Raw genomic sequence first — 57,671 nt, 5'->3', positions numbered from 1 at the left:
ATTAATGATCTTCCATCATCAAAACTTTCACTATTTAATTTACATATATTATTACTGTTTAAAAATGGCATTAATTTGGGTCGACTCCTGCGAGAAAATCACTAGCCGAAGACTTCATGCTGAGGCTATTCCGCGGAATTTATGCACAAAAAAGTGCCAACAAAATCTTAGACTTTGTCGACACTCTAAAGTGACAGAATATATATTCTGTCACTTTTTTGCTATTTAAAATTTATTCATTAGTCCGTTAAACTATCTACAATAATCATTTCATCATAATTTATTGCTTCACGTATTTTCAAAGCAGTAACTTCACTTACCTCTTCGTCTTCGACAAGTTGATTTAACACACGGCGTTGCTCTTTAAGTGCCGTTAATTTAATTTTTGTTATTGAATTCTCGTTTTTTGCATTAAAGAAATTAGATGGTGTTAAGTTATCTATACGTATAAGATAACTATCACAAATCATTCCTACTTCTAACTTATTATCTTCAGTTGTTTCTTTACCTAAACGACTTACAACACGGTAATGTACTGTACGCACAACATTAGAGATTTCTCGCAAGTTGTCGATGATTGACAATGAAGTAGCTGCATTGGTTTTAACTTTACGTTTAATTCTTCGTTTTAAAATCAAAGCTCTAAATTCAACCTTTATACGTTGAAGTAAAGAAGCTTGCTTATAGACTTGCGTACGTTCAGAATAACGCATATAGTTTTCTAGAACGTTTGAAGTTATATCCCCATTTTCTACTAAACTATTTAACGTACTATTTTCAACAGCAAATGCAATATTTTGTAGTCTTTGAAGTTCTTTCGTATTTTCATCTTCATTTTCCACAGTTTTTAAAAATGCTAATTTCTCATGATAATCCTTGATTACATTACCATATTGAAAACTAGATTCTACAGATGACATTTGATTTAAACTATCAATGACTTTTTCTAATATTAAAACACGTGCCTGCTTGAAACTCATTCCTTTTTGTTTCGGCTTTTCAGCATTTGGTGTAACTAATGGTAAGATAAATTGCGCAACAATCAAACTAATAATTACCATTCCAGATGCTATAAAAAGTAAATCATCCCTAAAAACAAAAGAATGATGATCCGCTAACACATACGGTAAAGTTAAGGCGATTGCTAACGAAATTGTGCCATGAACGCCGCACACCGTCATAATAAACGCATACATGCCACGTTTTGGAGGTGCTTCTGTCGGTTTCTTATTATCTTCATTATAAGAAATCATCTTTTGGAATGGACTGACTGGTAAGTAAAAGTAAGGATATAGTATGAACACCCACAAAAATCTAAATAAATATATCGCAAGTGCAATTAAACAAGTAACGACAATTAAGAAGATTAAATTATGTGGTTCATTTTCTATAATTCTTCCTACTACTTCAGGTATTAAATATCCCAAAATAGAAAATACAAAACCATTTAATGCATAGCCTAATATATTCCAAGTATGGTTATAACTCATTTGCAATCTCGTACGTGCTTGTGCAATACGGTCACGTTCAAAACCATGTACTAAACCTGCAACTACAGCAGCGATGATTCCTGATGAATGAAACATTTCTGCCACTATATATGTCACAAACGGCGTAACAAGCTGTATAAATGTGAACATATTAATATTTTCAATACCACGTCTAGATAACGCCACTCTAAATCTTACTAAAGCTACCCCAATAAGAAGTCCAACAATAAAACCACCTATTGAAGAAATAAGAAATTGTTCAACAGCATGCGTCACTGAAAACGCACCTGTCACAAGTGCTGCTACAGCAATTTTAAAAGATATGATACCCGCAGCATCATTTAAAAGTGATTCACCCTCTAAAATTGTCATAGATCCTTTCGGTAGCACTTTTCCATTTGTAATAGCTTGAACTGCAACGGCATCTGTAGGACATAATATAGCAGCAAGCGCAAAAGCTGCAGCCATTGGTAATTCAGGCCAAATCCAATGAACAAAAAGCCCTACTACAATCACAGTAGTAATAACTAAACCTAATGCCATCATTAGCACCGGTTTAATATAGCGCCTTAAGTGGACACGCGAAACCTTAACCCCTTCTACAAAAAGTAATGGTGCAATTAATGCAACCATAAACAATTCTGAATCGAAATGAAGTTCAACGGGCACAGGTATCACATAAACCAACATACCGAGTATAATTTGAATGAAGGCTAAAGGCACTTTCGGTATAAAAATGTGCACAAGTGAGCTAACGATAACCAGTGCTAAAAAAATGAGTATCGTCTCAAATATTTGCAAGGTTTCACCTCTTTTCAACTTAATTATTTTCATAATTGTTGAGGTTGAAACAATAAATAATATCGTTTTTTAAATGAACATACTGTGTCTCAAACTCTTACACACTAATAACAAATAGTATAATCCCTATCACCTATTTGATTAATATTTTTTAAATTAACACAATTACAAATATATATTATTTTATCATTTTTTTACCCTTTGCTTAAACGTATTACACTTGAAAAGTTAAATTTTCTTTTTTATCTTCTAATATACAGTCTAATAAGCGATTAAATAGTGTTACATAATTTAATATTAAAATGACACTAAAATGCATATACAAAATGAGTATGATACATACGTACTCTAGATAATTAAAAAAATGATGAAAGCAGCTTATACCGATTATAAAAACAAAACACCAATCCATTAGAAAATAATAGATTGGTGTTTCAAAGTTGAGAATGAGCTATTTATGTCTCACCCTTATCATTTTAAGCATTTATATATTTTAGTAATCCTGGTCTTTTTCATACGCATTACGTCTACGTTCTTCACGATTTTCTGCACGTTTTTTCAACATATCAAATGTATTATTTTCTTTAGAACTCAACAATATATTTGTTTGTCTTGGCGCATCACTTTTACGATACATGTAAGCCCCTGTGCGATAGGCGGCACGTGATATTAAGTGACCTCCGACTGGTGACGTTAAATTAATAAACACCAATGCCAAAATAAGTCGCACGCTTAAATAACCTTGTGAAGAAATAAAATAAATAATAACGCCTACAAGCGTCAGTAATACTGAAAGTGTAGAACTTTTAGTCGATGCATGACTTCGTAAAAATACATCTTGAAATTTAATTAAACCTATTGCACTTATTAATGCGATAATACTTCCTAAAAACATCATAAATGCTGCTATTAAATTAACGATTTCGCTTGTTATTTGCATTGAAGACGTGCCCCCCTTCTATAAATCTAGAAATGGAAACGGTACTTACAAATGAAATGATAGCGATCAGTAGAATTGAATCAAGGAATGAGAATGTACCAAAGACGATGCTGAGCATACCTACCATAGACATAAGTATCGCACTTGCGGTATCAAAAGCAACTACCCTATCAGCAGTCGTTGGTCCTTTAATCAATCTAAATAAAGTTAATAATAATGCAATTCCAAACAAAATCAGTGCACTTGTAATGAAAAAATCAATAAGGGATTCTATCATTCTGCCACCTCCAATATGAGTCCTTCATATTGTCTAATACTTTTCAGCAATTTTTGCTTTTCTTTATCTGAGACATCAATTGCATGTATAAAGAACTTTTGTTTTTCTTTTGAAATTCTTATTACTGTTGAACCAGGCGTTATAATAATTAAAATTGTTAAAAAGCTAACTTCCCAATCACTACTTAATGTTGTTTCATAAGTTACTAAACCGGGGTTTAAATCCTTAGTTTTGAATAAAATGTAATTAATTGTAGTCATGCTAGATGTGACTAACTGGTATAAATAAACAGCTAAAAATTTAATTGTTACCCAAACTTTTTTCAGATAAAATTGCTGTCCGAAAAAGCGATGTAAAATATAGATAACTAATAAGCCTATAAGATAACCTGCGGAGAATGTTGATGCTTTAAAAGATTCTTCATCTTGAAAAAGCACCCATAAAAAAGCAATGACAATGTTAAGCAAGACTTGTTGCATTATTTATCCTCCTTCACTAAATGAGGGTTAACCATTTCTTCATATAGTCCATCATCCATATTTAAATGTGTCGCATTATCTGTCACTTTGAAAATCAATGGCGCCGCAAGTCCCATAGCTAGTATCACTGCTGTTAATATGCCAATGAGACCTTTACGATACGTAGGTATTTTTTTTAATGCTGTTTCTTCAGCTTTCTTCTCATTACCCAAATACATCGTGAAGAAGATTCTGAACAAGCTAAACATTGCAATTAAACTGGTAATTATCATTAAAGCTAAGCCAATATAATTACCGTTTTCTATAGCACCTTTAAAAATGAATACTTTACCAGGGAAACCACTAAATGGCGGCACGCCTCCGATTGCTAAGATCATAACTACAAAAGCTACGCCAAAGAATGGTTCTTGTTTGGCTAGACCATTTAGATTTCGATATTGTCTATATCCAGTAATATAGACTAAGCTACCAATAATAAAGAATAGCAATGTCTTAACGACAATGTCATTAGCTAAATAGAAAATAGCGCCATTAACACCAGCGTAGGTATTTGATCCTAATCCTAATATGATAAATCCAATTGAAAGTATAACTTGATATGCTGCAATCTTTTTAATATCACGATAAGCGAGTACGCCAAATGCTCCAATCAGCATTGTAATACAAGCTAAAAATACCAGTAATGGATGCGTGATGCCTTCATGACCATCAAAAATCAATGTAAAGAAGCGGATTAATGCATAAGCCCCTACTTTAGTCATTAATGCTGCAAACAGTGCTGCAAGTTCTGTATTTAAAACTGCATAGGCTTTAGGTAGCCACATAAAGAGCACTAATGCAGCTTTAGCACCAAACGCAATTAAAAAGACCATAGACACAATTGTTATAGCACTTTTGTCATTCATCTCATTCAATCGCTGTGCTACAAGGGCAAAGTTTAACGTACCTGTCAGTTTATAAAGCAAACCAATACCTAGAAGTAACAACCATGAACCAAGTATATTAAGTACCACATAAATAATTGCTGCACGTAATTGCTCGATGGACTGTCCTAATGTGATAAGTACGAAAGATGCCAATAACATAACTTCAAACATGACATATATATTGAATAAGTCAGCTGTTAAGAATGAACCTATAACACCTACAGTTAAGAATAAGATGAAACTTGGTAGATAATAGCGTATTGCTCTTTTCTCTGTTCTACCAAAACCATAAGCCATAATTAACGTAACAACAAAACTGGATGTAGTAACCATCAATAAACTTAATGAATCACCAACAAATTGAATACCAAAAGGTGCTTCCCATCCTCCAAAATCTAAGGCAATAGGTTTGTTATACATTACATGAATTAATAAGAACAATGAAATAACTGTTGTAACAGCCATCGTTCCAATTGAAAACATTCGAGACAATCTACTGTTTGTACGGATGAAGACAAGGACTAATGCACAAACTGCTGGAAGAAGTAACGGTAGGATTAATAAATTACTCATTAGCATCGTCGTCATCACCTCTCAATACATCGATTTCATCTTCTTTTGTTACACGATACGTTCTATATACAAGTACTAATAGAAAAGCTGTCATTGCAAAGCCAATTACAATCGCCGTTAAAACAATTGCCTGTAATAAAGGATCAACAAAGTTTTTACTACCTTCTCCAATCAAGGGTTCAACCATATTCTTGCCATATTGACCCATACTCATAATAATTAAATTGCCTGCATGCGTGTATATAGAAATACCTATAACGATTCTTATTAAATTAACTGATAATATCATATACGTTCCGATAAATATTAAGAAGCCAATAACCATTAATAATATAAGATTCATGAACGACCACCACTTATAGATAACATAACCGTTACGACGACACCTACAACAGATAATACAATACCTGCTTCAAATAACGTTACGGTCGTTAAATGTACTTCACCTAATAAAGGTAATTGTACATATGCATCAGTTTGGTAAAGGAACGGTTTACCAAAAAACATAGGTACAACTGCAGTAGCAAATGAAACTAATGAACCTATAATCATTAATATTCTAAAATCTAAAGGCAAAGCGACTAACACTTGTTTAACATCGAAGGCCAAGAACATTAAAATAAATGCTGAGCTAAATACAAGACCACCAATAAAGCCGCCACCTGGATTATTATGACCTGCCAAAAACAGATAAAATCCAAAAGTTAACAATATAAAAACGACAATCTTGGTTACCGTTCGTAATACAACATCATTCTCTTTCATCTTGACCCCTCCGTTCTTTAAAGTTAAGTAATGTATAAATTCCTAAACCAGCAATGATGAGCACCATACCTTCAAATAAAGTATCTAGTGCACGGAAGTCACCAAGAATGGAATTTACAATATTCTTTCCGCCTGCTAATTCGTATGCATCATGGTAAAACGTCGAAATTGTAGGCATCGAGTCACTTTGCTGTGCAATAAACACGAGCATGACTACAATCACTGCCATCAAGAGCGATACAATAATTTTGACCGCTTCACGTTTTTTGTGAACTTTTGTACGCGGTACGTTAGGTAGTCTTGAAAAACTAACAATAAATAATATTGTTGTAATTGTTTCTACAACTAATTGAGTTAATGCTAAATCTGGCGCTTTCATTAATATAAAGAATATCGTTACACAATAACCGATAATTCCGTTTAAAATAACCATTGTTAAACGTTGACGTATAAATGTTAACGCAATACCTAGTACAAATACGACAATTAATGTAATTACTTCTAACGGGCCAAATTCACTCACATGAATTTGTTGCACTTTTGGAAATCCTGCTTGAATAACTCCATATACCACAACCATTATAAAAATAAGTAAAGTTAATGTGATGTAATGATTTAAACGGTTATTCATTAAGCTACGAATTCCATATCCTGAATAGTGTTCAAATTGTTTATATGATCCTAAGTATAAATCTGTAATTGATTTCACTTTTATCTTATCAGCATATTTTTTCCAATCAATTTTAAATGCTGCTGTGAAACCTACAATCATTACAATAAAACTTAAAATCAACGGTAAATTAAATCCGTGCCACTGCGATACATGTGGCACTATTTTATCTACATTTTCTCCAATTGTGATACTTCGTAACGCTGGTAAAATTATATAATGTCCAAATATATTTGGAACAAAGAATATGACCGGTAACAAAATCATCATAATTGCAGAAGGTAGTGTGAACATAAATGGTTCGTGTGGATTTTTTATTGGTAAATCTGCTTTCTGATAATCTCCCCAGAAAACTTCCTTAATCATGTAAACTGCATAAATCAAAGTGAATATACTAGCTACAACACCTATCACTGCAATAATTATCGTAAGGAATATATTGAATTGGGGTAATTGGTGCGCGCTCACAAGTCCGTCAAAGAACATTTCCTTACTCAAGAAGCCATTTAAAAATGGAATACCTGCCATCGATAAGGCAGAAAGTAACATTATGATATGTGTAATAGGAAACACTTTTCTTAAACCTGATAAACGACGAATATCTCTTGTACCTGTTTCATGATCAATAATACCTACACCCATAAACAGTGCACCTTTAAATAAAGCATGATTCATTAAATGGAATAAAGCTGCGAACAGTATTAAACCATAAATTTTAGAAAGTTCACCTGTCGGATGTTGCGCAAATCCTCCACCAAGTCCTACCATTGATACAATCATACCTAGTTGACTAATAGTAGAATAAGCTAATATTGCTTTCATATCGACTTGGCGTGTCGCATTGACTGCACCAAAAATCATTGTGATTAGACCAACGAACGTAACACAATAAATATAGAAATCACTTAAACCTAATACAGGTGTGAATCTAAAGAGCAAGAATATACCTGCCTTAACCATTGTTGCCGAATGTAGATAGGCACTTACCGGTGTTGGCGCAGCCATCGCTTTCGGTAACCAGATGTGAAATGGAAATTGAGCTGACTTTGTAAATGCCCCTATTAAGATGAGAATAATAATAGGTATAAACAAGTCACTTTGGGCAATTTTATCACTCTGTGCAATAATTGAAGTTATTGAATTTGTGCCAGTTACAGTATAAATCATAATGAAGCCTGCTAGTAATGCCAAACCACCAAAAACTGTAATCATAAATGATTGTATGGCCCCAAATTGACTATCACCTTTATTGTACCAATAGGCGATAAGCAAGAACGAGGATACACTTGTTAACTCCCAAAACACATACATCAGAATCGTATTGTTAGCAGTAACGATACCTAGCATACTGAGCATAAATAGTAATAAATATACATAAAAACGTGGTAAATTATCATGTTCTTTAGATAGATATTGAGTTGCATAGTAAAATACGGCTAATCCAATGAGTGAAATTAATAAACTGAAGAATAAACTCAATCCATCTAATCTAAAATCAATATTGATATCTAAGAGTGTCAGCCATGGAATCTTAACCGTTACAAAATGTCCCGCCATCACTCGAGGTAATTGCCATAAAAAGTAAATCGAAGAAATAATCGGTGCAATTAAAGCAATTTGACCTGCAAATCGCTGCAATTTAGGACTGGTTAGCGTGAACAATACCGCTACCATGATTATAATCAACGCACCCAGTAAATATATTAAACTCATCATATCCCTCCCTTAATTATATTTTATAAGTTTAAAGCTATTGTTGTTTTAGTTGTCTTCGCAGAAATACCTATGAATTTCATCGTTTCAAAAGTTGTTTGATGACCTAAATATTTTTGAATAATAGAAATAGAAATACCAGATTGATAAGCATGATAAGCAAATGTCTTTCTCAACGTCGTCAAACCAATATGTAACATGCCTAACTCTTCAGCAGCAGCATGGATAATACGATATGCTTGTTGTCTTGACAAACCTTTTAAAGTTCTATTTGAGCGAAACAATAGCTCATCATTTTTAAGATCTTCTTCTGTAATAAAGATCATTAACTCATTCCTCAATGTGTCGGGTAATCTAATATGAATATTGGGAGCATGACCCTCTAGCCAATATTGTTTAATATCATCGTGTTCGTCTTTTACATCTACCACACTAAGATTTAGTAATTCAGAAAGTTTAACACCAGTATGTATTGCAAATTTGAATAATAAATAGTCTCGTTTCGACTTATTACTTAAGACTTCATACATAGACTTTATCTCTTTTATATCCCTTATAGGGTCCACTTGATTCATATATTCACCTCTTAACAAATTGAATGTTTCTTATTTAATGATATATGATATTTATGTCACATGGAAGTATTTAAACCGAATTTCTCAAAAAATTTTTGACCATTTTAACATGTTTATTCGATATATAGAGTGAAAGGAGGTTAAGCAAATGAATCAAATTAAACAGCTTGCAGTCACATTATCCCGTGTTTTGTACGATCAAGATGGAAAAGCTTTAAAGTTCAAGCGTCATTTCGCAAATTTAAATACAGAATCAACACCCGAACAAATAAAAAGCTTCAAATCTATTATTGAACAAATTACTGGAGAGCACTTTGACACTATAGAAGTTATTAAAACTGAAATAATTAATTAAGGAGGAGAATGACATGATGTCCCAAACATTAGAACTTATTTTCAATGATGCTGTGAATAAAACTATCAAATTGCAACTACCTAAGATTGAACATCCAGTAAATGAAAGTACAGTTAAAGATGGCATGAATAAATTAATCACGCTTGATATTTTGAGACCCAAAACAGGCATCCCCACAAAAGTATTTGGTGCCCAATTAATAGATAAGACAACCAACGTTCTATTTGAAAATTAGTTAATTCTCAATATAAAGCTATTGAGTTAAATGATTAACTAAAAAAGGCTTGAAACAATTGTTTCAGGCCTTCCTTTTATGCAGAAAATTGACTGTTTATACAGCACATTAGTTAACCACAATATTATTCAATTATACCATTAATTTCTAAAGGGTCTCAATCTAACCTTATCACCAAAAAATATCTTTTTCTTACCTAACTTCTTGCATATTGCATATTTATCATACACTTCAACAATTTGAGCTAAATTTTTATAAGATCTTCTTGGATTCAACACTTCTATAAATTGATTTTTCTTAATGCCATCATTACTTCCTGCTCCAACAAAAAAAGTTTCCTCATCTGTTAGTCGAATTATGGAAAGCTGTTTCAATATAATTAGTCACTCACTTCTTCAAAAGCTTTTATTATTATAAAGTTATTATTACTTCATAGTTGTTAATCTTATTTCCCAAAAACCATTAACATACGTATTCTATTATATTTTCTGTGTTGTGTACATCATAATAAACTAAAAAGCTAATATTCTTTTAAATAATTTAAACATAGGAAAAACATAACCTTTCCTATATAATGTAATTATCCTAATAGAAAGCGTGATTTAATGTTCCTTTTATATATTATTGGGATTATCGCAGGTATGGTTGTACCATTCCAAACTTCAATCAACTCTAGACTAAGTCTTTATACAAAGTCTTCATTCTATGCGTCAACAATCTCATTTGCTACAGGTACAATCTTTTTAATTTTAATCAATCTTATAACGAATCCTCATGTCTTTACTGCACAATTTTACAGTAACCAATCTTTTAGTTACATATGGTTTGTCGGTGGTATGCTTGGTGTCATTTTCCTAACTGGAAACTTACTCCTTTTACCTCGTTTAGGTGCATCCCTTACTGTAGTGCTTACTGTAGCTGGTCAAATCATTATGGGTGTAACAATCGACACATTTGGCTGGTTTGGAGCTGATAAAGAAGCCTTTACAGTATTTAAAGTACTGGGTATTATCTTTTTAATTTTCGGTATCATTCTAATGAATTATGTTCGTAGAAACCCAAAAGATAAAAATCAAAATAATTCAATTTATATTTGGTTAATCATTGGATTTATATTTGGTTTCTGTCCACCTATTCAAACTGCTATTAATAGCGCATTGGGTCAACAAATAAATTCCTCTGTAATGGCTTCACTGATTTCATTCACAGTAGGTACAATCGTATTATTTATTTTGACTTTAATTTTCAATAGAAGTCTTAAACTTACTACTTTCACACCTAAAGAAGGACGTCTTAAGCCTATTTACTTTATCGGTGGTATCTTAGGTGTGATATTTGTGACCACGAATATTATTTTAATGCCTCACCTTGGCGCTGCATTGACTACAATTATTGTTATGCTAGGTCAAATGTTAATGGGTATTATCATAGATCATTTCGGTTTGCTGGGTACATATAAAAATAAAATCACTAAGAGAAAAGTTTTCGGTATTATTGCCATAATGATTGGTATCATTTTATTGAGATTATTTTAAAAAATTGTTCTCTCGAGTCATTTACTTTTAACATTTAGTAAATGACTTCTTTTTTTATAACAAAACCCCTGCTTTTCGCTGTATAATCAAATCATCAATACATCAAGAGGTGACATCATTGAAGAAAATCCTTGTTTTATTTACTCTGTTGATAATACTTTGTAGTATCGGCGCCCTAAGTTTTTACTATTTCAAAATTAAAATAGCCACAAGTAAACCAGAACATCCTATTGATACTTTGAAAATAACCTATAATAAACCCTATACCTTTATAGGAAAGCAAGAACCTGCGCAACGATTTCCAGTTCATTATGAACCCCATAAAGGTTATATTAACGATTGGTTCGTTAAGTCACATGACAAAATAGAAAAAAACCAACCTCTATTTGAATATTACAATCCACGTATTGAGCAACAAATTAATAGTAAGCAAAAACACCTTGCACAGTTAAAGCAAAACAATAAATCTTCCACTCCCCTGATACAATCAGAAGTATTACGCCTACAAAATCAAATCTCACAACTCCAAGAACGACTTCGTATCAAAGTTTATGCTCCAGCGACTGGCATCGTCCATATTAATAAATCATGGCCTAATCAAACTAAATCTCCTGTAATGCAAATTTATGATCCTACTACAATAATCAAAGCTGAAATTGATGAATTCCTTATTGATAAGCTTCATTTAAAAGACAAAGTTTCTATTAAAGACAATAATCAACAAACATTTGACGGTGAAGTGAATTATATTTCTAATTTCCCAATAGATATAGACCCATCAACTAAAAATTCTAAATATTTAATTGAGATAAATTCAAATTCTACCGCTGTTTTAGGTAAGCACTTCAAAGTAGAAATACCTAATCACATCATTGAAATTCCCAAAACAGCAATACATGATAAGCAATTTGTTTTCATACAAAGAAATAAAAAATTTATAAAACGGGTTATTAAAACACAAAATTCGGGTAATAACAAAGATGTACTAATTCTTGAAGGTTTAAATCAAGGTGATGTCATAGCTAGAAATGCTGATACAGTGCTGTCCAAAAATTAGACGTACACGTTATAAAAAGTTATCATTTTAAAATCCATTGAGTTTATTTAGCCTTTTTATCATATGAAGGTAAATTGAAAAATAGAAAAATAAATTTTGATTAGCGTATTGGTATTTAAAGAATTGAATTAATAATAGAAATCATTAACGTAACGCTTAAACATGTTTTTGTTTACTTTCTATTTTTATTTAGTTATAATAAACTAAATAATAGTGGTTTTAATATATTTCACTTAAATATAATCGAGCCACAAATTATGACAAACACTTTGTATTTAACTTTGAATTAAGACAAATAATCATACAAAAAAATTATTAATATGTATATTTGATTGGGCATTTAGAATAGGGAGGAATTAGGATGGCTATCACCAAAATCAATGATTGCTTTGAATTATTAGCTATGGTCACATACGCTGACAAACTAAAAGGTATTATCAAAAAAGAATTTTCAGTAAGTTTCGAGGAGTTCGCTGTATTAACATACATTAGCGAGCATGAAAGTGAAGAATATTATTTAAAAGATATCATTAATCACTTGAATTACAAACAACCACAAGTTGTTAAAGCCGTTAAAAACTTATCTCAAGAAGACTATTTTGATAAGAAACGTAACGAACAAGATGAAAGAACTGTATTAATCTTAGTTAACACTAAGCAACGTAAAAAAATTAATGAATTATTAACTCGCGTTAATAATCGTATTAAAGAAGCTAACGACGAAAAAGAAGTTTAAGTTACTTTAAACTTCTACAATCAAGCAAGTTTCTATAGTATATTCAACTTATTTTTTAAAGGGATTTTCCAATATATTGGAAAATCCCTTTTTATATGTACTTGCCTTTTGCATGTTACCGACACATCTTCAAAATCTTCATTCCTTACAAATAATAAAAATACCGTTGATAAAGTCCTGAGACATATATCAACAGTATTTCATAAAGAAATAAAAGCATTGCAGTATCTATGCTATATAAAATAACAACGCGTATTTTAAAAAGACTTTGCAAGAAGCATTTATACTAAATCATTCTTTTGATATTTCAAAGTGCTAATAAAATCTAAATACACTTCCACAAAATGCTCGGGTTCTTCAATATGCGGCGCATGACCGGATTGGTTAAATTCTAAAATAGTTAAAGTTTGAAACGCATGATCGTATCTATTCGTTGATTCCCCCATAAATAAAGGATCATATTTCCCATTAACTAGCAAAGTTGGTACATTAACATGTTTAATCTCAATATCTTTATTAAAAACTGGAAATCCCATTAAAGCTCTTGTCGCAACAGCACTATCTTCGGCTGATTGTCTACTATAAATGAGCTGGTTTTGAAACCATTTTTTCGCTTTTTCCTGGTCTTTATACATATACGGTAATAGTAGAATAAGTGCTTCAGATTTATCAAAGCCTTCTATTTCGTCTTGATGTTCTATCATTAGTTTATTTAACCCGTGTACACTATCTATCAGATTAGATGCAATTAAAGTTAATGATGCCACCATTGATTCATATTTATTAGTAAAATTTTTAGCTATTAAGCCACCCATATCATGTCCAATTAAATGTGCTACTTCAACATCTAATTTTTTCATTAATATTTTTAAATCTTCAACATGATCTTCTAAATTAAAGGAGTTCGGCTTGGAAGATTTACCATGCCCTCTCACATCATAAACAATAACATCAAATTTATTTTTCAATGCATCTTTCAAGTTATATAAAGAAGCCATATTGCTATCTAGTCCATGTACTAATATAACAGGAAAACCTTGACCCTCACGGATATATGCTATCTCGTTATTACAACTTGTTTCGATTTTTATCATTATGGGCCACCTCCCTTTACAGAAGTAATATACCCTTATTTCATGTTTATTACGCTATTATTTTTGTTTTTGTCAGAATATATCGTTTATTAATTTATTATTTTTTTCTGTGCCAACTAATAAAAAACTCCCTTCAAGTTAACGAAGGATTTCAGTTAACGTCTTGAAGAGAGCTCTAAAAATATATTCATATATACTATTTTCACTTTAATTTCTAGATGAAATACGAATTGTGTAATAAATAATAACAATTAATAGCAAGAACCAAATAACGATGGATCCAATTTGAGCAATTTCAGGACTGCTAATCATAGCGTCTATTGTTTTTTGACAAAGCAGTAAACCAATACCAGTAAATTCTAATCTTCTAAAATAAAGACCTGCAATACTAAATATAATACCTACAAAAAAGACGGCTTGATGCCCATATACTGTCACTGCTACGATGCCTAAATTCATATTAAATGCGTGTGCAATAATGAGAATAAAGGACACCCCTGCCACTACTAATCCTATTATTCTTTCGACTTTATTACTATAAAGATAATTTTTCCAATCAATACGCAAATATATAAAAATCGAAATTGGTAAGATAATTAAACAATAAAAGATAGACAATCCTGTTGCTGCTTGGAATGGCACAAATTGTTTATCATATAAATACGATAATAATATAAAATTAAGTATAAAAAACACAATAGGATTTAATTGTAATGTAAATAAATTACGTTGTATCGTCAAAATCACTTCAGCAGGTGATTTTTTTCTATATTCAATATAATCTTCATCTTTTTCTTCAGATTTCTGAAAATCTTTTTTCAATTTCACTTTAATATCATCTATTAAATTTGGAGAAAGACCTTTATGAGTGAAGTAATCATTAATGTTTTCCACTAGTACTTTGTCGTTAACTCTCATGACAAGCTCCTTTAATAATATTTGAACTATAACTATTATAATTTAATTTATAATCTCATACTTACACTTATTTTAACAATAAAATAACCGACAAGTATATAGCTTTACACTTGCCGGTCAAATTATTCTTTTTAAATGCTACAAGTAATACTTATTCACCAATATCTATACGATAAAGTTTAATATTTTTATCACTTGGAGATGACGAGCTGAATTGATATGAAGCTTCATCATCTTGCACATAACCAAAATTACCAGTTACGTTATTATAATGCTCACGTGCGACCGCATCTTTGCTGACTTCATTTTTAACTTCATCATAAGCTGGGCCATCAGTATCATTATAACTCATAGAAACACGAGTAATTTCGCCTTCATTTTTCTTACCATCAGTAGTTACAATAAGTACACCATTCTCTTTTTTAAATTCATAATAATGTTCATTGTCATCAGGTCGATGAGAATAGACTGGCGTATTGTTATTTTTCAATACACTTTGAATAGACTCGCCTAGTGTTGCGCCTTCTAATGTTGTATCTCCTTCTTGCAATGCCTTAACATTTTGGATAGAGTTACCTGAAGCCGCATCCACACTACCTGCACCAATTCCAGAAAACGCTAACCCTGAAACTAAAACTGCCGCAAATATTTTTTTCATAAGCACTCTCTCCTTCTATTTATAAGTTATTTTGTGCTCATCAACAGTGTACTATAAATATTACGTAATTAACAGGGATGTTACAAAAAGATTACATATTCATATCATTTCGTAATATAAATACAAGCTATACTCTATTTTTGTTTTTTTCATTTGTTTTAATAAAATCCCTTACAACGTCGAGGAATTTTTCTTTTTGTTCTATAAACGGATATAAACCTGATTTTTCGAACACTTCAAACGAAACATCTCCAATATAGTCGCCCACTTCTTTAGCTTCTACAACGGTTGTTCTTTCGCCATGCTGACCAGCGATAATTAAAGTTGGTAAATGAATTTTCCCTAAATAATGCATAATATGATTATTGTTAAATGATTCCTTCACTGCCTGTAATTCAGCTTTCGTAGCAATTGCATTGGTATCGTCTACTTGTTTTAAAACCTTTTTAGCTGCGCGTTTTGAATAATATAAATGCTTGTCAAAAAACTTTTGTTGCGCTTCTTGTTCCCAATTACGTACTGTATCCGAATATTTGCGATACAAACGTTCTTCAGGTGTTATTTCGTTAAGTAGCGTTGGATTCACTAATGTCAGTGTCGTTGCCATCTCTGGATATTGAGCAACAAATGAGGCTGCAACTGAGCCGCCTAACTCATGACCAATTATTGCACATTCTGGAATATATAAATAATCTAATAACGCTTTAATATCTTCTGCATATGTTTTAAATTCAATAGCATTTGGTTTATCTGAATAACCATGACCTCTTAAATCAATAACCACAACTTGATGCGTTTTATTTAAGGCATTTTCAATCTCGTTGTATATAGATAAATTATCTAAGGCAGTGTGTATCATAACAATAGCATTGCCCTCACCACTTGTTCTGTAATTCAAAGCGACGCCATCTTTTGTTGTAAATAAATTCATTGATTATCTTCCTTTCTTCGCTATAGATAATATTGTTAATAATTCTTCAGTGCTCCTAATTGTAAAATCTATTTCTTCTGGTAATGGTTCTACTTCAACCTCATCATCTTCCTTAAACCAAACGCTGATCATTCCCATCGCTCTCGCAGGTGCAACATCATTCAATGGATCATCACCCACATAAATCGTTTCTTCTGGTTTTGTCCCTAGTTGGGATAACATATCTTCAAATATCTTAGGATGTGGTTTACGGTAGCCTACTGTTTCAGATGTAGACAAATAATTAATCGCATCTTCTACACCTAAAGTATGCATTCGGAATTGTTTGATTTTCGACTTTCCATTTGCGATTACACCCGTGAGATAGCCATTACTTGTTAGCTTTTCAAGTGTATAAAGTGTGTCGTAATAAGGAAATACATAACGATAAAAGTGCATTTCAAAATCATTAAATAGGTCTTTCCACGTTAAGCGATCAACATGAAAATCTTTAATAATTGCTTTGTATAATTCTGGTTTATCATGATCTTCATCATCATCTAATTCTATAAATTTTTTCTTGAAATCTGCAAGTTGTATACGTACTAAATAGTCATGAAATCTTTCATACTGTTCTTCAATAAATTTTTCGCGAGATTTTTTTCGATCTAACAGTGTACCTTCTAAATCAAAGACAACCGCTTTTACTTGTGTTAAGTCCATCATCATTACCTCTTTAATTCAAACTTTTACTTTAATTTATGCTTATCAGCATATATTCATCTATTTATACTTCACTATTCATACATACGTGGTTGTGTAATCATGATATAGAATAATACTGGAATACCCAGTAAAGCCAGTATGATACTTGCAGGTACTTGGAATGGTTCTAAAACAACACTGCCCAACCAATCTGAAAGCACCATAATTGTACCACCAATAATCATATTAAGTATCATTTGTTGTCCTAAATCATAATGTCCACTGTGTCGCCGTACAAGTTGTGGTATAACCATACCAATAAAGCCAATAACACCAACATAAGCAACGATTACTGCAGTTAAAATTGAAGCAATCAACAGCACGCTATATGTCATACTTTGAACATTTAAACCTAATGATTTGGCCCGTAAATCGCCAAGTTGTAATATTTTAATTTTAGAAATCATACTTAATAAAATAATAACACCAATGAGTAACACTGTGCCAATGTATACCACTTCGTTATATTCAGCTGAAGAGAATCCACCAAACATATAATTGACAATATTATTCATTTTATTTTGATTAAATATAATGAGTATATATAGAAAGGCGTTAAATAAAGCACCTATCATAATACCTGATAATATCAATGTTCTAATCGGATAACCTCTCGACATCGCCATCGTTAGAACAAGGACTAAAACCAATGTAATAATACTGAATGCAACTGAAAAGATCGGTAACCATATAAATGACATGCCTAAGACGACAGCCAAGCCTGACCCAAATGTTGCGCCACTCGCTAATCCTAATGTAAAACTATCCGCTAATGGATTATTCAATAATGTTTGAAACATATGGCCAGCAAGTGTCAAGCCAATACCTGCAAGCAAAGCTTGTAGTGTTCTTGGTATTCTAACTTGAAAGAGAATCGTTTGAGTCAATGCGTCACTGATGTCCCCAATACTCCATAATAAACTTAGCAATATGCTAGCAATGAGTACTGTTAGCCATATTATGATTGATTTATAGTACTTCATTTTTTTGCCACGCTTTCAATGAAATCTTTCAATTATTACAATACCATCTGTTTAGGCTTAACACTATACCTCTCCAAATAAATAGCTTGAATTTCATAAGCATCAGATTGTACGATTATATGGATAATGGGCGAATACCTATTATTTGTAAATGGCCTCTTTCAAAGCTTTTAGTCCATCATCAATACGTGGCCCAGGACGTGAAATTTGATCGCCATTCACAGCTTCAACTTGATTGTGTTGCACTGCTTTTATGTCACTGAATCCGCCACGATGGTTCAACGCTTTTTGGTATTCGGCTTTAGAGATACCCATTGTCGAAATCATAACATCTGGATTCTTCTTAATAATTGCTTCTTTACTTACTTTTTGCCAACCCTCTAAATTCGAAAAACTATTCGTTGCGTTTAATTGGTTCAACATATCATCAAAAAATGTGTGTTTACCTGCTGTATATATTTCTGGTTCGGAAGAGACTTCCATAAACACCTCTTGTGGTTTAGCATCTTCCGGTACCGATGCTTTCACTTCTTTAATATTTTGTTTCGTCTCTTTAATGAGTGCATTTGCCTCATCCTCTTTACCAGTCACCTTACCAATTTGATTAAAGGTGTTATACATTTCGGTAAGTGATTGTGCATCTTTCACATAGACTACTTTAACGCCACTCTCTTTAAGCATATTTAATATGTCACCACTTGTTGATTTCTGTGATTCATGCGCTAAAATTAAATCTGGTTTTGCTTTTAATAAGGATTCTTTATTTAATTTCATTGCATCAAACTGCTGCTTATCTTTAACTTCTTTCGGATAGTCATCCACAGTCGAGACACCCACGATATTATTTCCTAATCCTAATTCATACAATATCTCAGTATTACTAGGCATCAATGATATAATTCTGTCGTAAGAACGTTTGTCCGAATTTTGTGCTTTCTCTTTAGATTGCTCTTCGTTTGTCCCACAAGCTGCTAATAAAAATACTAAAACAATAAAAAGATAAAAAATTTTATGAAGTCTTTTCACGTCGTAATCTCCTAGATCATATTTTTCTTAATCATATCAAAATTTTGCTCAATTTTAATTATCAATGCTAATTTTTTTCTATAAATTCACATTTGAGTGTAAAACCAATAAAATGGTTGAGGCTGAGACATGTATTTATGTCCCAGCCTCGTCTAGTTAAGCGTTTGTGTCATATGTTATAAACAAATTCAATGGCATACAAATTTAATTTGAATTATCTTCTTTATTAACAAATATACGCATCGTTTGAATCAAATAGTGTTGGAAATCATCGTTACTATTTTTGTTAATATTTTTTATAAATCGTTCATCTTGCTCATACGTAAGTGCCATATATTCAATAAATTGAGTATTTTATTCTTTTCATTGATAGTGCCTTCAAAATATTGTTTTATTTCTTCTAATGTTAATTCTAACGCTCTTAAAAATAAAATATACTGCAGTTTCGTTATATTTTCCATGTTATATGACCTATAGCCTTGCTCATAAACTTGATTGGGTATTAACAGACCTATTTCATGGTAGTAATGCAATGTGCGCGTACTTACACCAGTAATATTTGCGATGTCTTTTGGACTAAATTGTTGTTTCAATTATCTCGCCTCCTATAACGCAGTATGTAGTATTACGTTACGTGAAGGTCAACCACTTGTTTCATTTTCAAAATAAGCATCTAAAAATGTATATTTTGAGTTTATTTTACCGTTAAAATAATTTTTGCCAAAATTATCGAGCAATGCGTGGAATTCGTTAGCATCTTGATTTGAAAAGTCATCTGGTAATTTAATATGTCGCTTTAATTGTTCATAGCTGTCAGTTTGCGTATATCCTAATTTTCGATATAGTCTTCTAGAATAACTGTCTGCTATAAACTCAACACCTCCAAAGATATATACGATGAGTACATCAGCTGTCTCACTACCAATGCCTTTAATTTCTAACAACGTCTTTCTCAAGTCTTGTTTATAACGATGATTAATCTCCTGATAATCAAAATCGTAGCGATCCAACCAAGTTAATAAAGAGAGAATGGTTTGTGCCTTATTTTTATAAAATCCACTCGATTTAATTAATACTTGTAACGTTTCTAACTTTAAATTCAAGATGTGATGTGGTTTTAGATGTGTTGCTTGCTTTAAAGATTCAATTGCATATGCTGCATTTCGCCAATTCGTATTCTGAACGAGAATCGCGCCCAACATAACTTCTATTTTTGATTCTGCCGGCCACCAGCCCTGAGGACCCATATGCTCATATAGTAGTTGATATAACGTTTTTGTATCCAACATCATATATCCACCTCTCTTCAATTTTAAGTTTTGTAATTGCTCGTAGTTCATTTATAAAAAAAGAGCGAGCAACGATTTGTTATTGGATAAGTTGTTACACTATCTGATCCATACAAATCGATTACTCACTCTCGTTAATCAAATCTTATCACTTTAGACTTTTACTTACATAGATTCTGGTGCATTAACACCGACTAAATCTAATGCATTATGCATTGTGATTTTGACTGCATTAATAAGCGCGATTAACGCTGTTGTCTTTTCAACATCATCTGTTAATACTTTTTCCGCATTATAGAATTTATGGAAGTGAGAAGCTAACTCTTGAATATAATTCGTAATTCTATGAGGTGCTCTTTGAACTGCTGAGCTTTCAATCATTGTTTCGAATTCGGCTACTTTTTTCAATAAATCGATTGCTTTTGCATTTGTGATATATGAATAATCCGCTTCTTTTGAAGGTTTAATGCCTCTTTCTTCAGCTTGTTTCAAAATCGAACAAATACGTGCATGTGCATACTGTGCATAATACACTGGATTATCTTGAGATTCTTGTTTCGCAAGTTCCATATCAAAGTCAAAATGTGTATCCGGACTACGCATTGTTAAGAAATAACGCGCAGCATCTACGCCAACTTCATCCATAATTTCACGTAACGTAATTGCATTACCTGTACGTTTACTCATTTTCACTTCTTGTCCATCTTGCATTAATCGAACCATTTGCATAATTTGGATTTCAAGGCGGTCATTTTCTACACCGAATGTTTCTAACGATGCTTTCAAACGATTGATATAACCGTGATGATCAGCGCCAAATAAGTTGATTAATACATCGTTGCCACGTTCGATTTTATCAAAATGATAAGCGATATCTGGCAAGAAGTACGTGTAGTTGCCGTCTTTCTTGATTAATACTCTATCTTTATCATCTTTGAAATCAGTCGTACGTAACCACGTTGCACCATCTTGTTCATACGTATAGCCAAGTTCTGTCATTTTATCTAACACTTTTTTAATTTCGCCTTTTTCGTATAAAGATGTTTCACTAAACCAACTGTCAAAGTGCGTATTGAAATCAGACAGGTCTGTTCTTAATTTTTCCATTTCATAATCGACACCGAGTTGTCTGAATGTTTTTATACGTTCGTCCTCTGAAAGGTCTTTTAACTCAGGTTGTTTATCAGCTAAATCTTTACCGATATTAATGATATCCTTACCGTGGTATCCACCCTCTGGCATTTCAAAAGAATCATCACCAAGCGCTTCAAAATAACGTGCTTCAATGGAGCGCGCCAAATTCGTAATCTGATTACCAGCATCGTTGATATAGTATTCTCTTGTTACTTGATAGCCTGCTGCTTCTAAGATATTTGACAATGTATCTCCAACTGCTGCATTACGCGCATGTCCAATATGTAGGTCACCTGTTGGATTTGCAGAAACATACTCTACTAAGATACTTTTACCATTAGCTTCTTCAGTATGGCCAAATTTGTCACCTTTATCCATTGCTTCAGAAATGATTGCAGTTAAGTACGAATTGTCTAAATAAAAATTAATAAATCCAGGTCCTGCGATAGCTACTTTTTCTACTTTAGCTTTTGTTGTATCTAAATTATCTACAATAGCTTGTGCGATTTCACGTGGATTACGTTTTGCTATTTTTGTTAAGACCATTGCAATATTTGTTGAATAGTCACCGTTACTTTTATCTTTAGGAATTTCTATTTTGATTTCTGGAATTTCAGTTGTATCAGCAAGTTGTGCTTGTTGAATACTGTTTTTAATTTCTTCAACCAACGTTTGTTTGACTTGATCAATTATGTTCATTATGGTGTCTCCTTATAAGTAATTTCATATTGATAAGATCCCATTTTCTCTTCATCTTGAATTAAATCATAATGTACTTTCAATTTGCCACCATCAGGCGTAACAAAATGTAAAATGGAATGTGTGCGTACTGTTAGTGGGATGCGTCCGCCACTAATTTCATATAAAGTAATCGTATCTTCACCTTCAACGAAATGAAGAATCATTTTAATTTCACCGTTGCGAATGATTTTGACACCTGATTCCTCAATTTTCACCGTCACATTTACAATAACATCATTAATTTCTTCTTGATATCGGATAAATTCAGCATTGCGTTTTTGCCAAGATCCTTGTGTCTTTTGCGAAAATTTCTCTTTATTATCAAATTGTTTAACAATTTGTTTCGTCTGGATATTAACATTGTTTTCCAATGTGCGTTTCACCCTAATCTTTAAAATAATACAAACAATTATAGCATACTTGAAATAGCAATACAGTTGCGAAAACAATTTTCAAAACGTTAATTTCATACTAATTGAAAATATGAAATTTCTTTTCACATGCCGAAGTCAGCAGTAATATAAAAACAACTGATTAGATTTTACATGCAACACTTACAATTCAGTTGCTTTTACATAATAAAAACAGCCAGAATTCAAACAATTCGGCTGTCTACTTTATCTAAAACCAAAATGTCTTAGATGTTACTTACATTAAATTTACTTAGTGTCTAATGCGTCATGCAAAGCTTGTTCAGAATTATTCCACATCTCAATGTCATGTGCTTTCAAAAAATCTTTTAAAACTTGTTTGTTTTCTTCACCGATGTGTTCAATTTCTATTTGACGTTTCATAGATTTATCCATCATGTTGACATGTTCAGGCATGCTTTTATATCCTCTACGAATACTTTTGTTCACCATTAAATAACAGCCTGTAACACCTGCATAGTAGGGGCCGTTTTCGCCTCGTTCAGTCGTAACCCAGCACAGCCAATACTCTTTAGCATCTTCACCTTCAACGACTTCTTTTTCTTTTATCCACTTAACACCTTTTTCGACACTTGCGCGCGCATGCATACCACCAATATCAATAAAGGCTTCCTTATTTTGAACATCGATAAAGACAGGCGCTACGTTATCTAAACTGATTGAACCGATATTCGTACCTTTATGTCCATCTAGTGGGTCATTCTTAATGATGTTAAATTTAAAACCTTTGCTTTCAGCCACTAGCAAACACCTCCCATAAAATAAGTTTCATAATTACTTGTAATATCTAAGCTCTATTTTAAAACCACAATACGCCTCATGTATACTTAAATGTTTTTTAAAAATTGTATTCAAAACGATCATTCAATTGCCAACACTTTACTAGTATTGGTTAATCGCTAATTTAATTCATTCAAAATACTGATAATCGCATTGCTTATATTTTCATCTTCAATTTCAGTAATAAACTCTTTAGGATAATATAATTTATAATCCTCTCTGTTTATACCAGTAATACTATGAATGATTAATGACTGACTACTAATTTCACGTATTTTACCATTACGGCGCAATAAATGAATAGGTTGTCTATCTGATCCTGGTCTATCATAATCGTATGGTAAATCCGAGAACGATTCGCTTACAAAATAATAATTTGGATCTATACCTGCTTGTATAAACAAATCGGTTAATTCTGTAATTGTAATAATCGAACCGTCAAACGGCATGTATTTAAATAAGTCGCGATTAATAAAACGACGAGATAAATCACTTAGAATCTCATCATCTTCTTTCACCCATGCTTTCAAATAATACAATACCACCGCTTCATCTAAATCTACGTATTGTTCAATTGTCATGGATTCTTCAAAGAACGGTATGAAATCTGTAGGATGCATCTTAAATGTATAGCCTTCCTCATATAACTGCTTCGCACGTTTCAAACAATTATTTAATAATACTTCCCCACCTCGACTTACTGGGTGGAAATAAATTTGCCAATACATTTGGTAACGGCTCATAATAAAGTTTTCTACTGCGTGCATACCACTTTCTTTAATAAGCACTTCATCTTTAGACGGGCGCATTAATCTTAAAATACGTTCCATATCAAACTGACCGTATGATACACCTGTAAAATAAGCATCACGTTGTAAATAATCCATTCTATCTGCATCAATTTGTGACGAGATCATAGAAATTACTAATTTATTCTCATGCGTTTTATTAATTACATCTGCAACCTGTTGTGGAAAATCATTTGAGACACGTTTCAATACTTCATTTACTTCAGTTGGTCCTGTAATAATCGCTTGTGTAAATGCTTCATGATCCGTGTTAAATATTTTTTCAAAACTATGTGAAAATGGCCCATGCCCTAAATCATGTAACAATGCAGCACATAATGCTAACGGTCTGTCATCATTATTCCACGCTTCTCGGCCATCAAATGAATCATCAATCAATCTCCGTACAATTTCATAAACACCGAGCGAATGCCCAAATCTACTATGTTCTGCCGTATGGAATGATAAATATAAAGTGCCTAATTGTTTAATACGACGTAAGCGTTGAAATTCTTTCGTCTTGATTAAATCCCAAACCACTTGATCTCTGACATGAATGTACCTATGAATCGGGTCTTTAAAAACTTTTTCTTCAGGTAACTTTTGTGTAGCATAAGTTGTAAATGTCAATGTAGTCCTCCTGTTCATACCCTATACTTTGCAGATTATTTTAATGGCTTACGTAACAACGCTAAGTCCATTGCTTCACCGTACATTACATGTGTGTATGAGCGTACTTTTTCAAAACCTTTTTGTTGATAGAATGTCATAGCCTCATCATTTTTATTATCTACTTCTAAATAAACTTCATTATAATCATCTTTAAAATAGCGAATGCCTTCAGACAATAGATTAGAACCATAACCATGATGTTGCCATGATGGACTCACATAATGTGCAGACAAGAATAATTCAGTGCCATAAATAAATATAGCGAAACCAATAATATTTTCGTCTTCTTCAACTACTAAAAACAATTGATCTTCTAAACGTTTAAGTAAATGTTGTTCATTATATGAAGCAGCCAATAATTCATTTACTGTCTTAGCTGCGTAAATATTTAAATACGTATTATACCACGCTTTTGTTGCTACATCTCTGATGCTGACAACATCTTCTGCAGTTGCTTTTCTTACTTTATGCATGTTGCTCTCCCCCTATTTAGATAGGTAATAATAGCTACATTATAACATAATTTTAGTATTCAAAATACTTTATCTATCTAGATTAAAAATAGTTTGAACAACATAAATCATTTGCTCAAACTATCTTTTATATATTTACTTTTCGCCTAATGTTTGTTGCCATTCTTGTGCACGTTTTAATGCATAAACGTCCTTTTCAATATCACCTGGCTTTTCAGCAGTACCAATAATATAACCTGATAACGTTGCACCAATAAATTCCAAGCTATACTTCACTTGAGTGATACATGGTTTTCCTTTAACTTTCGGGAAATCGCCACCAACGATGATTAATCTAAAATCTTTTTTTGCCATTTCTTCTTTAAAATTTTTATAATTGGGATCCATTAATGTTTCAGACCAATGATCGAAAAATGCTTTTACTGATGCCGATAAACTATACCAATATACCGGTGAAGCAATAATAATCGTTTCACTCGCTAATACTTTATCAATAATCTCTTTATAATCATCATTATATGATTCTATTACCTTATTATCATGTCTTACATCTCTAACTGGATTTAATTGATATTGTGTTAAATCTATCCATTCGTAGTCGTATCCTGCTATGGCCGCCTTAGTTAAATGAGCAGTATTCCCCTCTGGTCGACTGCCCCCGAATAAAACTGTGATCATAATAATCTCCTTCTACTACTAAATTAATAATATATCTGTTGAGCTTTATAATTATACATTTCATTATTTAGGTAAACTTAATTAATAATCCTACACTAAATAATGTCATTATTAAACAGATAAATGAAAATACATTAATAAATTAAAATATTTGCTCAAAAATAGTACTTTTCCAACATACTATTTATGTATATTTTTAGGTTTAAAGTTTATAAATATAAAAAGTAGATAAACGCTTCATGGTCCATCTACTGTAATATTATTATGCTATTGGAAATAATTGTTCTATTTTTTCGATTTCCTCGTTTGTTAATTTAAAATCAAGAGTTATTAAATTATCCACGACTTGGTTTGGTCGTTTGGCTCCTGGAATGATTACATCTAATGATGGTTTAGTAAGATAATACGCTAATACAACATGTACTACATCTACTCTATGATTATCAGCAATCACTCTGAGTTGATCTACTTTTTCTAAATTTTCTTGATATCTTTCACCTTGAAACTCTGGATTTTCAGCACGAAGATCATCAAACTTCGTGTTCTCTGTATATTTACCAGCTAAAAGACCTGATACTAATGGAAAATATGGAATAAATGTAATATCATTTTCTGAAGTATATTCTAAAATCGCTTCATTTTTACGATTCAATAAATTATATTCCATTTGAACGACATCCACGTAGCCATCTTTATTCGCTTCTTTCAATTGTTCTAAACTAAAGTTCGAAACACCAATGGCTTTGATTTTGCCTTCGTCTTTCAATTCTTTTAAAGCTGCAACGGCTTCATTTTTAGGTGTTGATTCATCTGGAAAATGAATATAATACAAATCAATATAGTCTAATTGTAGACGTTTTAAACTTTGTGCCACTTGTTCTTTTAAGAATTCTGGATCATTAGAGATTTGTACATTTCCGTCTTCATCAAAATAATGTGCACCTTTCGTAGCTATCGCAAATTCTTCTCTAGTAAATTCTTTCACTGTCTCGCCAACAAGTTCTTCTGAACGTTCAGGTCCATAGATAAACGCCGTATCTAATAAATTAATATCATTTCTAATCGCTGTACGTACAGTTTCTTTCCCTTGTTCTTCATCTAAATTATTATAAAAGTTATGACCCCCTACTGCGTTCGTTCCTAAAGCAATGGGTGATACTTTAACATCTGATTTACCTAATTGTACTTTTTCCACCAAACTTCTTCAGCTCCTTATATTAAATATGAATCACGTATTTTAAAATACGATTTCTATATTTATGCTCGTTAGCCTCGCAATGTTATTGAACAATCTTATGCACGTCTTAATAAATAGTTGTCTAAACATCGATGTGCAAATAACCATTAAAATTTAATTGTTTCACTAACTTCATAATTTGTATTTACCCTTTTTAGCTCATTTTATGAGTGGTTTCATAAAGAAATTGTATTTTTAAATCATTTCATTACTTTTATCAACAAATGAACTAAATATAATACTATCTTTATAAAATTTATCATGATAATTCTAATATATTAAATAAATTGCTCGGACCAAAACAACACGCATTTCCATAAAAAATTAAAAAAACAGCAGTGCAACTTAAATTCCTAAGTCTCACCACTGCCGATTCATTTTCAAATATTGTCACTATGAACACTACATCTATATGTTATTTCGCACTTTTTCGCTGTGCGAGTTTCTCTTTCAGTTTTCTATCTTGCTCTTCTTTACGGCGTTTACGCAGTTCATTACGCTGTCTCAAACGCTCTTCTTCTTCTGGATCTCTCGGTTTTTGTAACTGTTTCATTACTTTCTCCATGAGTTCTTCTTCTGTTAGTGCAGCGAGCGGACGGTTATTAACAAATGCAAATGTTTTTCGTCTACCTGGCCCACAATAGGACTGACAGCCAATCTCTATTTCAGCTTCAGGGTCTAATTTCGTCAGCTTTTTTTCTAATGATTTACAATCCACACCCTGACAATCATCACAAATCAGAAACTTGTTTTGCAACTACACCCTCACCTTTCTAGTAATATACAGACTCAAAAATTCAATACTGATTTAATATGTATATGTGCACGCATTCGCGATTTTTTTGTATTTACAACTCTAATTATTTTACTCTTTTTAGTGAAAATTTCAAGTTTTTAATTACACTGTTTTCCTATCATGACTTGATTCAAGTTGTCTTATAAATAAAAAGTGAACTTAGTATATGCTTTTATATTCGCATACTAAGCTCACTTCATAGACTTTTAAGTCCACCATAAATCTGGTGCAGGATTTTCTATATTGACTGATTTCAAATTATTTACTGCTTTAGTAAAGCCTTCTTCAATCGACATAATCGGATCTTCATGTTCGATACTTACGACATAATCATAGCCATTGATTCTCAATGCGCTAATGATTTCTCCCCATACTTGTGGGTTATGACCATAGCCTACAGTTCTAAACGTCCAAGCACGCGTTTGTACATTGCCATAAGGTTGCATATCCGTTAAACCATACATATTTACATTTTCTTGATCAATGTATGTGTCTTTAGCATGAAAATGATGAATGGCATTTTCACGACCTAAAATTTTAATTGCTGCAACTGGATCGATACCTTGCCACCACAAATGACTAGGATCTAAGTTAGCACCAATCGCATCATTTGTTGCTGCTCTTAATTTCAACAACGTATAAGGTGTATGTACTAAAAAGCCTGCATGTAGTTCAATCGCAATTTTGACACCTTGTTCTTTTGCGTATTGTGCTGCTTTTTTCCAATAAGGAATTAATTTTTCTTCCCATTGCCACTCTAATATTTCAGAATAGGCTGTCGGCCATGGCGTTACTGGCCAATTGGGATACTTTGCTGTTTCATCCGAGCCAGCTACGCCTGAAAAAGTATTAACCACTGGCACATTTAGTAATGCCGCTAATTTTATTGTTTTAAACAAAGTATCATGTGCATCTTGTGCATGATCTTGATTTGGTGAAATTGGATTATTGTGACAGCTAAAAGCACTAATACCTAAACCGCGTTGATGTATTTGCTCTAAATATTCAGCTCTTTTACTTTCATCTTCTAATAATTCATCTAAAGGGCAAAATTGATTACCTGGATTACCTCCAGTACCTAATTCAATCATGTCAACACCCGCATCGGCTACATAGTCCAACATTTCTTCAAAATTTTTATCTTGAAATAATACTGAGAACACACCAATTTTCATAAATTAAACCCTCCTCAAAATTTTAAAACATTACAATCGAATACTATGTCCTTCTGTGCTGCTTTGATATATTGCATCTATTAATATATTAATTTTTTGCGCTTGTTCAGGTTGCACGACTAACGCTTCATGGCCTAGACAACTGTTCACAAAATTAAGCGCTTGTCTCTGAGCTGCAATTTCTTCATCATGTGCCGCATCAGCTTGTTCTGTAAAAAATGTGCCAAACCTTGGTTGGTAAATTTCAAAAGGATATAAACTTAAGCCGCCGTCTACCCCTGAAATGCTTATATGCTTTGTATCTTCTTTAATATTTGCTGACCAAGAACATTCAAATTGCATCGTTGAATGGTCTTCAAAAGTAATAAAGCTCGTGACATGATCATCTACATCAAACGTTTCATGATCAAATTCTCCCCAATCATTGATTTGATTCGGCGTTTTACTTAGTCTGTTATATGTTTTGCCAATCACTTCAACGGGTTCGACATCTTTTAATAACCACAATGACAAATCTAACAAGTGGCATCCATAATCAATTAGGCTGCCGCCACCTTGCAATGTTTTATTCGTAAACACACCCCAACCTGGTACTTTTCGCCTACGTAAAGCTTGTACACGTGTGACGAGTGCATCTCCAACTACACCTTCATCCACCGCATTTTTTGCGGTAATTGCAGCATCCGTAAATCGATAGTGATAGCCTATTGCCAATAATTTGCCAGCACGCTTAGCAGCTTTAACCATCTGTTCGCTCTCTATTTGATTCATCGCCATTGGTTTCTCACAAAATACATGAACCCCTGCTTCTAAAGCAGCAATACTGATTTCTGCATGGAATTTATTCGGCGTACAAATAGCTACAGCATCAACCTTTTCAAACATAGCTTCATAACTTTCAAACACTTTACCAATTGTGAATCTATCCGCTACTGTTTCTGCTAGTGTTTGATTGACGTCTTGCACTGCCACAATTTCAGCAAGATGACTTAAATTTTGAAATGCTGGAATATGTCTACCTTGCGCAATACCGCCACAACCAATAATGCCGATTTTTAATTTTTCTACATTCTCCATAGTAACCAAACTCCCAACCCTATTTTTCTTTTATTTCCTCTAACGGTTGAGCATTGCCATACTGATGTTTCGGTGTATTGGTATTGCATGCCCATTTCACGCCATTTTTGATGACTTGTTGGATATTGGCATTATAATATGTCGGATAACTTTCATGGCCTGGTCTAAAATAGAATATTTTGCCATTACCTCTTTTAAAAGTCGCTCCGCTTCTAAAGACCTCTCCGCCTTCAAACCAGCTAATAAATACTGTTTCATCTGGTGCTGGGATATCAAAATGCTCTCCGTACATTTCTTCTTTCTCTAATTCAAAATATGAATCTAAGCCTTCAGTAATCGGATGTGTCGGATCAACTACCCATAATCGTTCTTTTTCATCTGCTTCTCTCCACTTAAGGTCACACGTAGTGCCCATTAAGTTTTTGAAAATTTTCGAGAAATGGCCAGAATGTAACACAACAAGACCCATGCCATCCAACACACGTTGTTTCACTTTTTCTACAATGATATCCTCGACTTCATCATGTGCTTTATGCCCCCACCAAACTAACACGTCTGTATTCGCTAATACATCGTCTGTCAGACCATGTTCGGGTTCGTCTAGTGTTGCCGTCTTAACTTGGTGTTCATGCTCTAGAAAAGACGCTAATGCTTTATGAATACCTTCAGGATAAACTTTTTTTACTTCAGCACTTTCTTGTTCATGACGAAATTCATTCCAAATTGTTATATTCAATAGTAAGCTCCCCTTTGATTAATGATTATTGAGATATACCGCTTTTCCTGTTTTTGCAGATTCATATATCGCTTCTAATATTTGAGTTACTACAAACGCTTCTTTAGGTTTTACGACTGGTTCAGTATCATGAATAATATTATCTATCCAAGCACGTGCTTCTTCTTCAGCTTCATCGATTTTTTCACTTTCATAAAAATCAACACCTGCATTATCTACTTCAATTTGAGACGTATATAAAGTGCCAAATGCTTCACCATGGAGGCGTAAACCATCCTTCATATCCGCACCACCATGCGTACCTGACAATGCACATTTTGCTTCGTCTACGTCTAAAGAATTGAGCGCCCAACTAGATTCTAAGATGATTGTTGCGCCATTACGCATCTTAATAAAACCAAACGCTGAGTCTTCAACAGTGAACTTATCTGGATCCCATGATCCCCATGCATTTGCTGCATTTTCTTGTTTCCCCAATTTATGAAAAGTAGATCCCATAACAGACTCTGGTTCGTAATTATCCATCATCCATAATGTTAAATCCAAAGCATGTGTACCAATATCAATTAATGGTCCGCCGCCTTGTTTCTCTTCATCTAGGAACACACCCCACGTAGGAACTGCACGACGTCGAATTGCTTGCGCTTTACTATAATAAATATCTCCTAAGTCTCCACGTTGCGTCACTTTTCGTAAATGTTGACTGTCAGCTCTAAATCTATTTTGGTAACCAATTGTTAATTTTTTATTATTTCGCTCCGCCGCCTCGATCATTTCACGGGCTTCGTCTGAAGTTTTAGCCATTGGTTTCTCGCACATTACATGTTTCCCAGCATTTAATGCTGCAACTGTTATCTCCTTATGTGTATTATTAGGTGTACACACGTGTATTACTTCTATAGATTTATCTTCGAGTAATTGCTTGTAATCTTCATATATTGTCGCGTTTTCTATACCGTAAGTTGTCGCTGCAGATTCAGCTTTAGCTACGTCTATATCGCAAAAAGCGACCATAGTTGCTTCTGGGATTTTTTCTAAACTTGGTAAATGCTTACCATTAGCTATGCCACCGCATCCAATTATTCCAATTTTCACATTCATAGACTCATCCCTTTATATTAAATTTATTCAGTCTTTAAAAGTAACCGCTTACAAAAAGTCGTATTAAATTTAAGCTTTATTACATTTAAAAGGTTAATACTTAATTTCATATTAAAATACAATGTTAAAAATACCAATAAATTTGACGTATTTAGATTTTATATATTAACATTAGAATATATTTTCAAATTCCGGAAAATTTTCCAATGAATAGGTGGAATCCACACATATGGTACTTGATCATCTTATAAATAAATACTTTGAGCAATTAACTGAAAATGATTTACATATCATCAATATCATACGTCAAAACATGGATGACATGTCAGCTATGAAAATCCATGATTTAAGTAAACTCACGCATACTTCCATCTCAACGATTCATAGGCTCGTTAAAAAGATGGGCTTTGAAGGCTATAGCAACTTTAAGTTTTACCTAAAAATGGAAAACAACGCGCAACCATCACATTTAGCAAGCACAGACCCGATTGTCGAAGATGTGCAAAGAACTGTAGAACACCTTCAAATGTTCGACTATAAACTTTTAAACCACTTATTAGAAGCTGCACCTTTCGTCTATATCTTCGGCACAGGCATGGCCCAACAAAATGTTGCCAGGGAAGCACAACGCCATATGCTTTCTATCTCTAAACGCTCTATTGTTGTTAATGATGAAAATGAATTGCGCTTAGCTATAGATCAAATGTCACCAGAAGATTTACTTTTCATCATTTCTTTATCGGGTGAAACTAAAAATTTAAAAGAACCTATTCAACTCATTAAATCACGTGAATTGCATTACGTCTCTATCACGACATTGCATGACAACTATATTGCCAAAAATGCCGCCTTCAATATTTATGTTAACAGTGCACCAATGCAATTTTTTAATAATACGAAACATTACAGTTTTACACCATATTATGTCGTTTTTGATTTTATCGCTAGAACATATCACAACTACAAAATTTCCAAACAATGATACAAATTATATGATGTAAAACAACGATACTGGTTTGTTTTACATCATATTTAATTTTATAGTCTTACGATTCGTGCTTAATAATTTGTTCTGCCGCTTCTCTCACTTGTGGAACCGAAAGTCCTACGATGACTTGTACGTTTTTCCCGCTTTTCACGAGTCCATGCGCACCACCCACTGTTTTAAAATAGCCATCTTCTTCTACTTTTTCAGGGTCTTTAACGGTCACACGTAATCTTGTTGCACAATTTGTTATATCAGCAATATTTTCCGTGCCACCTAAGCCTTCTAAATAAATTGCAGCTTTTGTTTCATATTCGTTTTTATCACTCGCTTTTTTGTGTTTATTTTCCTTATAATCACGTTTCGTATAGAGCTTAGCATCTATCTCATCATCTTTCTCTCTACCTGGCATAGGTATATCCATTTTTAGGATAATAAATCTGAATAGATAATAATAAATGAATATGAATATAATGCCTATAATAAATTGAGCGACGTAAGTTCCCCAATGCGAACCAAACAATGGAATCCAATTGGTTGCTGCGATTTCAATAAAGCCGCCGCCTAAATTACCTACAAGACCAAACCCATGCATAATGGTCACCATTGTTGCTCCGAGAATAGCGTGAATTAAAAATAGAAACGGCGCTATAAAGATAAACGTAAATTCTAGTGGCTCTGTGATACCTGCAAACACGGCTGTTAAAGTAGCAGCTAATAATAATGCCCCAACTTCTTTCTTTTTATGTGCTTTTGCCGTTGAATATATCGCAAGTGCTATACCAATCGAGCCGAACATTTTAATATTACCTTGTAATAAAAATCCACCACCTGGAAAAATTTCTTTTAGTGGTTTTGTTGTTTGTGAATACTCAGTTAAATGAGAAATCCAATACGATTTAATACCACCATCGACTACTGCCGGTCCATATTCAAACGGTGTGTAGATGAAATGATGTAATCCTGTCGGAATTAAAATACGTTCTAAAAAGTGGAAAAGCCATACGCCAACGTAACTTGATGAAGCTAAAAATACTTGTAACGAAGCAATCCATCCTTGAACAATAGGCCATCCCCAACTCGTTAAAAATGCTAATGGAATCATAGCAAAGAATGCTATCATGACAACAAACGGCGAACCTTGGAATATCCCTAAAGACTCTGGCAATTTCTTATCATAATATCGATTATGTAACCAAATCGCGATGCCTGAGATGATGAGTGCACCGATAATATTTGTATCTAAGGTTTTAATACCTGCGAGTTCAGTAATACCTGTGACTTCTCCCGCATCGCCCTTAAAGTCCACACCAAAAGCAGGCCCCCATGTCGTTAATATGCTATTTATAAAATAATTAAACATCATATAAGTTACTACCGAAGACATTACTGCATGGCCAGCTGACTTTTTAGCTAGTGATATAGGTAAGCCGATAACGAAAATAAGTTCTATATTTTCAAATACCGTCCACCCACCATTTTCAATTAATGACCATATTTGAAACCATAAACCATTAGGATCAGCCAGCTGACCCATAATCGCCTCGTTTTTAAACAGTGTAGCTATGCCAATAATAATCCCGAAAAATGGAAATAATAATACTGGAACAATCATTGCGCCACCAAATCTACGAATTGCATCTCCAAACTTACGTCCCAAATTCATAATAATCACCCTTCTATCACTGCATTATTGTAAGCGCTTTCTTAAGATGATCGTATGCTTTAATCTCAATGAGTTCAATAACATTCGTACATTTAGACAATTCATTTCTACAACTGAATTTATTTCCATTAAGAGGTAAATTTTCCATTGAGTTATTTAGATGTGTTCAGATTAACGACAACGTATTATGCGTTGCTTATCAGTGTCTTAGGTTTAGTTGCTACATCGTTTACTTTTATTCAATTTCAGCAAAATAAAAAACAGTAGTGAGTGGGACATATATTTATGCCTCAGCTTCATACTGTTCATTTTCATTATTGACCATGGTATATATTAAACTCCAAAGGTTTTACTTCATTTTCTAACCATTCATCGTAAATACGTTGCTTATTAATACCTTTATTGATTATCGTTATGCCACAATCTCCACCACCTGCGCCTGATGTTTTGGCAGCGCCGCCATATTTTTCAGCTACAGAACACAATACTTTTAAATGGGCAGTTTCAATATCAACTGTCGCTTCTTTATCCATAGATTGAATAATCTCACGGTTGATGCGAATCATTTGTTGCACCCCTTTAATATGATTCGTTTTAAAAGCATGTATCAACTTCTCAACACATAAATGAGAGCGTTCTAAAAATTTACCGTAAAAGGTAGGATCTGATTTCAAGCGTTTTACTTCACTCACTAAATGGTGTGATGAAGCTGGTGACCCAGTCCAACCTATAAGCACTTCCATATTTTCTGGTGGCTGTAATGGTTCGATATGAAGGCCAGGCCAGTTTTTATTCAATACATCATTGACTGACGTATCTTCAATTTGCTGTGATACCCATTCATGATCAAACGTACTATAAGCTAACCAGCCAGTATAAACACTGACAGCAATATCACCACAAGAACTTAAGCTTTGTAATTTCATATTTGCAATAACTGCAAGTTTGTAAATATATAAATTAGATAAATGCATACCATAAAATTCATTCAAAGCTTTAACAACTGATACCAAGACAGCTGCACTAGAACCTAAACCATATTTATGCCCATTTGTATCGTCTAAATTACTATCAATTGTTAAATTGAAATGTTTTAAAGGCATATTATTACTTCTTACAAATTGTTCAAAGATTTCAATTGCTGTGATGACATACTTCAATTGTTTCGCAGCATTTAAATCTGAAACTACAATTTTATCTTCACGTCTTTGAAATGTGACTGGTTCATGATGTAAGGTCTTAGAATGTATCGTACCCTGTGGTGCATTTGAATCTTCAATAGAAGCAGTTACAAATCGATCCACTGCGATTAATATTGATTTATACCCAGGTTCGACAACTGCGTATTCACCTGCAATGTATAGCTTCCCTGGTGCTTTAACTTGAATCATTTTATCTCTTCCTTACTCAATAATTTCTACGCCTGTACGTGTAATGTCGCTCGCAATGATTTGGTCTTCTTTAAACGATTTATGTAATGCATCAACAACCGCTTGTTTATTTTTCTTTTCTACTAAAATTTTAACATTTGGACCAGCATCCATCGTAAAGTAACAAGGATGACCCGCCTTACGACATTGGTCTACGATGTCCATCACTAAATAACTGTCGTCGACCATATAAGTGAACGGCGGTTGTGCACCTAAGTTTGTTGCATGCATGCGCAAACCGTTGGCTTCAATCACTTCACCTAATTGTTTAAAGTCTTTTTGATTTATTGCATGCTTAACTGACGCTATGTCCTCATCCACATGGTCTAACCAATATTGATAAAAACGTGATGTATCACGTGTAAGTGACATACCGGCACGACTTGAAACTTTTTTCGATTTATTATTAATGACAACAAATATCATTGCTAACTCGTCTTCCCAATTATCTGCTTCAACAGGAAAACTATATGATGTCTCATCATCATACCCTTTTTCCCATTCTACAAAACCGCCATAGATACTTCTAGAAGCAGATCCTGACCCTCTACGAGCCAATCTAGATAACGCTTTGCCTGTTAACCCTAAATTCAAAGCCGCATCACAAGCTGCTGCTAATGCCGCATAGGCACTTGCTGAAGATGCTAACCCTGCTGCTGTAGGGACATAATTATCACTCTCAATATATGCAAACATTGAGGTTTGACTTAATTCGCGGAACACATCCATAAAACGGTGTATCTTAGCTGCTTCTGCGTCATTTACTGCTTGGCCATTCAAAATAAGCGTATCTTTAGTATAGCTCTCATCAAATGTCACTTTAGTTTCAGTATAAAAGCGATCTAATGTAACCGACAAACTATTATTCATCGGAATAATATAAGTTTCATCAGCTTTACCCCAATATTTTATGAGTGCAATATTTGTATGTGCACGTGCTTTACCACTATTAACCAACGTCATTAACCTCCTAAATATTCAATCCATGTATGATGTGCACCTAAATTTTGCGCACTTTCAACAATTTTCTCAGCCACTTCTAAGGTTGAAGCAAGTACAATCATACTACCGCCGCGACCGCCACCAGTTAATTTTCCAGCAATAGCGCCTTGTTGTTTACTTGCCTCAAGTAATGTTTCAATTTTATCATGGCTTACCGTTAATGTACGTAAGCTTTCTTGACACAAATTAAAGATAGAGGCTAATTTTTCGAAGTTATGATGCTCTATAGAGTCACTTGCTTCGTGTACAAGTTGACCAATATGTTTCACATGTTCTAAGTACTCATTATCTTCTTTACATAAATTATGTACATCTTCTACTGCTTGTTTTGTAGAGCCGAGTACACCTGTGTCAATAACAATCATGTAACCATTCAATTCTAATGGCTTTAATGTCGTCACGTTACCTTGCTTAAACCACACTGGCTTATTCGATACAATCGTTTGTGTATCAATGCCACTTGGTTTACCGTGTGCAATACGTTCCGCCCAATTGGCTTCTTCTATCAACACCTCATCAGATAATGGTTTATTGAGGTAGTCGAAACTTGCACGCACAAAAGCAACCGCCATTGCAGCACTTGAGCCTAGCCCTCTAGATGGTGGTAAGTTTGTATCAATCGAAACTTTTATAGGTGTTTGGATTTCATATTTTTCTACAAAACGAGTTATTACTGCCTTTAAATGTTCAGGTGCATTAATTAACTCACCTTCATATACATCACTTTTAATACATGAAGAAAGAGGTTCTTTTATAGATTCTATTTTCGCTCTCACTTTCCCGGTCGTAAATGGAATCGCAATTGCTGGCTCGCCAAATGTAACAGCATGTTCACCAATTAATATTACTTTTCCATTTGCTTCCCCATATCCTTGTTGTGTCATATTCTCAATCACCTTTAGTATTTTCTTTAGTTTTATATTTTAAGTACGCTACACCTTACAGACCACACTGATTTTAGTCATTTCAGAACACCACAATGCATTCTGCTTAAATTTCCCAGGAAATTTCGTGTTCTAAGTCTCGTTGTTAGCGCATCTAATATGTCTTTTATTATTAATAATTTGAAAAGACTGCTCGTATTCTATATGAAAATACTCAACCTTAACTAATTTTACACACATTATTATACATTATCTCACAAATTTTATATTATGCCATACAACTCTAGACATAGATATTTGGTTTATTTTTAATTAAATAACAGAAAGTGTCTTCTCAAAAGTTAATACCTGCTACTAATTATAATCAATACTTTTCCATTATAAAACTCTATAGCCTTATATTCAAAAAGTTAACATGATTTTACGGAAATTTATTTAAATTAGTTAGTTTTAAACTACACTTTTCCTATATTACTTATTTACTTTCTATAATTCAACAATTAGAAAGATTTATGTCAATCTTTTTTATAGTAACTATAAAAAAGACCAGAGTCGTTACTTTAATAAAAAAGTATCGTTTCTGGTCTTAATAATTATTTACTCCATCGCTTGATTCATCTTAGCGTTACGTTCAATCATTTTTTCAAAGTAACCTTCATAGCGTTGCCATTCATCATCTGTTATAGGTTCCGTGTTTAATTGTCCACCTAAATCTTTAAGGGCGTATAACAATTTAAACATTACGTCTTGGACAGTGATTGTTTTACCTAATAGTGACTCTAACGACGCCATGCATTGTGGATCAATATTTGGATAAGTGAATTTTGTTTCTGAGTCCTTTAATGCGCGTTTATAAAAAGATTTCATCATATCAGCACGTTCACTGCCATCACCTTCTACACAAAGATACACTTGTACAGCAATGCCACCACGTACCCGTCTTTGGGAAATACCCGCAAATTTTCGCCCATTAATACTTAAATCAAATTTCCCTGGACAATACGATCGTTCAATTTCATGTGTTTCAATCTCTACATCTTCATCTTCAAACATTTTCGAAACCAATAAATACATCACTGTAAAAGCTTCATCTATTGTAATGTCATGTTTACCTTTAAAGAGAAGAGAAATATTGAGTATACCTTGGTCTAGGACTACACCCAAACCACCTGAATTTCTAACAATCGCATTATAGCCACGTTCTTCAGTAAGATAACGAATGCCGTCTTGTAAAAAAGGCAGGCGTGAATCATGTATACCTAAAATGACTGTATGTTGGTGTATCCAAGTACGTACCACATTACATGATAAATCTTTGCCAACACTTTCAGAAAATGTATCATCGAATGCAAATGATTGCATAGGCGCTAACCCAGAAGAATGGTCAATATAACGCCAATCTATATCATTAAAATATTTACTTGCTAAATCCATTATTGTAATGTTTGCGCAGCAGTAATGATTGATAAGTTATACACGTCTTCTGTTGAACAACCACGAGATAAATCATTCACTGGAGAATTCAGTCCTTGTAGTACTGGACCTACTGCATCAAAACCGCCTAAACGTTGTGCAATTTTGTATCCAATATTACCCGCTTCTAAACTTGGGAAGATAAATACATTAGCATTACCTTGTATTTTTGCGTCTGGTGCTTTTTTCTTAGCAACTTCTGGTACGATTGCTGCGTCAAATTGGAATTCACCATCTACAACAACATCTTCAATATTGTCAGTTTCAATTTTCTCTTGAGCTAAGTTCACTGCATTTGCTACTTTTTCAACATCGTCTGATTTTGCAGAGCCTTTTGTTGAAAAACTTAACATTGCTACACGCGGTGACATGTCAAAGCTTTTAGCAGTTTTTGCACTCTCTACTGCAATTTCAGCTAAGTCTTGTGCTTCAAGCGTTGGATTGATTGCGCAATCGCCGAAGATATATTGCTCTTCTCCTTTAATCATAAAGAAAACACCAGATGTTTTTGAAACACCAGGTTTCGTTTTAATAATTTGTAATGCTGGGCGAACTGTATCGCCTGTTGAATGTGCTGCACCGCTGACTAGTCCTTCAGCTTTACCAGTATAAACAAGCATTGTACCAAAGTAGTTTACATTTTTTAGCATTTCTTGTGCTTGTTCTTCAGTCGCTTTACCTTTACGGCGTTCAACGAAAGCAGTTACTAATTCTTGTTTCAATTCACTTGTTTCTGGATCGATAATTTCAATGTTAGTAATATCTAATCCTTTATCGTTAGCTAAAGCCTTCACATTAGCTTCATTACCCAATACTACTGGTGTAACATATTCCGTATTTTGTAATTGTGTTGCTGCTGTTAATACGCGTTCATCTTCACCCTCAGGTAATACGATTCTCACATTTTTTCCTGAAAGTTTTTCTTGTAATACATCTAATAAAGACATAGGGGGCCTCCTCGAAATTTCAATCTATTTATTTACACTATATAGTATACGTTATTTTTTTATAGAATTCCATGTCACCAATTTGTAATCATTTACTTATGTTTTAACACTGCCTTTATGGTAGAATTTTATAGTGAAGACATAGAAATTTTCACAAAGGAGCGATTTACAATGCCACAAGTACCAGAAACGTTAGACGGTTGGTATAGTTTACATTTATTATATGCTATTGATTGGACTACTTTACGTTTAGTTCCAGAGGAAGAACGTCAATCTCTCGTGGAAGAATTACAATCGTTTTTAGATAAGCACGAAGAAGCACGTACAAATAATGCAGGAGATCATGCATTTTACAATATTAATGGTCAAAAAGCAGACCTTCTTTTATGGGTATTACGTCCAGAAATGAAAGATTTAAATGCTTTTGAAAATGAATTTAATAAATTGAAAATTACAGATTTCTTAATTCCAACATATTCTTATGTTTCTATCATAGAATTAGGTAATTATCTTGCAGGAAAATCTGATGAAGATCCATATGAAAATCCTCATATTAAACCAAGATTATTCCCTGAATTACCTCGTACTGAATATATCTGTTTCTATCCAATGGATAAACGTCGTGGTGAAACGTATAACTGGTATATGTTACCACTTGAAGATAGAAAGAAACTTATGCATGATCATGGCATGATTGGTCGCCAATATGCAGGTAAAATCAAACAATTCATCACTGGATCTGTTGGTTTTGACGATCATGAATGGGGCGTTACACTTTTTGCAGAAGACCCACTTCAATTCAAAAAAATTGTTTATGAAATGAGATTTGATGAAACGACTGCACGCTACGGCGACTTTGGTAGTTTCTTTGTAGGTAATATCATCACAAAAGATGTCTTACAAGATCTATTTTCATTATAAAATACAATAAACGATTCTATTCATATTAATGGAAGCGTATAAGACTGTCGGCAAAGTATCCAACTTTGTCGGCATTTTTTTATGCATTTACATATTCCATAACTCGTTCTTACTCGCTCTGCTTTCAACATGGTGAAAGCTAGAGCGAGTTATGCAAGCGTAAGCTTGCGAACCAAGAACAAATAACATGTTGAAAGCAGAGCGAGTAAAAAGGCACACTTGCCGTTGAACAAGTGTGCCTGAGTCTGTGTAGTGTGTTTGGGAGAACTTTAATCACTACTTAATTTAATATTAACTGTTAAATATTGTCGCTACTCAATATTTGTCTGAAACAGCTAACTAATATTATTTTAGCCTATTTGCGAAATTTGAAACATATTTAAATTACTTAAATTGTATAAAATGTTATATTTTAAAATTTATAAAGCGCATAAGTTACTTTCTGATTCCTCTAACAATTTTTATGAGTAAAGTGTTACAATAAAAATTATTAACTCAATAACTTATTCCTATGCTATGAATACAAAAACATAGCTTTAGTTAAATACTTCATTATTGGTGATTAAATGACAATATACAATCAAACAGTTGAAAGTTATGATGAAAGAATGGCGAAAGATGTCATTTTGCTCGCAGGACGTATTCTGTTGGAATCTGGTGCAGAAGGTTCCAGAGTTGAAGATACAATGACTCGGATTGCAACTACGTTAGGTTATCCAGAAAGCAATAGTTTCGTAACTAATACAGTCATTAACTTCATGTTACATAACGAATCTTATCCTAGGATTTTCAGAATTAAAACGCGAGATACGAATCTTCATCGCATATCAAGAACAAATGGTATATCTAGGCGGCTTGCTTTAGGTGACATTTCACTTGAAGATGCCTTTCAAGAACTGCAAAAAATATATCATGAGCAAAGCATTAACCATGATCTAATATTCAAATTTATTGCTGCCGCTGTTATCGCAGCCAGTTTTTTATATCTTCAAGGTGGCATCTTAACAGATGTACTTACTGCTATTTTGGCTGGTTCCTTTGGCTTCATTGTTGTAGAAACGCTTCAACGAAAATTACACGCTCAATTCATTCCAGAATTTATGGGCGCAATTGTCATCGGTCTCATAACCGTTTCAGGACATCATTTAATACCCGGTGGTTCGATATCTACTATTATAATAGCTTCAGTAATGCCTATCGTTCCTGGTGTATTAATAACGAATGCCATTCAAGATTTATTCGCCGGTCACATGTTACTATTTACCACTAAATCACTAGAAGCCCTAGTGACTGCCTTTGGTATAGGCGCCGGTGTTGGTACTATACTCATTATTTTTTAGGAGCAATGTCTATGTTTTGGATTTTAAATTTAATATTTAGTTATACTGCTTCCCTTTTCTTTGGTGTGATATTTGATGTGCCAAAACGCCTATACAACACAGTTGGTATTGTAGGTGCATGTGGATGGATGTTTTATATTTTATTTTATGAAGGTTTTCATTTCCATACTATATATTCTAGTTTCTTTGGAAGTATTGCGTTAGGTATGCTAAGTCACATCATGGCTCGTTATAAAAAGGAACCCGTAATTATATTTATGGTTCCAGGTATTATCCCACTCGTACCTGGTGGTCTTGCATTCGATGCAACAAAAAGCTTGATTCTATTGGAATTTAGTAAAGCAATTAATACAATGTTAGAAGTGACTTTAATTGCTGGTGCTATCGCTTTAGGATTACTTTTTGCTGATCAAATATCGAAACTTATTGTCTCTGGTACGAAAATACGTAAAAAAAGAATTTAAAACGCATGATGCTAAATAAAAAACCTGAGAAAAATCATTATTACAAATGATTTTTCTCAGGCTTTTTTGTTACTCGCTATTTCTATAATCAAAGATCTAATAATAAAAGCCCTCCAATATAAACACTTTTAATGTGTCTGTATTGAAGGGCGTATATGCAATTATATAATCCAAATTTAAATGTTAGAATTATATAATTTTACATGTAAAAAACATGATTATTATTCATAAGAACAACTAGTTGTTCGCTTTATCTGATTTATTTTTATTAATTAAATCTACTATTTCATCTTCTGATTGATTTAAAATAAGTTTACTTAGTCTGTCATTATCCATATTTTTCAGTTTTGGATAACGTACAACAAAGAAAATTAAACCAATAATTAACCAACCGCCCAATGCGATATAAGATGGTGTTGAAAGTGCTGCTGGTGACCCAGGAACTAATAATAAGAGTAAGAACACAAATGAAACGATTGAACCTAATATCGCAAAAACTTTGTATACAGGTCCGTATGTGTTACTTGATTTATCAAAACTAAAGAGTCTCGCTGCTGATAAACATGTAATCAAATAAGCAATTGATACACCTGTTGAAGACATATCAACAATCCATGTTAATGCAGTACGTCCTAGCCACGGTGCAATTAATGTAACAGAAACTAAAAAGAAAATTGCAATATAAGGTGTCTTATATTTTTTATGCAATTTACTAAATACAGAAGGCATAATGCCTGAACGTCCCATTGAGAATAATAAACGGCTTGAACTCATCAAGAAACCATTTAAACCAGTGAATATCCCCATCATAATTGCAATTGCTAGCACTGCTAAACCAATATAACCAAAGGCTTCTTGTGTCACAGCACCTGTTAACCATAAATTACCATTTAAACTTGTTGATGAACTACTTAACCAACTTGTGTATAAAATCATTAATACATAAGTGAATGCTGCGGCAAGTAAACTATAAACGATTAATTTAAATGTTTTATTCGGCGCAAAATCAAATTCTTCTGCTGTTTGTGGAATATTATCAAATCCAACATATGCCCATGGCGCTACCGCCACAATCATAATAATGGATGTAAACCAACCTTCTTTTTCATTAGTTAACGGTTGTAAATTTTCAAAAGAGAAGTTATTCCCGAAGAATGAACCGAAAAATAGTAATAAGATTGTTATAACCATTGCTACACAGAAATAAAATTGTAGAGATCCTGAAACACTTGCACCTTTAATTGCTATAAACATAAAGACAATTAATAATAACGAAGCGATAAGAATCTCAGTTATATAAACATCCCATCCTGCAATAGTATATAACTTACCAGTTTCTAATATATCTGGTAGTAAGAACTTAATTAATAAACTAAATGCTGTTGCGTTTAAAGCTACAACACATATATATCCAAAAGTTAAAAACCAGGATGAGAAGAAACTGACGTACCTTCCAAATCCTAAAAAACTAAATGCAAATGCCCCACCTGAAACTGGAAAACGTTCAACTAAAGCACCATAACTTACTGCAATCAGTATCATTAATAATGCACCAATTACAATACCTATTGCTGCAGATATAGGGCCTGATTGACCAATCCAGTCGCCAGGTAGGATAAATGCGCCCCAACCTATACATGAACCATAGGCTATAGCCCATACAAATTTTTCAGATAAGTTTTGTTTTAAATCTCCTCTATCTATTTCCTTATCATTTTGACTCATAAATAAAATTCACCTCATGGACTGTATTATACCCACAAGATGAATTCTATAACAATTAAAAATTTATAATTTAAATGTTCCGATAATTAGCATTAACCAACCTACTAGGAATAAAACCCCACCGATTGGCGTAATTGCGCCAAGGATACGAATTTGAGTTAGTGCTAAAATGTATAATGAGCCACTGAAAAAGACGATACCGAAGAACATGAGCCAACCTGCCCAATTCACATTAATTGAAGTTGTACCACTAATAATACCAAGCGCGAGTAGGCCTAAACCATGATACATTTGGTAAGTCGTTGCTTTTTCCCATACTGATAAATATTTTGCCGATAGTTTATTTTCTAAGCCATGTGCACCAAATGCGCCAGTTCCTACTGCCATCATTGTGTTCAATGCACCTAATATAATAAATACTTTCATCATGCTATTTACTTCCCTTCTTAATTAAAAATCAAATATTGAATCTCCATTACCTATTTCATCATCAGTAACTAACTTGTTAGATTTAAGTGACGTGTCAGAAACGCTATTTTGTGACGCGGGTTGTGATGTTTTACCACCCATCGCTCGAATCTCTTCCGCAGATACACCTTGTTTTTTAGAAGCTGATTGCGGTTTTGAAGTACCATTATTTACTATAGTAGATGTTTGGAAGGACGAAGAAACATCATACGTATTATCTTTATAACTTTTATGCTGGCTTGTCGACCCTGTAACAAGTGAAGTCAACGTGTGAATAGCATAAATGTGCTTTTCAAATTCAGCATTATGATTTGCTTCGTCCGCTGCTACTAATTCTTGCTCAATTAAGTGTATGATCTTATCTTTTTCCATGTTTATGCCTCACCTTCACACCAATTTACTGGTGCTTTACCATTTTCTTGTAAATACGTATTTGCTTGAGAATATGATTTTGAACCAAAGAAACCACGATAAGCAGATAAAGGACTTGGATGTGGAGACTTAATGATATGATGTTTCGACGTATCTATCAATTTGATTTTTTGTTGTGCGGGTTTTCCCCATAAAATAAACACAACATTTTCTAATTGTTCAGATACAGTTTGAATCACTTCATCTGTGAAAAGTTCCCAGCCAATTTCTTTATGTGAATGTGCCTCTCCTTGGCGGACAGTCAGAACGGTATTCAATAACAAAACACCTTCACGCGCCCAATCTTGTAAATGTGGCGTTGTTCTTTCACAACCTATGTCATCTTTAAGTTCTTTATACATATTACGCAATGAAGGTGGAAACTTAGCATCTGGTTGTACTGAGAAAGCTAAGCCATGTGCTTGATTCGGTCCGTGATATGGATCTTGACCTAATATGACAACTTTCACTTGTTCAAATGGTGTTAAATCAAATGCTTGATAAACATTCTCTCTATCTGGATATACAATTTCTGTTGTATATTCTTTTTCTAAAAATTCGTGCATCGCACTAAAGTCATGTCGCGTAATAATTTCATGAAAAACATCTGACCATTCCATATTCCCTCTCACCTCAGTTAGTATTTTAACATATTAGAACTACTTTCACGCGCAAGAAATTGTGCGCGTGAATAAGTAGTTCTTATGCATGTAAAGTAGTACTTCTTGCATTAGCAAGACTAGCACTACTTATGCAAGTGCATCAGCACTTGTAAACCTTAAACCAGCTCAGGCGAACCATAATATTTGATCCTATATTAAAATGAAAACCGTTATAAATTTTTCCATCTAAAAACTAACGATATAACCCAACAATTTGGTTAGCAATATATTCAGAACTATGCTCTACTCCATCTTTAACCCACCATGTAATGATTCCAAGTAATGAAGAAGCAAGAATATCAGTAGATAATATCGCTTTTTCTGTATTTAATGATTGCTTTTCTCCATTAATAACAACAAACTCAACCAATATTAAATGTAACTTTTTTTTGAAATCTGTATTTGCAAAGAATATCGATAGAATTTTACGATTTTCATAAAAATAATCTAAAAATTCAACTAGCTTCTCTTTCTCTGTAGCATCATTTAACTGTAATATAGGAAGATTTTTTAATAATAAATCATCAAAAATATCGTAACCTATTTTTTTCAACAAATCATTGATGTCATAAAAATGTAAGTAGAACGTTGCCCGATTTAAATTAGCGTATTTAGCAACTTTTTGAACCGTTAGTTTTCTCACATCCGAATTTTCCATCAATAATTCTATTGCAGCATTTTTAAACATACTTTTAGAACGTGTTACCCGAGGATCTTCTTTTTTTCTATCATTCATTTTATTGCCCCTTATCTATTAAGTATACATTTTATTAACACAAATCAACCAATTGTCGTATAGTAGACTTATTTAAAATAATGTCGATAGACATGCCTACATAATATTGCTACCATTATACTTTATTGACACTGTGTTGATAAGTCAAATGATTATAAAGGAGCTTCATGTAATGGAAAATATAAATAAAAAAGTCATTTTGACTGTATTAGTAGCAGGATGTTTTTTGTCTACACTAAATCAAACACTTCTAAATGTGGCATTAAGTAACTTGATGGAAGTTTTTTCTGTATCAGCAACTACGGTACAGTGGATGTTCACAGGTTTTATGCTAGTTAATGGGATATTAGTACCTATTACCGCTTATTTAATGAAGCGATTTACTACTCGACAATTATTTATTAGTTCGATGTCATTTTTATTAATTGGTAGTATTCTTTGTGCAATAGCACCGACTTTTACTATTTTACTTATAGGTCGAATGATTCAGGCTGTAGGAGCAGGCATCGTCATGCCGTTACTAATGAGCGTTGTTATGTTCCTCTTCCCTCCAGAAAAACGAGGAACAATGATGGGCTATATTGGGTTCGCAATAATATTTGCTCCTGCAATAGCACCGACTTTATCAGGTTTTGTTATCGAGTATCTTTCATGGAGATGGTTATTTATAGGCTTAATTCCACTCTTTGTAATTATATTGTTATTATCGATTAAATATTTAGTTAACGTGACTGAAAAAGAAGAAAGTAAGTTAGATGTAACAAGTGTAATATTATCCACGATTGGATTTGGGCTTATTCTGTACGGCTTCAGTACTGCAGGCAATAGCGGCTGGAATGATAGTATTGTACTATCGTCTATAATTATAGGTCTTATAACTATCACGCTATTTTGTATGAGACAAATTAAATCTTCTGATCCATTGCTTAATCTAGATGTTTTCAAAAATAAGCTGTTTACAATTACTACTATTATTAATGTCATGATAACTATGATGATGTATGCAGATATGATTTTATTACCACTATACTTGCAAGATGGAAGAAGTTTTACAGCATTCGAAGCAGGGTTAGTGTTATTACCAGGTGCGATTATAAACGCCTTTCTATCTCCAGTTACAGGAAAAATATACGACAGATATGGGGCGAAATTTGTATTTGTAATTGGTCTTATTTTTATAATACCTTCTATGTGGGTTGTCACAGATTTAACTGAATCTACAACATTTACTTTCTTAATGATTAGAACTATTTTCTTAAGAATAGGGTTAAGCTTTATAACAATGCCATTAAATACTGCTAACCTAAACGCGTTATCTACAAAACTAGTTTCACATGGCACGGCAATTAATAATACGATTCGCCAACTTTCTGGGGCTGTTGGAACAGCTATCATAATTACAATATTCACAGCTCAAACTTCAGGTCATGCTGAAAATCTATCACAAGACTCACCCAATGCTAGTAATGCAACAATACAGTCCTTAGCGTCTGTTTTAGGCTCAAGTGATGCATATTACTTTATGACGATACTAGCTATAATTGCCTTACTTCTAGTTTTATTTGTTCCGTCTCAAAAAAAACTAGATAATCCAAACACTTAATTAATTAGACTTTTTAATAATAAATTATTTCAAGGCATTTTTATTCTCTATCTTTATGACTCGTGTCTCGTCATAAAGATAGAGTTTTTTTATTGTTAGCGCTCGACAAAGAAACACTTTAAATATTTTATAATTAACCCTATTTCACTTCATCAAAATAAAATTAATCTACATTATACAAAGTAGTTAAATATTGCTCGCTATTTAAAAGGTCATTATTTAGAATACTCGATAAACGTGGTATGATATGTACAAAAGAAATTTAGGAGTGAAGATTCATGGCATTGAAAAAAACATTAACGATTGCAGGTTCGGACACAAGCGCAGGCGCAGGTATGCAAGCAGATTTAAAAACATTTCAAGAGTTAGAGACATACGGCATTGTTGCTCTGACATCAATCGTTACAATGGATAAAGCGACGTGGTCTCATGACGTAACGCCAATTCCATTTGATGTATTTGAGAAACAATTAGAGACAGCAATCTCAATTCACCCAGATGCTGTGAAAACAGGTATGCTCGGCACACAAGAAATTATCAAACGTGCTGGCGAAGCTTATGAAGAATCTGGCGCCGATTACTTTGTTGTCGATCCAGTGATGGTCTGTAAAGGGGAAAACGAAGTATTAAACCCTGGCAATACTGATGCAATGATTGAGCATTTATTACCTAAAGCAACTGTCGTAACACCAAATTTATTTGAAGCGGGACAACTTGCAAATCTAGGTACTTTAAAATCAATAGATGATATGAAAAAAGCTGCTGAAATCATTCATAAACAAGGTGCGAAGCATGTCATTATTAAAGGTGGTAAAGCTTTAGATCAAGATAAATCTTATGACCTTTACTATGATGGTAAACAATTCTACCAATTAACTACGGATATGTTCCAACAAAGCTATAATCATGGTGCAGGTTGTACTTTTGCAGCAGCAACTACTGCGTATTTAGCAAACGGCAAAACACCAAGAGAAGCAGTTATTGCTGCCAAAGCTTTTGTTGCTTCTGCAATTAAAAATGGTTGGAAGATGAATGACTTTGTAGGTCCAGTTGACCACGGTGCATATAATCGTGTTGAACATATTGATGTTGACGTTACAGAAGTTTAAAAACAACACTATCAATAAAATAAACCAAGCAGAAATCCATTCAATTTCTGCTTGGTTTTTTTGTGTATTAAATATGCTTTATGATACAGTCACACTCGTTACATAGCCATCACTCATATGAAAGACAATATAACCTTCACCTACTACATACCCATACAAGCCATCGGAACTGCTTACTTTGTCCCCATGAAGCGGTGGTTGATATTCAAAGTTTTGTCCAAATTGTACTCTCATATCTTGTAAACTTACCGCATCTTCCGCTATCTCAAATTCTACTGAATTAGCTTTATTATCATTTACTTTTTCAAATTTTTGATCATAAATTACTTTGCTCTCAGAACCTGAATCATATTTACTATTCACTTTAATATCATTAAAAGTAACATTACCTGCTTTCAATCCATTATAAAATGCTTGGTCTAATACAAAATCTCCACCTTGAGCTGTGTAGCCTTGATAATCATAATAAGGTTGCGTCGTTTCTGCTTGTGCTTCACTTTGTGAAATGTCTTGGTTAGCAATGCTTAGGCCTACTGTAGTGCCAAATACGATACTACATGCTACAAAAGTCTTTGCAATTTTTTTCATACATTATCACTCCAAGCTTGAATTTTAAAACACGATACGCCTTAGTTACAATTTACACCAATTTTCAACAAAGTTCAATGCTAACCCTTTTACTTCATTCACTATTTTTATATCCTTTTCACCTTCCAAATTATATACGACATAAGACCGATACAAAGTTGATACTGAAGACTCATGTATTTTCCAAGGAAATCTATTAGTATATTAAGTGTAGAGAGAAAAGGAGGGAATCACAGCATGATTATCTACAAACAGGCTTTTGAAAATGGTAACCCAATATATGAAATTATCACTAAAACTTTCAAAACAATTTCTGTTAAATTTGATGAAAATTTCAGCATGAATGAATTATATAAGTTACTCTCTCTACTTGAAAGTGATGTTGATAATACGAAACTAACCTATTAATAACATTTACTTTACACCTAAGACTTTTCAAAATTTAGCTTTAAGAAGAATTCAGAAGAACATATATGCAATAAACTCCCCTTTAGAAATTAGAAGTTTAAAAAGAATAAAGGCAACATAAGTTGTCCCCTTATGTTGCCTTTGAATAACACAACCCTATAAACACTCACCCTATGAGCGGTACACAGTTAGACAAAGATTGTCCCCTTTGTTGTGCTTGGAGAGAATACTCGAAGCAGTGCTAACTAATGTACCGCTCTTTTTTATACATACAATAACTTAAATTCTTCACACACCATGAATTCTGTTTCATCAAAAGGAATACCTAATTCAGCATAATATGATTCGAAAAATTCGATATGTGCTTGACGCCAATATGCCAGCGACTTATCTCCTTCACCTTCAAGATATGCATGTTCTTCAGTAACATCATTAAATGGCGTTTGGTAAACACGTGTAGTTTCAATGATACATTGCGGATTTCCTTTTTCATTTAATACAACGCTGATATCACCGACTTGTGGTAACGCTTCTCCCTCTACTTTATAAGACGCTAATCCACTTGTCGTCGCAGTTTTCATGCCCTTTTTCACTAAATCAGCTAATTCATCTTCGTCGACACCAAAAGACCAAGCATCAAATTGCACACCTTTATATTCAGGAAATGCTTCGATAAAAGATCTCCAATATGTTTCTACTGTCATAGTTATCCTCCTAGTATACTTGTTACTTCACTTATTATTGTATCGTACTCTTTTAAATTAACACAAAAAAGTACTCGCCAATGCATTATATCCTCATCATTTGTATACACCTTGAACACCATAATCAATTCAACATTTATATTTTCACAATGAAAAGTTTTACATCATCACTTTGATTAGAAATAACCATTTTTTCGTTTGTTACAAGTTCAAAATTTAAAGATTCATTCATTTCAACTGATGCCACATATTTCACTTTGTACGCTACCCATGCTAATTTTTTATTCGTGAGTGCAAGTTGTACAATCAATTGACCTGGCACTATATTTTCATGCACTGGGTTTTGATCATTGATTAAACCTAAATATTCATTCACTTGTTCTGCTGTTATTTGTATCATGCTAAACCTGCTCCAAAAATGTTTGTTTAATAGTGATATAGTTTTCACTATTTTTATGTATTTCTAATTTAAAAGTGTATTTCATAAATGATTTTATTTTCTTCTTCTCAACAATACACATATACGCAAGATAGGTTTCATTCGTTTCAAGTGGTTTTGAATGGTTGATTTCTGTTTCTTTCAGCAAAATATTACGATTAGCATATTGTTGAAACAGCTGAAATTCTGGCCATAACTTAGCACAATATAAAGGAGGCACTTTGTTTAATGGACGTTGATTAAAGTATTGATTATAAGCTACGACTTCTTCTTCAATAAATATGATTTCTTGCTCTTCAAGTCCATCTTTCAAACAATAATGCATTGCCCATGCCGCCTCCTATTCCCATTGTAGCAATTGTTCTTTGATATTCATCCATGTAAAACAAGCGCGTCACTAAAGCTGCACCACTTGCGCCATAGGGATGACCTGTAGCGATCGCACCACCATAAACATTTAATTTCGCATCAGATAAGTCCAACATTTCTTGGCTTGCTAACACCTGTGATGCAAAGGCCTCATTCAATTCGACAGCATCAATTTCATCAATAGTATAGTTAATTTTTTCTAATAGTTTTTTCACTGCTGGTGCTGGGCCAATGCCTAATACATTCGGATCTACGCCTACAGTTAAGCCATCAGTAAATGCTAACCCGTTATTAAAACCACATGCTTTGGCAGTTTCTTTTTCCATAATCATTAATAACACTGCACCATCATTTTTCATACAACAATTTCCAGCAGTAACTGTACCTTCAGGTAAGAGCGGCTTCAAACGATTCAGCGTCCGTTCCGTTAACTTAGGTTTAATACTTTCATCTTGTTGAAATGTTTCACCCTTAACTTGAAATGGCATTATTTCTCGAGAAATGATTTGACGTTCATATGCAGCCATCGTTTTTTGATGGCTCATCCATGCATAATAATCTTGTGCCGTTCTTGAAATGTTGTAAGTTTGAGCCACATTTTCAGCCGCTTCAATCATTGAAGGATCCTGTCCCTCCGGAGCAAATGATGCGCGTTCAAAAAACGCTGGTAATTGCGTATCATAAACAGATTGAGGTCGTTTTATTTTCCAAGGCGAACGGCTCGTACTTTCTACACCGCCTGCCATATAAATCGTACCTGCGCCTGCTTGTATCATACGGCAAGCTTGTAATATCGCTTCTAAACCTGAGCCACACTGTCTATCGATAGTTACGCCCGGGATATGGTGATCTAGTTCAGCTTCGAGTAAGGACTTTCTCGCCAAATTACCTCCATTACCTACGACATTACCTAGAATAACGTCATCAATATCTGACATCACATGTGGCAATGTTTCTTTGAAATGTGTAAATAATGGTTTTATGAGGTGTTCTGGCTCTATATGTTTAAGCTTTCCTCCATATTTGCCAAATGCTGTACGTTTTGCCGCAACAATCACTGCTTCTTTCATCATTTAAACTCTCCTCCTAAATAACGTTCCTTCATTTGTCTTCGAGCTATTTTTCCACTTTGTGTATAGTACATTTTATCTATTTTAATTAATTTAGATGGTATTTGATATCTCGCCAAATGTGGTGACAAAAAACTTTTCAACGACTGATAAGACACATCCTGTGGGCCTGTATAAAGTAGTACTGCAATTTCCCCAAACTTCGAATGTGGTTCACTCACTATGCACACTTCATTAAAATATTCATAACCTTGGGCTACACTTTCAATTTCAGTTGGATAAACATTTCGACCACCAATAATCATGCGGTCACCGTGACGTCCGTGCAAATAGAGATATCCGTTATGATCAAGTGAAGCAAAATCACCAATTTCTAGCCATTTACTTCGTGAAATATCCTGATTTGCATAACCACTAAACACCATATTACTTTGAATATGTAACACACCTACGCCTTGTTCATCTTGATGTGCCAAGTGTATTTGCACATTTGGAAAAGGTAAACCAACAGAATGACATGGTGCTTCATTATTGTAGTTATAACTTATAAAGCTTGCTTCAGATGTTCCGAAGAACTCTATTAATATAGATTGTGGCATATTTTGTTGAACTTTATTTCTTGTTTCCGGAGGTAACTTATCACCTGTAGAAAAAATATAGCGCACTTGGTTTATTTTAAGGTTTTCAGCCAAACATGATGTTAACATTGTCGGTACTAAAAATATGGCAACTGTTTCAGGTGCTTTTTCAATCGTTTGTAATAACAATGGCGCATCAAATTGACGTTGCCCTATAAACGTTCTCCCACTAAATAGCGCATAGATACAAGCATATAAAGACAACGAATGAGACAAAGGACCAGGTGCAACGAGTATATTAACTGGCTCTTCTAAAAGCTTTTCGTTTTCTTTATAAGAATATAACCAAGATTTTTCATTGCGATAATAAGCTTTTGGTAAACCTGTCGTTCCTGAAGTAAAACCAACATGTAATAAATCATTACGCCACTTCAATTGATTTTCTTTAATGTGTTTATTTATTACTTCTTTTTCCTCATTAATTACATAAGAAATCCCGTAATGATTTAGTAATGTGTCTATCTGTCCTTGTGACCATTGAAAATCTAGTATGCATGGAATACAATGCCTCTTTAGCAATGCACAATAATAGATAATTGTTTCCATAGGGTTTTTCATAACGAGTGCTACAAATTGATGACTAGGAATATCAGTTAAATCTGCAACCACTAATTCGATATTTATCTTTAACTGTTTATAACTACACTTTAAATCATCAAATTGCAACGCAAGATGTTGTGGTCGTTTTTGTGCATGTTGCTCAATCTTTTCTAATATTTCCATTTTCCTGTCACCCTTTAAAATGTAAACTTCAATACAATACATGTTAACATTAATTATAGTCGTTTATCTTTACAGAATCACGGATAAATTTTACTTATGGGAATTTAGGACAACTTTATCCCAATTTTCTTTAAAATTCGATAATATTTTCAATTCAAAACCCATTTACCTACTTAAATTTCCAATAATAAATTACTCAAACCCAACAATAGAGAAATCTGCATACAAAAACCCCCCACTCCATTTTGTAGTGAGGGGGCCATCTATTTAATAGAACAACTTATTTATAATTTTTAAAGAAATCTAAAGTTAATGATTTTACTTTCGGTGAAAGTATGAGTACTGCGATAACGTTAGGTATAAGTACAATTGCAAGTGCTAAATCTAATAAATCCCATAGTTGTGTGGCTGCACCCAAAGCACCTACGACTAATGATAATACATAAACGACTTTCATAATCCAAGCACCTGTTAATCCAAATAAGAATTCTGCCATTCTAGAGCCATAAAAAATTACGACGATGACTGTTGAAAATACGAAAAACAACATCGATATCGATACACTCATACTGCCAAATTGTCCAAAAGCATCTTCAAATGCTCTGGCTGTGAGCGCTGCAGATTGTGATTTTGCATCTTCTGATTTCCAGACACCAGAAACAAGCACAACAAATGCAGTCGTACTACACACGACAAGCGTATCAACTACAATTTCACTAACACTCCAAAAAGCCTGACGTACAGGATGATCCGTTTTTGCAGCTGCATGGGCAATAGGTGACGTACCAAGACCTGCTTCATTAGAATATATTCCTCTAGCAAATCCCCAACGAATGGTAGTTGCAAGTGCTGCACCGAATGTTCCCCCTAATGCTGCACTAGGGTTAAAAGCTTGTTCAACCACAAGCGCAATGATATGGGGCACTTGCGTAATATTCATTATAATAATAGTAAATCCTAATAAACAATATAAACCGACCATAATTGGTACAATCTTCTCAGCAATAGATGCAATACGCTTAATACCACCAAACACAACTAATGCTGCAAGTATAGCTAAAACGACGCCAGTTACGCCCATATGTATATCGAATGTATCATGCACAGTACTTGCAGCCGAATGACCTTGTACCATAATACTTGGTATAAGCTCAAGCATCAGCGCAAAAGCAAAGACAGTAGAAAAAATGGCTCCTAATTTTTTGTTTTTAAAACCTTTCTTCATATAATATGTAGGTCCACCAACAAATTCGCCTTTTTTATTTTTTTCACGATAATGTACACCGAGTACGTTTTCGCTGAATTTTAAAGCCATTCCTAGAAAAGCTATTACTATCATCCAAAAGACAGCACCTGGACCACCCATCATAATTGCAGTAGGCACCCCAACAATATTCGCAGCGCCTATTGTAGATGAAAGTGCAGAGGTCAGTGCTTGCCTTGGTGTGATTGTGCCCTCACCTTTAGGCGTTTTATTGACTCTTCCAAATGTCTGTTTCATCATATAAAAGAAATGTCTAAACTGAATAAATTTCAAGTTTATTGTTAAATACAAACTTGCAACTAATAATAAAGTAACTAAAGGAAATCCCCAAAGCCAATCTGAAAAAGCAACGATTTTTTCCATTATATCTCCCCTTTAATAATGTATTAAAATCAAATTGTCATAGATTTACGTAAAAACAGTCTAAAGGTGACTAAACTATTTTTTTATAGTATCCCCTATTTGTTTTATTTCTAATCATTCGTTGCTATTTTAAAATACATTTATATGTTCTAATTAAGCTTCTTCTATGGTTTTTAAATTTATTATTATTAATATTAAAATAAATTGTAGTATCAAATTCTCATTACTATGCACTTTGTTATCAACCACCTGTTCAACATAGCTATGACAATGACGTTAAAGTTGAATTTGATTAACAATTGAACATCAGGGAAAAGGTAACATACAATAAATTTTTATCACGCATATTTATTGTGCATTTTTTTAAAACAACGAGTCAAAAACGATTTTAGTGCCTTGTAATTAATATATAAAAACATTAAACAGTTAGGATGATTAAAATGAAAAAACTTTTAACTATTAATATTTTAGCTTCACTTGCAATAATCGCTTTTATAACATGCAAACAATGTGTAGATATGACAAAAGAAAATAGTATGGAAGAGCATAATAGAGTTCATTTAGATTAATTTTAATATATAGAAATAAAAAAAGAGAGGAAACTAAAATTTAGTTTCCTCTCAGAGTGTCGACAAAGTCTCCGACTTTGTTGGCACTTTTTTGTGCACGCTTTCCGCGGGCACAGCCTCA

Annotated in this window: 62 protein-coding genes; 13 read left to right on the top strand and 49 right to left on the bottom strand. The window is 33.4% G+C overall.

The window, feature by feature from the left end; all coding sequences use genetic code 11:
- Positions 1 to 239 precede the first annotated feature (239 nt).
- From AST02_RS01430 to AST02_RS01390, 9 genes are all read right to left on the bottom strand, one after another.
- A complete protein-coding gene (locus tag AST02_RS01430; protein WP_069815173.1) occupies positions 240 to 2,291 on the bottom strand; it encodes a cation:proton antiporter in 2,052 nt (683 codons plus the stop codon).
- 493 nt (positions 2,292 to 2,784) lie between these two features.
- Complete coding sequence (locus AST02_RS01425; protein ID WP_069815171.1) at positions 2,785 to 3,231, bottom strand: Na+/H+ antiporter subunit G; 447 nt, start codon at positions 3,229 to 3,231, stop codon at positions 2,785 to 2,787.
- Entirely contained in the window at positions 3,206 to 3,508 is a 303-nt protein-coding gene (mnhF2, locus tag AST02_RS01420; protein WP_021339612.1) for a Na+/H+ antiporter Mnh2 subunit F, read from the bottom strand. The genes AST02_RS01425 and mnhF2 overlap by 26 nt, the downstream gene beginning before the upstream one ends.
- Entirely contained in the window at positions 3,505 to 3,987 is a 483-nt protein-coding gene (mnhE2, locus tag AST02_RS01415) for a Na+/H+ antiporter Mnh2 subunit E (protein WP_069815169.1), read from the bottom strand. The genes mnhF2 and mnhE2 overlap by 4 nt, the downstream gene beginning before the upstream one ends.
- A complete protein-coding gene (mnhD2, locus tag AST02_RS01410) occupies positions 3,987 to 5,492 on the bottom strand; it encodes a Na+/H+ antiporter Mnh2 subunit D (protein ID WP_069815167.1) in 1,506 nt (501 codons plus the stop codon). Before mnhD2 ends, mnhE2 begins: the two co-directional genes overlap by 1 nt.
- Positions 5,479 to 5,829 carry a Na+/H+ antiporter Mnh2 subunit C gene (gene mnhC2, locus AST02_RS01405; protein ID WP_002508404.1) on the bottom strand — a complete coding sequence of 117 codons (351 nt, stop codon included), beginning with the start codon at positions 5,827 to 5,829 and terminating at the stop codon, positions 5,479 to 5,481. The genes mnhD2 and mnhC2 overlap by 14 nt, the downstream gene beginning before the upstream one ends.
- Positions 5,826 to 6,251: a Na+/H+ antiporter Mnh2 subunit B gene (gene mnhB2, locus AST02_RS01400; protein WP_002508405.1), complete on the bottom strand. Its 426-nt coding sequence runs from the start codon at positions 6,249 to 6,251 to the stop codon at positions 5,826 to 5,828. The genes mnhC2 and mnhB2 overlap by 4 nt, the downstream gene beginning before the upstream one ends.
- The gene (locus AST02_RS01395) at positions 6,238 to 8,634 is read right to left on the bottom strand and encodes a DUF4040 family protein (protein ID WP_069815165.1); all 2,397 of its coding nucleotides are present in this window, start codon (positions 8,632 to 8,634) and stop codon (positions 6,238 to 6,240) included. The genes mnhB2 and AST02_RS01395 overlap by 14 nt, the downstream gene beginning before the upstream one ends.
- Before the next feature lie 23 nt (positions 8,635 to 8,657).
- Complete coding sequence (locus tag AST02_RS01390) at positions 8,658 to 9,209, bottom strand: tyrosine-type recombinase/integrase (protein WP_069815163.1); 552 nt, start codon at positions 9,207 to 9,209, stop codon at positions 8,658 to 8,660.
- Positions 9,210 to 9,357: 148 nt separating this feature from the next.
- On the opposite strand from AST02_RS01390, the gene sroA reads away from it, so the two are divergent.
- Entirely contained in the window at positions 9,358 to 9,564 is a 207-nt protein-coding gene (gene sroA, locus AST02_RS01385; protein ID WP_069815161.1) for a sigS mRNA-stabilizing protein SroA, read from the top strand.
- Between the two features lie 16 nt (positions 9,565 to 9,580).
- The gene (locus AST02_RS01380; RefSeq protein WP_069815340.1) at positions 9,581 to 9,799 is read left to right on the top strand and encodes a DUF2922 domain-containing protein; all 219 of its coding nucleotides are present in this window, start codon (positions 9,581 to 9,583) and stop codon (positions 9,797 to 9,799) included.
- A gap of 140 nt (positions 9,800 to 9,939) precedes the next feature.
- Here the strand turns inward: AST02_RS01380 and AST02_RS01375 are convergent, their stop codons facing one another.
- A complete protein-coding gene (locus tag AST02_RS01375; protein ID WP_069815159.1) occupies positions 9,940 to 10,173 on the bottom strand; it encodes a hypothetical protein in 234 nt (77 codons plus the stop codon).
- Between the two features lie 231 nt (positions 10,174 to 10,404).
- Between AST02_RS01375 and AST02_RS01370 the strand changes: the two genes are divergently transcribed.
- The 3 genes from AST02_RS01370 to sarA all read left to right on the top strand — a co-directional run bounded on the left by AST02_RS01370 (position 10,405) and on the right by sarA (position 13,127).
- Positions 10,405 to 11,334, top strand: coding sequence for a DMT family transporter (locus tag AST02_RS01370; protein WP_069815157.1), 930 nt, complete (start codon positions 10,405 to 10,407; stop codon positions 11,332 to 11,334).
- Positions 11,335 to 11,452: 118 nt separating this feature from the next.
- Complete coding sequence (locus tag AST02_RS01365; RefSeq protein ID WP_069815155.1) at positions 11,453 to 12,391, top strand: efflux RND transporter periplasmic adaptor subunit; 939 nt, start codon at positions 11,453 to 11,455, stop codon at positions 12,389 to 12,391.
- 361 nt (positions 12,392 to 12,752) lie between these two features.
- The gene (gene sarA, locus AST02_RS01360) at positions 12,753 to 13,127 is read left to right on the top strand and encodes a global transcriptional regulator SarA (RefSeq protein ID WP_057512962.1); all 375 of its coding nucleotides are present in this window, start codon (positions 12,753 to 12,755) and stop codon (positions 13,125 to 13,127) included.
- Between the two features lie 281 nt (positions 13,128 to 13,408).
- On the opposite strand, the gene AST02_RS01355 is transcribed toward sarA, so the two are convergent.
- The 21 genes from AST02_RS01355 to AST02_RS01255 form a co-directional block, all read right to left on the bottom strand.
- Positions 13,409 to 14,221 carry an alpha/beta fold hydrolase gene (locus AST02_RS01355; protein ID WP_069815153.1) on the bottom strand — a complete coding sequence of 271 codons (813 nt, stop codon included), beginning with the start codon at positions 14,219 to 14,221 and terminating at the stop codon, positions 13,409 to 13,411.
- A 207-nt stretch (positions 14,222 to 14,428) separates the two neighbouring features.
- Positions 14,429 to 15,139 carry a hypothetical protein gene (locus AST02_RS01350; RefSeq protein ID WP_069815151.1) on the bottom strand — a complete coding sequence of 237 codons (711 nt, stop codon included), beginning with the start codon at positions 15,137 to 15,139 and terminating at the stop codon, positions 14,429 to 14,431.
- A gap of 151 nt (positions 15,140 to 15,290) precedes the next feature.
- Complete coding sequence (locus AST02_RS01345; protein WP_069815149.1) at positions 15,291 to 15,797, bottom strand: SA0570 family protein; 507 nt, start codon at positions 15,795 to 15,797, stop codon at positions 15,291 to 15,293.
- 127 nt (positions 15,798 to 15,924) lie between these two features.
- Complete coding sequence (locus AST02_RS01340; RefSeq protein WP_069815147.1) at positions 15,925 to 16,728, bottom strand: alpha/beta fold hydrolase; 804 nt, start codon at positions 16,726 to 16,728, stop codon at positions 15,925 to 15,927.
- Positions 16,729 to 16,731: 3 nt separating this feature from the next.
- Positions 16,732 to 17,430, bottom strand: coding sequence for an HAD family hydrolase (locus AST02_RS01335; RefSeq protein ID WP_069815145.1), 699 nt, complete (start codon positions 17,428 to 17,430; stop codon positions 16,732 to 16,734).
- A 74-nt stretch (positions 17,431 to 17,504) separates the two neighbouring features.
- The gene (locus tag AST02_RS01330) at positions 17,505 to 18,455 is read right to left on the bottom strand and encodes a FecCD family ABC transporter permease (RefSeq protein ID WP_069815143.1); all 951 of its coding nucleotides are present in this window, start codon (positions 18,453 to 18,455) and stop codon (positions 17,505 to 17,507) included.
- Between the two features lie 141 nt (positions 18,456 to 18,596).
- A complete protein-coding gene (locus AST02_RS01325; RefSeq protein ID WP_069815141.1) occupies positions 18,597 to 19,481 on the bottom strand; it encodes an ABC transporter substrate-binding protein in 885 nt (294 codons plus the stop codon).
- Between the two features lie 296 nt (positions 19,482 to 19,777).
- A complete protein-coding gene (locus AST02_RS01320) occupies positions 19,778 to 20,074 on the bottom strand; it encodes a MerR family transcriptional regulator (protein WP_226957454.1) in 297 nt (98 codons plus the stop codon).
- Between the two features lie 48 nt (positions 20,075 to 20,122).
- Positions 20,123 to 20,770 (bottom strand): endonuclease III domain-containing protein, encoded by a 648-nt coding sequence (locus tag AST02_RS01315; protein ID WP_069815139.1) that lies wholly within the window; start codon positions 20,768 to 20,770, stop codon positions 20,123 to 20,125.
- Between the two features lie 165 nt (positions 20,771 to 20,935).
- Positions 20,936 to 22,603 (bottom strand): arginine--tRNA ligase, encoded by a 1,668-nt coding sequence (gene argS, locus AST02_RS01310; protein WP_069815136.1) that lies wholly within the window; start codon positions 22,601 to 22,603, stop codon positions 20,936 to 20,938.
- The gene (locus AST02_RS01305; RefSeq protein ID WP_069815134.1) at positions 22,603 to 23,016 is read right to left on the bottom strand and encodes a DUF1934 domain-containing protein; all 414 of its coding nucleotides are present in this window, start codon (positions 23,014 to 23,016) and stop codon (positions 22,603 to 22,605) included. The genes argS and AST02_RS01305 overlap by 1 nt, the downstream gene beginning before the upstream one ends.
- Before the next feature lie 288 nt (positions 23,017 to 23,304).
- Positions 23,305 to 23,817 carry a YwhD family protein gene (locus tag AST02_RS01300; protein WP_069815133.1) on the bottom strand — a complete coding sequence of 171 codons (513 nt, stop codon included), beginning with the start codon at positions 23,815 to 23,817 and terminating at the stop codon, positions 23,305 to 23,307.
- Positions 23,818 to 23,975: 158 nt separating this feature from the next.
- Positions 23,976 to 25,292 (bottom strand): HD domain-containing protein, encoded by a 1,317-nt coding sequence (locus tag AST02_RS01295; protein WP_176721520.1) that lies wholly within the window; start codon positions 25,290 to 25,292, stop codon positions 23,976 to 23,978.
- A gap of 17 nt (positions 25,293 to 25,309) precedes the next feature.
- A complete protein-coding gene (locus AST02_RS01290) occupies positions 25,310 to 25,789 on the bottom strand; it encodes a GNAT family N-acetyltransferase (protein WP_069815129.1) in 480 nt (159 codons plus the stop codon).
- A 135-nt stretch (positions 25,790 to 25,924) separates the two neighbouring features.
- Complete coding sequence (locus tag AST02_RS01285) at positions 25,925 to 26,467, bottom strand: flavodoxin family protein (RefSeq protein ID WP_069815127.1); 543 nt, start codon at positions 26,465 to 26,467, stop codon at positions 25,925 to 25,927.
- A gap of 262 nt (positions 26,468 to 26,729) precedes the next feature.
- Positions 26,730 to 27,665 (bottom strand): aldo/keto reductase, encoded by a 936-nt coding sequence (locus AST02_RS01280; RefSeq protein WP_069815125.1) that lies wholly within the window; start codon positions 27,663 to 27,665, stop codon positions 26,730 to 26,732.
- Positions 27,666 to 28,119: 454 nt separating this feature from the next.
- Positions 28,120 to 28,461, bottom strand: coding sequence for a DUF1450 domain-containing protein (locus tag AST02_RS01275; RefSeq protein ID WP_002508430.1), 342 nt, complete (start codon positions 28,459 to 28,461; stop codon positions 28,120 to 28,122).
- A 245-nt stretch (positions 28,462 to 28,706) separates the two neighbouring features.
- Entirely contained in the window at positions 28,707 to 29,675 is a 969-nt protein-coding gene (locus tag AST02_RS01270; RefSeq protein WP_069815123.1) for a sugar phosphate isomerase/epimerase family protein, read from the bottom strand.
- Between the two features lie 30 nt (positions 29,676 to 29,705).
- Complete coding sequence (locus AST02_RS01265) at positions 29,706 to 30,752, bottom strand: Gfo/Idh/MocA family protein (RefSeq protein ID WP_069815121.1); 1,047 nt, start codon at positions 30,750 to 30,752, stop codon at positions 29,706 to 29,708.
- A 19-nt stretch (positions 30,753 to 30,771) separates the two neighbouring features.
- Positions 30,772 to 31,488: a ThuA domain-containing protein gene (locus AST02_RS01260; RefSeq protein ID WP_069815120.1), complete on the bottom strand. Its 717-nt coding sequence runs from the start codon at positions 31,486 to 31,488 to the stop codon at positions 30,772 to 30,774.
- Between the two features lie 18 nt (positions 31,489 to 31,506).
- Positions 31,507 to 32,589, bottom strand: a complete 1,083-nt coding sequence (locus AST02_RS01255; protein WP_069815118.1) for a Gfo/Idh/MocA family protein — start codon at positions 32,587 to 32,589, stop codon at positions 31,507 to 31,509.
- A gap of 229 nt (positions 32,590 to 32,818) precedes the next feature.
- On the opposite strand from AST02_RS01255, the gene AST02_RS01250 reads away from it, so the two are divergent.
- The gene (locus AST02_RS01250; RefSeq protein WP_069815116.1) at positions 32,819 to 33,571 is read left to right on the top strand and encodes a MurR/RpiR family transcriptional regulator; all 753 of its coding nucleotides are present in this window, start codon (positions 32,819 to 32,821) and stop codon (positions 33,569 to 33,571) included.
- Between the two features lie 64 nt (positions 33,572 to 33,635).
- Here AST02_RS01250 and AST02_RS01245 read toward each other — a convergent pair whose 3' ends face one another.
- From AST02_RS01245 to pta, 6 genes are all read right to left on the bottom strand, one after another.
- On the bottom strand, positions 33,636 to 35,240 hold the full coding sequence (locus AST02_RS01245; protein ID WP_069815114.1) for an alpha-glucoside-specific PTS transporter subunit IIBC: 1,605 nt from the start codon (positions 35,238 to 35,240) through the stop codon (positions 33,636 to 33,638).
- Between the two features lie 314 nt (positions 35,241 to 35,554).
- A complete protein-coding gene (locus tag AST02_RS01240) occupies positions 35,555 to 36,631 on the bottom strand; it encodes a phosphomevalonate kinase (RefSeq protein WP_069815112.1) in 1,077 nt (358 codons plus the stop codon).
- A 12-nt stretch (positions 36,632 to 36,643) separates the two neighbouring features.
- Positions 36,644 to 37,627, bottom strand: a complete 984-nt coding sequence (gene mvaD, locus AST02_RS01235; protein WP_069815338.1) for a diphosphomevalonate decarboxylase — start codon at positions 37,625 to 37,627, stop codon at positions 36,644 to 36,646.
- Between the two features lie 5 nt (positions 37,628 to 37,632).
- Complete coding sequence (gene mvk, locus AST02_RS01230) at positions 37,633 to 38,556, bottom strand: mevalonate kinase (RefSeq protein WP_069815110.1); 924 nt, start codon at positions 38,554 to 38,556, stop codon at positions 37,633 to 37,635.
- Positions 38,557 to 39,153: 597 nt separating this feature from the next.
- Positions 39,154 to 39,990 (bottom strand): lipoate--protein ligase family protein, encoded by an 837-nt coding sequence (locus tag AST02_RS01225; RefSeq protein ID WP_069815108.1) that lies wholly within the window; start codon positions 39,988 to 39,990, stop codon positions 39,154 to 39,156.
- Entirely contained in the window at positions 39,990 to 40,976 is a 987-nt protein-coding gene (gene pta / locus AST02_RS01220) for a phosphate acetyltransferase (RefSeq protein WP_069815106.1), read from the bottom strand. The genes AST02_RS01225 and pta overlap by 1 nt, the downstream gene beginning before the upstream one ends.
- Before the next feature lie 171 nt (positions 40,977 to 41,147).
- Between pta and hemQ the strand changes: the two genes are divergently transcribed.
- From hemQ to AST02_RS01205, 3 genes are all read left to right on the top strand, one after another.
- Positions 41,148 to 41,897 carry a hydrogen peroxide-dependent heme synthase gene (gene hemQ, locus AST02_RS01215; protein WP_002508442.1) on the top strand — a complete coding sequence of 250 codons (750 nt, stop codon included), beginning with the start codon at positions 41,148 to 41,150 and terminating at the stop codon, positions 41,895 to 41,897.
- Positions 41,898 to 42,469: 572 nt separating this feature from the next.
- The gene (locus AST02_RS01210; RefSeq protein ID WP_176721521.1) at positions 42,470 to 43,237 is read left to right on the top strand and encodes a threonine/serine exporter family protein; all 768 of its coding nucleotides are present in this window, start codon (positions 42,470 to 42,472) and stop codon (positions 43,235 to 43,237) included.
- A gap of 11 nt (positions 43,238 to 43,248) precedes the next feature.
- Positions 43,249 to 43,701 carry a threonine/serine exporter family protein gene (locus AST02_RS01205; RefSeq protein WP_069815102.1) on the top strand — a complete coding sequence of 151 codons (453 nt, stop codon included), beginning with the start codon at positions 43,249 to 43,251 and terminating at the stop codon, positions 43,699 to 43,701.
- A 237-nt stretch (positions 43,702 to 43,938) separates the two neighbouring features.
- On the opposite strand, the gene AST02_RS01200 is transcribed toward AST02_RS01205, so the two are convergent.
- The 5 genes from AST02_RS01200 to AST02_RS01180 all read right to left on the bottom strand — a co-directional run bounded on the left by AST02_RS01200 (position 43,939) and on the right by AST02_RS01180 (position 47,703).
- Positions 43,939 to 45,426: an APC family permease gene (locus AST02_RS01200; RefSeq protein ID WP_069815100.1), complete on the bottom strand. Its 1,488-nt coding sequence runs from the start codon at positions 45,424 to 45,426 to the stop codon at positions 43,939 to 43,941.
- A gap of 63 nt (positions 45,427 to 45,489) precedes the next feature.
- The gene (locus AST02_RS01195) at positions 45,490 to 45,852 is read right to left on the bottom strand and encodes a DUF423 domain-containing protein (protein WP_057513016.1); all 363 of its coding nucleotides are present in this window, start codon (positions 45,850 to 45,852) and stop codon (positions 45,490 to 45,492) included.
- A gap of 24 nt (positions 45,853 to 45,876) precedes the next feature.
- Positions 45,877 to 46,266 carry a DUF5327 family protein gene (locus AST02_RS01190; RefSeq protein WP_069815098.1) on the bottom strand — a complete coding sequence of 130 codons (390 nt, stop codon included), beginning with the start codon at positions 46,264 to 46,266 and terminating at the stop codon, positions 45,877 to 45,879.
- A gap of 2 nt (positions 46,267 to 46,268) precedes the next feature.
- Positions 46,269 to 46,925 carry a uracil-DNA glycosylase gene (locus tag AST02_RS01185; RefSeq protein WP_069815096.1) on the bottom strand — a complete coding sequence of 219 codons (657 nt, stop codon included), beginning with the start codon at positions 46,923 to 46,925 and terminating at the stop codon, positions 46,269 to 46,271.
- A gap of 235 nt (positions 46,926 to 47,160) precedes the next feature.
- The gene (locus tag AST02_RS01180; RefSeq protein WP_069815094.1) at positions 47,161 to 47,703 is read right to left on the bottom strand and encodes a TetR/AcrR family transcriptional regulator; all 543 of its coding nucleotides are present in this window, start codon (positions 47,701 to 47,703) and stop codon (positions 47,161 to 47,163) included.
- Positions 47,704 to 47,875: 172 nt separating this feature from the next.
- On the opposite strand from AST02_RS01180, the gene AST02_RS01175 reads away from it, so the two are divergent.
- Positions 47,876 to 49,306: a DHA2 family efflux MFS transporter permease subunit gene (locus AST02_RS01175; protein WP_069815092.1), complete on the top strand. Its 1,431-nt coding sequence runs from the start codon at positions 47,876 to 47,878 to the stop codon at positions 49,304 to 49,306.
- A gap of 278 nt (positions 49,307 to 49,584) precedes the next feature.
- Positions 49,585 to 50,415, top strand: coding sequence for a bifunctional hydroxymethylpyrimidine kinase/phosphomethylpyrimidine kinase (gene thiD / locus AST02_RS01170; RefSeq protein WP_069815091.1), 831 nt, complete (start codon positions 49,585 to 49,587; stop codon positions 50,413 to 50,415).
- A gap of 78 nt (positions 50,416 to 50,493) precedes the next feature.
- Here the strand turns inward: thiD and isaB are convergent, their stop codons facing one another.
- Positions 50,494 to 51,003, bottom strand: coding sequence for an immunodominant staphylococcal antigen IsaB family protein (gene isaB, locus AST02_RS01165; protein ID WP_069815088.1), 510 nt, complete (start codon positions 51,001 to 51,003; stop codon positions 50,494 to 50,496).
- 237 nt (positions 51,004 to 51,240) lie between these two features.
- Between isaB and vraX the strand changes: the two genes are divergently transcribed.
- Positions 51,241 to 51,411 carry a C1q-binding complement inhibitor VraX gene (gene vraX / locus AST02_RS14270; protein ID WP_176721519.1) on the top strand — a complete coding sequence of 57 codons (171 nt, stop codon included), beginning with the start codon at positions 51,241 to 51,243 and terminating at the stop codon, positions 51,409 to 51,411.
- A 263-nt stretch (positions 51,412 to 51,674) separates the two neighbouring features.
- Here the strand turns inward: vraX and AST02_RS01160 are convergent, their stop codons facing one another.
- From AST02_RS01160 to AST02_RS01135, 6 genes are all read right to left on the bottom strand, one after another.
- Positions 51,675 to 52,115: an ASCH domain-containing protein gene (locus AST02_RS01160; RefSeq protein ID WP_069815087.1), complete on the bottom strand. Its 441-nt coding sequence runs from the start codon at positions 52,113 to 52,115 to the stop codon at positions 51,675 to 51,677.
- Between the two features lie 136 nt (positions 52,116 to 52,251).
- Positions 52,252 to 52,515, bottom strand: a complete 264-nt coding sequence (locus AST02_RS01155) for a hypothetical protein (protein ID WP_069815085.1) — start codon at positions 52,513 to 52,515, stop codon at positions 52,252 to 52,254.
- A gap of 1 nt (position 52,516) precedes the next feature.
- Positions 52,517 to 52,879, bottom strand: a complete 363-nt coding sequence (locus AST02_RS01150; RefSeq protein ID WP_069815083.1) for a hypothetical protein — start codon at positions 52,877 to 52,879, stop codon at positions 52,517 to 52,519.
- Positions 52,851 to 53,993 (bottom strand): thiolase family protein, encoded by a 1,143-nt coding sequence (locus tag AST02_RS01145; RefSeq protein ID WP_069815336.1) that lies wholly within the window; start codon positions 53,991 to 53,993, stop codon positions 52,851 to 52,853. Before AST02_RS01145 ends, AST02_RS01150 begins: the two co-directional genes overlap by 29 nt.
- The gene (locus AST02_RS01140) at positions 53,993 to 55,354 is read right to left on the bottom strand and encodes an AMP-binding protein (protein WP_069815081.1); all 1,362 of its coding nucleotides are present in this window, start codon (positions 55,352 to 55,354) and stop codon (positions 53,993 to 53,995) included. Before AST02_RS01140 ends, AST02_RS01145 begins: the two co-directional genes overlap by 1 nt.
- 280 nt (positions 55,355 to 55,634) lie before the next feature.
- Entirely contained in the window at positions 55,635 to 56,981 is a 1,347-nt protein-coding gene (locus AST02_RS01135; protein WP_069815079.1) for an alanine/glycine:cation symporter family protein, read from the bottom strand.
- Between the two features lie 440 nt (positions 56,982 to 57,421).
- Here AST02_RS01135 and AST02_RS14480 point away from each other — a divergent pair, with 440 nt between their 5' ends.
- Positions 57,422 to 57,550 carry a hypothetical protein gene (locus tag AST02_RS14480; RefSeq protein ID WP_256092374.1) on the top strand — a complete coding sequence of 43 codons (129 nt, stop codon included), beginning with the start codon at positions 57,422 to 57,424 and terminating at the stop codon, positions 57,548 to 57,550.
- Positions 57,551 to 57,671: the final 121 nt, after the last annotated feature.

It is taken from the genome of Staphylococcus equorum, from assembly GCF_001747895.1.
GTDB lineage: Bacteria > Bacillota > Bacilli > Staphylococcales > Staphylococcaceae > Staphylococcus > Staphylococcus equorum_A.
The sequence above is the reverse complement of the archived record's forward strand: the minus strand, read 5'-3'. Positions and strand labels throughout refer to the sequence as shown.

What these genes read in the sequence shown, in the direction of transcription:
- AST02_RS01135 (WP_069815079.1), bottom strand. Translation starts at nt 56,981, where the DNA reads ATGGAAAAAATCGTTGCTTTTTCAGATTGGCTTTGGGGATTTCCTTTA.
- AST02_RS01175 (WP_069815092.1), top strand. Translation starts at nt 47,876, where the DNA reads ATGGAAAATATAAATAAAAAAGTCATTTTGACTGTATTAGTAGCAGGA.
- AST02_RS01160 (WP_069815087.1), bottom strand. Translation starts at nt 52,115, where the DNA reads ATGACAGTAGAAACATATTGGAGATCTTTTATCGAAGCATTTCCTGAA.
- mnhF2 (WP_021339612.1), bottom strand. Translation starts at nt 3,508, where the DNA reads ATGATAGAATCCCTTATTGATTTTTTCATTACAAGTGCACTGATTTTG.
- thiD (WP_069815091.1), top strand. Translation starts at nt 49,585, where the DNA reads ATGGCATTGAAAAAAACATTAACGATTGCAGGTTCGGACACAAGCGCA.
- AST02_RS01195 (WP_057513016.1), bottom strand. Translation starts at nt 45,852, where the DNA reads ATGAAAGTATTTATTATATTAGGTGCATTGAACACAATGATGGCAGTA.
- AST02_RS01395 (WP_069815165.1), bottom strand. Translation starts at nt 8,634, where the DNA reads ATGAGTTTAATATATTTACTGGGTGCGTTGATTATAATCATGGTAGCG.
- mvk (WP_069815110.1), bottom strand. Translation starts at nt 38,556, where the DNA reads ATGACACAACAAGGATATGGGGAAGCAAATGGAAAAGTAATATTAATT.
- AST02_RS01285 (WP_069815127.1), bottom strand. Translation starts at nt 26,467, where the DNA reads ATGATCACAGTTTTATTCGGGGGCAGTCGACCAGAGGGGAATACTGCT.
- AST02_RS01295 (WP_176721520.1), bottom strand. Translation starts at nt 25,292, where the DNA reads ATGAACAGGAGGACTACATTGACATTTACAACTTATGCTACACAAAAG.
- AST02_RS01270 (WP_069815123.1), bottom strand. Translation starts at nt 29,675, where the DNA reads ATGAAAATTGGTGTGTTCTCAGTATTATTTCAAGATAAAAATTTTGAA.
- AST02_RS01340 (WP_069815147.1), bottom strand. Translation starts at nt 16,728, where the DNA reads ATGAATTTATTTACAACAAAAGATGGCGTCGCTTTGAATTACAGAACA.
- AST02_RS01350 (WP_069815151.1), bottom strand. Translation starts at nt 15,139, where the DNA reads ATGAGAGTTAACGACAAAGTACTAGTGGAAAACATTAATGATTACTTC.
- sarA (WP_057512962.1), top strand. Translation starts at nt 12,753, where the DNA reads ATGGCTATCACCAAAATCAATGATTGCTTTGAATTATTAGCTATGGTC.
- AST02_RS01355 (WP_069815153.1), bottom strand. Translation starts at nt 14,221, where the DNA reads ATGATAAAAATCGAAACAAGTTGTAATAACGAGATAGCATATATCCGT.
- sroA (WP_069815161.1), top strand. Translation starts at nt 9,358, where the DNA reads ATGAATCAAATTAAACAGCTTGCAGTCACATTATCCCGTGTTTTGTAC.
- vraX (WP_176721519.1), top strand. Translation starts at nt 51,241, where the DNA reads ATGATTATCTACAAACAGGCTTTTGAAAATGGTAACCCAATATATGAA.
- AST02_RS01140 (WP_069815081.1), bottom strand. Translation starts at nt 55,354, where the DNA reads ATGGAAATATTAGAAAAGATTGAGCAACATGCACAAAAACGACCACAA.
- mnhC2 (WP_002508404.1), bottom strand. Translation starts at nt 5,829, where the DNA reads ATGAATCTTATATTATTAATGGTTATTGGCTTCTTAATATTTATCGGA.
- AST02_RS01150 (WP_069815083.1), bottom strand. Translation starts at nt 52,879, where the DNA reads ATGCATTATTGTTTGAAAGATGGACTTGAAGAGCAAGAAATCATATTT.
- AST02_RS01250 (WP_069815116.1), top strand. Translation starts at nt 32,819, where the DNA reads ATGGTACTTGATCATCTTATAAATAAATACTTTGAGCAATTAACTGAA.
- AST02_RS01205 (WP_069815102.1), top strand. Translation starts at nt 43,249, where the DNA reads ATGTTTTGGATTTTAAATTTAATATTTAGTTATACTGCTTCCCTTTTC.
- mnhE2 (WP_069815169.1), bottom strand. Translation starts at nt 3,987, where the DNA reads ATGCAACAAGTCTTGCTTAACATTGTCATTGCTTTTTTATGGGTGCTT.
- mnhD2 (WP_069815167.1), bottom strand. Translation starts at nt 5,492, where the DNA reads ATGCTAATGAGTAATTTATTAATCCTACCGTTACTTCTTCCAGCAGTT.
- AST02_RS01290 (WP_069815129.1), bottom strand. Translation starts at nt 25,789, where the DNA reads ATGCATAAAGTAAGAAAAGCAACTGCAGAAGATGTTGTCAGCATCAGA.
- AST02_RS01425 (WP_069815171.1), bottom strand. Translation starts at nt 3,231, where the DNA reads ATGCAAATAACAAGCGAAATCGTTAATTTAATAGCAGCATTTATGATG.
- hemQ (WP_002508442.1), top strand. Translation starts at nt 41,148, where the DNA reads ATGCCACAAGTACCAGAAACGTTAGACGGTTGGTATAGTTTACATTTA.
- AST02_RS01190 (WP_069815098.1), bottom strand. Translation starts at nt 46,266, where the DNA reads ATGGAAAAAGATAAGATCATACACTTAATTGAGCAAGAATTAGTAGCA.
- argS (WP_069815136.1), bottom strand. Translation starts at nt 22,603, where the DNA reads ATGAACATAATTGATCAAGTCAAACAAACGTTGGTTGAAGAAATTAAA.
- isaB (WP_069815088.1), bottom strand. Translation starts at nt 51,003, where the DNA reads ATGAAAAAAATTGCAAAGACTTTTGTAGCATGTAGTATCGTATTTGGC.
- AST02_RS01180 (WP_069815094.1), bottom strand. Translation starts at nt 47,703, where the DNA reads ATGAATGATAGAAAAAAAGAAGATCCTCGGGTAACACGTTCTAAAAGT.
- AST02_RS01255 (WP_069815118.1), bottom strand. Translation starts at nt 32,589, where the DNA reads ATGAATGTGAAAATTGGAATAATTGGATGCGGTGGCATAGCTAATGGT.
- AST02_RS01145 (WP_069815336.1), bottom strand. Translation starts at nt 53,993, where the DNA reads ATGAAAGAAGCAGTGATTGTTGCGGCAAAACGTACAGCATTTGGCAAA.
- AST02_RS01345 (WP_069815149.1), bottom strand. Translation starts at nt 15,797, where the DNA reads ATGAAAAAAATATTTGCGGCAGTTTTAGTTTCAGGGTTAGCGTTTTCT.
- mnhB2 (WP_002508405.1), bottom strand. Translation starts at nt 6,251, where the DNA reads ATGAAAGAGAATGATGTTGTATTACGAACGGTAACCAAGATTGTCGTT.
- AST02_RS01390 (WP_069815163.1), bottom strand. Translation starts at nt 9,209, where the DNA reads ATGAATCAAGTGGACCCTATAAGGGATATAAAAGAGATAAAGTCTATG.
- AST02_RS01240 (WP_069815112.1), bottom strand. Translation starts at nt 36,631, where the DNA reads ATGATTCAAGTTAAAGCACCAGGGAAGCTATACATTGCAGGTGAATAC.
- AST02_RS01185 (WP_069815096.1), bottom strand. Translation starts at nt 46,925, where the DNA reads ATGGAATGGTCAGATGTTTTTCATGAAATTATTACGCGACATGACTTT.
- AST02_RS01380 (WP_069815340.1), top strand. Translation starts at nt 9,581, where the DNA reads ATGTCCCAAACATTAGAACTTATTTTCAATGATGCTGTGAATAAAACT.
- AST02_RS01370 (WP_069815157.1), top strand. Translation starts at nt 10,405, where the DNA reads ATGTTCCTTTTATATATTATTGGGATTATCGCAGGTATGGTTGTACCA.
- AST02_RS01265 (WP_069815121.1), bottom strand. Translation starts at nt 30,752, where the DNA reads ATGGAGAATGTAGAAAAATTAAAAATCGGCATTATTGGTTGTGGCGGT.
- AST02_RS01330 (WP_069815143.1), bottom strand. Translation starts at nt 18,455, where the DNA reads ATGAAGTACTATAAATCAATCATAATATGGCTAACAGTACTCATTGCT.
- AST02_RS01315 (WP_069815139.1), bottom strand. Translation starts at nt 20,770, where the DNA reads ATGTTGGATACAAAAACGTTATATCAACTACTATATGAGCATATGGGT.
- AST02_RS01225 (WP_069815108.1), bottom strand. Translation starts at nt 39,990, where the DNA reads ATGGATTTAGCAAGTAAATATTTTAATGATATAGATTGGCGTTATATT.
- pta (WP_069815106.1), bottom strand. Translation starts at nt 40,976, where the DNA reads ATGTCTTTATTAGATGTATTACAAGAAAAACTTTCAGGAAAAAATGTG.
- AST02_RS01335 (WP_069815145.1), bottom strand. Translation starts at nt 17,430, where the DNA reads ATGGACTTAACACAAGTAAAAGCGGTTGTCTTTGATTTAGAAGGTACA.
- AST02_RS01155 (WP_069815085.1), bottom strand. Translation starts at nt 52,515, where the DNA reads ATGATACAAATAACAGCAGAACAAGTGAATGAATATTTAGGTTTAATC.
- AST02_RS01200 (WP_069815100.1), bottom strand. Translation starts at nt 45,426, where the DNA reads ATGAGTCAAAATGATAAGGAAATAGATAGAGGAGATTTAAAACAAAAC.
- AST02_RS01245 (WP_069815114.1), bottom strand. Translation starts at nt 35,240, where the DNA reads ATGAATTTGGGACGTAAGTTTGGAGATGCAATTCGTAGATTTGGTGGC.
- AST02_RS14480 (WP_256092374.1), top strand. Translation starts at nt 57,422, where the DNA reads ATGAAAAAACTTTTAACTATTAATATTTTAGCTTCACTTGCAATAATC.